The following is a 57,289-nucleotide window of genomic DNA, read 5'->3' on the forward strand; positions in this document are numbered from 1 at the left end:
TTGGCGAGGCCCGGCACCTGCACAGCGCGGTCGAGTTCCTCCAGCAGTTTTTCGGGGGTCATCCCGGCGCGCCATTGATCGCGCGGCTTGAACCGGATGGTGGTTTCAAACATCGTCAGCGGGGCAGGATCGGTGGCGGTATCGGCGCGGCCCGCCTTGCCGAACACGGTGGCGACTTCGGGCACGGATTTGATCATCCGGTCGGTGCGTTGAAGCAAGGCCGAGGCTTGCGCAGGTGACAGGCCGGGCAAGGCGGTCGGCATATAGAGCAGATCGCCTTCGTCCATCGGCGGCAGAAATTCGCCTCCCAGCCGCGCGACGGGGATCAAGGTGGTCGCAAACACCACCGCGGCGATCACCAGCGCCGCTTTGGGCCGCCGCATCACCCAATCGAGGCCGGGGCGATAGGCACGGGTCAGCGTGCGGTTGAGGATGTTGCTGTCCTCGCGCGGGATCTTGCCGCGCACCAGCCAGCCGATCAGCACCGGCACCAGCGTGATCGAAAGGATCGCGGCAGCCGCCATCGCATAGGTTTTGGTAAAGGCCAGCGGCGCGAACAGCCGCCCTTCCTGCGCCTGAAGGGTGAATACCGGAATGAACGACAGGGTAATGATCAGCAGGCTGAAGAACAGCGCCGGGCCAACTTCGCGCGATGCTGCGGCGACGATCCGCCACCGCTCCTCGCCCGAAATGGCGGTATCGGGGCGTTCGTCCATCCGGTGTTCGATATGCTTGTGCACATTTTCGATCATCACGATGGCGGCATCCACCATTGCGCCAATCGCAATCGCGATGCCGCCCAGCGACATGATATTCGCGCTTACCCCTTGAAAGCGCATGATCAGAAACGCGGCCAGCACGCCCAATGGCAAGGTCAGGATCACCACCAGCGCCGACCGCGCGTGCCACAGGAACAGCGCGCAGATAATGCCGACGATGATGAATTCGGCGATCAGTTTGTGCGTCAGATTGCGGACCGAGGCATCGATCAGGTGCGAGCGATCATAGGTGGTGACCACCTCGACGCCGTCCGGCAGGCTGGCACGCAATTGATCGAGCCGCGCCTCGACTGCGGTAATCGCGGTGCGGACATCGGCACCCTGACGCAGCACAATAATGCCGCCGGCCACCTCGCCTTCGCCGTTCAATTCGGCAATCCCGCGCCGCAGCTCCGGCCCCAGTTGGATATGCGCCACATCGCCCAGCGTCACCGGCACGCCGCCCGGCGCGGTGCGCAGCGCGATCTGGCGGAAATCGTCGAGATTGGCGAGATAGCCCGAGGCGCGAACCATATATTCGGCCTCGCCCAGTTCCACCACCGAACCGCCAGTTTCCTGATTGGCGGCCTGCACCGCGCTGACGACTTCGGCATGGGTGACGCCGAGCGAGGCCATGCGATAGGGATCGAGCACGATCTGATATTGCCTGACCATCCCGCCCACGCTGGCGACTTCGGCCACGCCGGGGATGGTTTGCAGTTCATAACGCAGGAACCAGTCCTGAATGCTGCGCAACCCCGCCAGATCGTGCCCGCCGCTGCGGTCGACCAGCGCATATTCGTAAATCCAGCCCACCCCGGTGGCATCGGGGCCAAGCTGCGGCGACACCCCGGCGGGCAGATCGCCCTGCGCCTGGCTGAGATATTCCAGCACCCGGCTGCGCGCCCAGTAAAGGTCAGTCCCGTCTTCAAAGATGACATAGACGAAGCTGTCACCAAACATCGAATAGCCGCGCACGGTTTCCACGCCCGGAACCGAAAGCAGGGTGGTCGACAGCGGGTAGGTGACCTGGTCTTCGACGATCTGCGGGGCTTGCCCGGCGAAATTGGTCCGCACGACCACCTGCACATCGGACAGATCGGGCAACGCATCGACCGGCGTGGTGCGCACCGCCCACAGTCCGGCCAGCGTCAGCGCGATCGCAGCGAGCACGATGAACACCCGGCCCGCAATCGCGCCGTCGATGATCCGCGCGATCACTTGTTTGCCCCTTCAGCGATGGGCCGCACCTTTATGCCCGAAAGGCTGGCTTCGGAATCGAGCAGGAACTGGCCCGACACCACCACCTGTTCGCCTGCCGCCAGCCCGGCGAGCACTTCGACCTGGCCATTGGCCTCGCGCCCGATGCGTATTTCGGCGGGCAGGAACCCGCCTTTGCCCTGCGCCAGCATCACCAGATTGCGCCGCCCGGTGCGGATCACCGCTTCCGCCGGGATCAGCAGCGCTGCGCGTGGTTCGGGTGACAGCGTGACTTGCGCGAACATCCCCGGTCGCAGCCGCAGGCCGGGATTGGGCAATTCGGCGCGCACGGTCAGCGTCCGGCTGTCCGCCTGCGCGCTCGGCAGGATCGCGGTGATCCTGCCAGAGAACAGCTCGCCGGGATAGGCCGTCAGCGCGGCCCGCACGGTCTGGCCGATGCTGATGTCGCCCGCCTGACTTTCAGGCACGGCGGCCTCCAGCCATACGGGGTTGAGCGCGGTGATTTCGGCCAAGGTCTGCCCGCTCACCACGCTCATCCCGCGTCGCACCGCCAGCGTGGTGATCGCACCGGAACTGGGCGCTGTGATGGTGATGACCGATTGCGGCTTTCCGCTGCGGGCAACCGCGGCAATCGTGCTGTCGGGCATTCCCAGCAGGCGCAACCGATCCCGCGCGGCGCGGGTCAGCGCACCATCGCCGGTGGCGGCGACGGCGAGATATTCAGCCTGCGCCCCGCCCCATTCGGGGATCAGCAGATCGACCAGCGGGGTGCCTGCCGCCACCACATCATCGGGCGCATGGCCATAGGTGCGCTGGACAAACCCGCCCGAACGCGGCTGCACAATCGAAACCTCGCGCGCATTATAGGCGATGCTGCCGGTGACGGTGGTTTCGGTATCGAGCGCGCCCATCGCGGCCTCAGCCGTGCGGATGCCGAGGTTTTGCACCAGCGCCGGATCGATGCTGACCCCAGCCTGCGCGGTATCTTCGCCCGCGCATTTGGGCACCAGTTGCATATCCATGAACGGTGATTTGCCGGGCTTGTCGAACTGCTGGCCGGGCACCATCGGGTCATACCAATAGAGCACCTCGCATTCCGCCTGCGTGCCGCCACCTGCGGTATCGGCACCGCCGCCAAGCATCGACAGGCCATATCCCGCCGCGCCGCTGATCAGTGCCAGCATGACGCCGCCAGCAAGCATCCGTTGGCGAGCCGACAGATTGTTCCAACCACTGCTCATAGCATGTGCTCTCCATAGGTCAGGCGCAGAACGGCGGCGGCCTCAACCGCAGCCGCCTCGCGTTCGAGGATGTCGAGTTCGAGCAGCGCCAGCGCGGTGCGGGCGGCGATCACGTCGATCAGATCGGCGCGGCCTGCGGCAAAGCTCGCGGTTTCCAGATCAGCCCGGTCGCGCGCCAGGGGAAGCAATTCATCGCGTGCGCGCTGCCATTGGCGCATCGCGCTGTGCCATGCGGCCAGATCGGATTCGAATTGCGCGGTGATCGCGCGCAGCGTGTCCTGCCGCTCGGCAGCGGCGGCCATCGCCTGCGCTTCGGCTGCGGCGATGCGCGGCCTTTGCCGCTTATCGGTGAACAGCGGCAGAGTAACTGAACCCAATACCGAAACGGCGTTGCCGAAATCGGGATCGCGCCGCCCGAACGTGGCGCTGACGCCGAAATCGGGCCGCAGGTCTGCCCGCGCCAGATCGCTTGCGGCATCGGCCCGCGCAGCCACCGCATCGGTCATCTGAACTTCGGGAATGCTGGCAAGATTAGCGCGCAGCCTTGCGGCATCGGCATCGGCGGGCGGGGCCGCGCCCGACGCCACCGGATCAGAGCCGGGCAGGAACCGCACCAACCGCGCCCGCGTGCTGGCCAAGTCAGCCTCGATCCGGGTGTGCGCGTCATCAAGATCGAGCAGCGCTCGGCGAATTTCGAGGCTTTCGGCGGGCCGCGCCGATCCTGCCGCGACCGCGCTGCGCGCCACCGGCACAAGCGCGCGCAGATCATCTTGCGCTGACTGGGCTAACGCCAACCGCTGCTGCGCGAAATAGAGCCTGATCCATGCCTGACCGGTGGCCGCAGCCACATCGCGGCGCGCCATTATCAGCCGGGCCTGCGACACCTGCGTGTCCGATAGCGCCAGCCCTTCCCGCGCATTGCGCTTGGCCAAGTTGGGGATCGCCTGTTCGATTCCTAACTGAATCTGGGTTGGAAGCTGACGATCCGGGTTGAAGGCGACCGGGCCGGTTACTGGCAGATTGGTAATCCCCCCGCGCAGCACCGGATCGGGCAGCTCATCGGCTGGCCCCACGGCTTCACGCGCGGCCTGCGCTTGCAATGCGCGGGCCTCTAGCAGGGGTTGCTCCAACTGTGCTCGCCGCAGCGCCTCGGCATAGCCGATCGGCTGCGCGTGGACGGCAGACGCCGCCGCCAATGCGGACAGCGGCAACCAGCAAATTTTCCAGTTCATCTCTTCGCCTCGCGTTGGCCCCAACAGGGGGGGGCTGCGATTACGGCGCCTGACAGCCTGCAATGGGTCAATCAGGCGCGCACCTTGCGCAATAGTGTCAGGCAAGGGGCAATCGCCCCGCTGACACAAGCTACATGGTGAAGCTGGTTTGGGGAGGCGTGAGTTCCGGCGGGATCAGCTTACCGTAAAGCCTGCTGGCAAGCTGCGCCGTATAGATCGCGGGGTTGATCAGCGCATGAGTGGGTGCGGTCTGATCCGGCCCGGTCATTGCCAAGGGGGCGACACAGCCCATCATGCCAAGGCAGCCCAAGGCCATATCTGCACAGCAATTTGGTGTATCAGACGGGCTGGCTGCGTGGGCCATCATCTCGGCACAAGCAGAACCTGCGCCCATCGCGCTTTGCGAAGGGGCAGCAGCATAGGCAGTGCTCTGCACAAACAGGCTGACAATGCAGCATATCAACACAAAAGCTTTCAACCGGGCCATACCCGCAAGGATAGGTGAACGCTCGGCCGATTGCAACAAGCGGCCAGTCCGGCGCCAGCGCATCAAAGGATCAGAGCCCCAGAGCCCCAGATTAGAACGCGTTCATCCGGCGACCACTGCTTCGCGCCGAAACTTCGGAAACTCGGCATAGGTCAGACCGCGCCAGAGCCATTCGAGCGGGCCCATCTGAAAATGACGAAGCCACAACGGGCTGATGATCAGCTGCGCCGCCCAGATCGCGAACACGACATAATAGAGCTGGTGCCGCTCAAGCTGTCCGAACAGGCCCAGACCCACGAACAGGATCGCGCAGACCAGCGAATGGGTGAGATAATTGGTGAACGCCATCCGCCCGACGCAGGCCAGCGCGTGCTGAAACAGGGGAAACACACCCGATCGCACGATCAGCAAAAGCAGGCCGAGGTGCCCCGCAGTGGTCGCTATCCGCCCAAGGTCATAGGTGATCTGGGACTGGCTCATGGCGAGGAGACTGAACCCGTTATCGATTACCCAGCGTGTTTCGAACAGGTTGACAGTCAGCCCGACGCCATAACCGCACACGATCAACGCAAGGTAGAAACGGAGCGAACGCGCTAGCGTGAGAACGCCCATTTTATACAGCGCCATACCGATCAGCATCATGCTGAAAACATCGAAGAACCAGCGGTAAAAATACCAGCTCTCTGCATGGGCCGTCTCTTGCGCGACCTGCGCAAAGGCGCTCCAGTAACTGGCGGTTCTTTTTTCGACATAATCCTGTTGGGCTTCGGGTGACGGGCTGTATTCTTCCAGCGCTGACGCCCATTCACCGGCCCATGCTTTCTGATCGGCAGTCAGCTTTGCCCCTTCGGTTTGCGATGCCTCATAGGCGGCATGATTGCGCATCAAGTCCGAAGTGTCCTTGGCGTTCCAGAGCGCGTTCGCCATCAGGCCCGCGACACCGATGATAATCAGCCACTTCGCGCTTAATTTGCGGAACGGAAAGACCAGCAGCGCGGTCAGCCCGTAGAAATACAGGATGTCGCCGCTCCATAGCAGGAAGAAGCCATTGATCATGCCGAACGCGATCAACCACAGGTTGCGGCGCGCATAGATATCGGCGACGTCAGTGCGGCCCTTCGCCTCCAGCCGGGACGTGAACAGGATGATGCCTGCTCCGAACAGCATCGAGAACAACCCTCTTTGGGTTCCTTCGAAACCGATCTGGATGATCACCCAGGACAGCAGGTTGAGCCCCTCGGCACCGCCGGCATTCGTGGGATTGCCATAGGCGTGGGGCAGGCCGAAGCCGGTAATGTTCATCAGCAGAATGCCGAAAAGCGCTGCTCCCCTGACGAAGTCGAGCGCAACGATCCGGTCGGTCGCTGGCCCCGTTCGCGGCGTGTCGGGTGTCGCTTCGGCGGAGCCGATCATGGGCGATCGAATGGCTGCACTCGTCATGGAATTACCCCCTACTTGTCCAAACTTGTCGGTTGATACTGGTTCGATGCGCGGCGCACCCCATCAGAACACCGAATATCCGCCATCGACCGGCAAGGTGATGCCGGTGACGAAATTGGCGGCCGGACTGGCCAGAAACACCGCCGCGCCCGCACATTCTTGCGGTTCGCCCCACCGCCCCGCCGGAGTCCGCGCGATAAGCATTGCGTTGAAATCGCTCCAATCGGGATCGGCGCGCGCGATCTGCGTCATTTCGGTCGCGATCCAGCCCGGCGCGATGGCGTTGACCTGGATACCGTGCGGCGCGAGTTCGATCGCCATGGATTTGGTCAGTTGCACAACCGCGCCTTTGGCGGCGGCGTAGGACGGCACGGCTGCCGCGCCGAAGATCGAATACATGCTGGCAAGGTTGATGATCTTGCCGTGCCCGCGCTGCTGCATCGATGCCGCCACGGCCTTTGACAGCAGGAAAGTTGCCGTCAGATGGGTGGCGATGGCGTTGTCCCAGCCTTGTTCCGATTGGTGCAGGACACCGCCGCTGACATCAGTATTGCCGGCATTGTTGACGAGGATATCGATCGGGCCGAGCGCGCGCTCCACGCTCGCAATCGCGGGAGCGAGCGCGGTGCGGTCGGTCACATCGAGAATATCGGCGTGGGTGCGGCGGCCGATCCGTTCCAGTTCGGCCTCAACCTCGGCATTGCGATCGGCGTTGCGTGCCAGGATCGCGACGGCTGCGCCTGCCTGGGCAAGACCAATGGCTATCGCGCGCCCGATCCCCCGGTTGCCGCCTGTGACGAGCGCGACTTTGCCCGACAGGTCAAAATTGCAACGCGAAGGGCGGCCGTGTGTCACGCAGACAGCGCCTCAAGCCGCCCGCGGATGGGAGAAACCGGCGCGGCAAGGTCGATCGCCAGCAATTCCGCCTCGCTCGCCCCGCTGCGCAAGCGGGCGAGCCAATCGGCCGGATCATATTCGGTTCCGACCGGGTTGGCGCCGATCCTGTCGCCTTGGAAATAATCGCGGCATTCGCCCTTGCTGGCGAAGCAATCGACGCTGAACTCCATCTGGTTGCCATCGGGATCGGCGTAGTAGAGCGAAGCGCTCATCCCGTGATTGACGCACCAATAGGGCTCGATCCCCTTGGCTTTCAGGTCTTCCCAGGTTTCCAGCAATACCGTTAGCGAGGGCACTTCGTAGGCGACATGATCCACCCCGACCGGGGCCTGCGCAGCATCGCCGCCATCAGGGGCAATCACCCCAAGATCGGCAAAGGCCAGCCGGTGATGTTCATCATCAAAAGTAAGGAAGGCGAGCGCGGGGTTGCGATAGACGATCTCCGCCCCGAACACGGCCCGATACCAGCGCAGCATCGCCTCAAGCTGGTGCGTGCGATAGACAACATGGGCAAGTTTGGGTGATGGCATCGCCATGATAGTATTCCCTTGGGGGAACATATCTGGACGAAGTCCGGTGGGCGGAGTGGTCGCATCCCCACCCACCGGAGCTCAAGCCGCGCTTCCCCCCGTCAGCGCGGCCTGTATTCTTGCAGCAGTATCGCACCACCGACTGGGCGATACTCGGCCCGGTTGCGGCTGGCCTCTGCCTGCTCAATTCGCGTCATCTGCTGGCGACCATTCCGGTTAAGAACAACACAGGCAAAACGCATCCTGCGCCGATCCCGATGGTCGGGATGGTGTTCAAAACAGCTGGATTCCAGTGCGATATGACAGATGCCAAAATGCCTGTCGCAGCGGGGTGCGGTCAACCCGGCGGATCGTCAAAAAAGCGTCAATTCGTAGCCGTTCAGGCCCCGTGCGGCCCTTCCGGCATCAGATCAGGCCAGCCGTGGCGGTTCCACGCCTCGACCAGGCCGATGTTTTCGGCAAAGTCCATAAAGCCCGGATGCAGCCGGATCCGACGGATCGGCTCGACATCGGCCCACAGGCTCATCAGGCCGAACATATTGGCCGGATGGATGCGTTCACGATAGATTTTCATCACCAGATCAGCATGGCCCATCCAGATCGCGGGGAAGGCGATCGTCGGGTCATGCGGATCGGGCATGGTCTGGTGCAACCCATCGAGCATGGCGCAATAGGCCATGCGTGCGCTGTCATCGCCGCTGCAACACCCCCTTGCGCCAATCCCCCAATAGGCATCGCGCACCGTATCGTTCATCGGCTCGGTGCCGGCCGGGGGCAGGATCACCGTATTCATCAGCATGCGCGAGGCATAATAGGTCGCGGTTGCTTGCTCATGTGCGCCGCTCGCCGCCTGGATCGCGGCCAGCCACATTCCGGGCATCCCCAGATCGACCATCCGCTGCCCTGCCGCCAGCGCCGCGTCCATCTCGCCCAGGTTGAAATATGCGGTGGCAAGAATTACGTAATTTCGCCCATAGACCGGGTCCTGTTCAACCCCCGCCTCGATGAATGGCAGCGCGGCGCGGGTTCGACCGATATAGAGCAGGAATGACCCCAGCCGCAGCGCGACATCGGCATTGCGCGGCTCGCGGGCATAGGCCTCGAACGCGAGGTCAAGCGCGCCCGCCGGGTTCTGGCGAGTCCATTCATGAATCCCCTGAATCGTCAGCCCATGCCCCTGACCCGGATCGAGCGCGACCGCCCGCCGAGCGCAGTCCGCCGCCTTGCGCGACCGTTCGACCCGGTCGAGACACGGCGTATAGACCGCATTGTGGACATGGGCATCGGCCAGCGCGGTCCAGCATTCGGCAAATTCGGGATCGAGCGTCAGCGCCTCCTCCAGCAATTCGACCGATTTGGCCGCAGCGCCATCGGAGATTGATCGCCGCAACAGCGAAAGGCCTTGCAGATACAGGGCATAGGCCGCGCGGTTGGTGGTCATCCGCCGCATTGGCGCCGGTGATAGCGACAGGCCAAGCACCCGGCAGATTGCCGCAATCACATTATTGCCGATGACTTTGCGCGAATCGAAAAAATCGTCGATCGAACCGGTGATCCGGTCTGCCCAGATTTCGGTGCCAGTTGCGCCTTCGATCAGGGCGATACGGGCTGTGATGCTATCATGCGTGCGCGTGACTTCGCCTTCAACCAGATGCGTCACCCTGAGGCTGGCGGCCATTTCGGTCAGCGTCTGCCCCCGTTCCGCGACCGCAAGGATCGATGTGCGTCCGGCCAGCGCGATGCCTTCCACCTTGCCCAGCCGCGCACTCAATTCATCGGTGATGCCCTCCGCCAGAAAGAAGTCGCCGCCGACATGATCGATCTGACCCAAGGGCAAAACCGCAAGCGCGATTTCGGCGGCGCTGCGTGCGGCCGGATAGCGGGCCTGCGAGGCAGCGCTCAGTCGTGCGCTCAGTTCAGGCTCACCCGCTGCCCGCAATTCTGTGACCAGCCGCGCAATCGCCTGACGCAGCCTCGCATCGACCTCCTGCCGTTTGAGCGCAAGCCAGCCATCGAAAGCACGGTTGAATGTCATGCCCTGCAGGATTGGCAGATTGACGATGCCTTCGAGGATGGTCGCGGCCTGATCGGCATCGCCCTGTTCCAACGCGTCTTCCAGCATGGACAGATCGGACAGCAGAAGATTGCGATCGAGCGCGACCGCCGAGCGCGTGACAATCAGGAGATTGCCCAAGCCATCGTTCTCGAACTGATGGCGGAGATCCAGCAGGCATTGCCTGAGGCTGGCCTTGGCTTGGGTTTGAAACCGGTCAGGCCACAAAATCTGGCACAGCGTCTCTCGATCAAGGCGGCGATCCGGCTGAAGGCACAGCAAAGCAACCAGCAGCATGCCTCGGCGATTGCTGAGCAACAACGGGGCACCGCCCGCCGTCTCGAGCCGGAATTCGCCAAACATTCTCCCCAGAACCGCAATTCCGGATGCGGCTAATTCGGTCGAGTCATGCACCAGTCCAGCCCCCCGCGCCGATTCCTAGAGCGTGACCGTGGTTTTGCAACGAATTATGTCGGCGAAGGAACCGAGGAAGTTGCGATCAGTTTCAAGGGTGAATGCGTCACGCCGCCGCCGCTGCACCCGGTGGGCACGCCATTACCGGGACAAGAGCGCGCTCTGCGCGGTGTCCCCGGCGGTGAAGATGAAGGTGATCACCTTTGTTCCGCTGCCGATATTGACCCGGTTTTCCTGCCGCGCCCAGACATCGGTGAGGATCTGCGAATTCACCCGGATTTGCGCGTCCGGCGGCGGCGCGCGCGCTTCCTGATAGACAAACAGGCTGCCGCCGCTGATCTCGCTCCCGACATAGCTGGGCGCGATCGGCTCACCATCGATCTCCAGCAGAAACCGCCGCGCGACATAGTGGGCAAAGGCTTCGCGGCTATCGGCGCTGCCGATGATATCGGGCACCTTTATCCCCTGCACCCTGAGCGCGTGTTCGGCGTCGTGAACCGGCACCTGATGCACCAGTTCGAGCTGATCCGTGCGCGGGTTGACCGATATCGTGCTGATCGCGATTTTCTGCTGATGCGCCCAAGCCGGGACGGCAAGCAGCAGCGCGATCAGCAGGAACGCGCGGCGCAGCATCACTTGCGGTCTTTCACTTTCTCGGCCCCTGCGGCTTCGCCCATAAGGTCGCGGCTGACGCGGGCCTTGCTGGCTTCATCCTTGAAGGCTTCGATCCGGCTCGGGATGATCCGGCGCGGATAGTGGTTGTTTTCGATATCGGCATCGGCGGTTTCCCAGTCTGGATCGACCACCACCTGCACCAATTCCTTGCCCTTGGGGAACACCAGCAACTTGGCGACTTCGCGCGCGTTGCGCCGCCAGATTTCCGCCGGGATCATCATCTTCTCGGTCTTGCCGTTGTTGAAGGTCAAACCAAGGATGATCGGCATCACCAGACCGCCCTTGTTGCTGAAGTTGAGGACGTAATAATTCGCGTCTTCCTTCACCGCGCGATCAAACGCGGTGCGTTCCCAGCGGTCCAGTCCTTCGAGGAAATCGGTGTAGCTTTTGCGATCCTTGGGGGTGACGGTGAACTGATCATTATCGTCGTAGAAATCGGTCACGCCGGGGTTTTCGAGCACCCAGATCGGCAGGCGCTGCTGTTTATTCAGCCCGACGCCGACCGGATCAGGCTCCTCGTCGCGTTCCTTGCGGCGGCGCGGCAGATCGACATCGGGGTTCTTGGTATCGACTTTCAGCCGGTAGATCGAATCGAGCGCAATATCGACGTGATCGGTGGTGTAGAACCACCCGCGCCAGAACCAGTCGAGATCGGTGCCCGATGCTTCCTCGATCGTGCGGAAGAAATCCGCCGGGGTGGGCCGCTTGAACTTCCAGCGGCGAGCATATTCTTTCAGCGCAAAATCGAACCGTTCGCGCCCGATGATGGTATCGCGCAGCAGGTGATAGGCGGCGGAGGGCTTGCCATAGGCATTGGCACCGAGATTGGTGACCGAATCCGATTGCGTCATGATCGGCTGCTGTTCGCTTGACACCATATAGCTGACCATGTCGCGTGGCAGGCTGCGGGTCCACGGCATATCGGGATCCCATTCATACCCCGCGACCGAATCGAGGAAGGAATTCATCCCTTCATCCATCCACGTCCATTGGCGTTCATCCGAATTGACCGTCATCGGGAAGTAGATGTGCCCGATTTCGTGGATCACCACGCCCACCAGAAACACCTTTTCTGCCTCGGAATAGGTGCGGCTGCCATCCTTGTTCAGGGTGGTGCGCGGGCCGTTGAAGGTAATCATCGGATATTCCATCCCGCCGACCGGCCCGTTGATCGACTGCGCGGTGGGATAGGGGTAATCAAAGCTAAAGCTCGAATAGACTTTCAGCGTGTGCGCCACCGCGGCGGTCGAATATTTACGCCACAGATCGCCGCCTTCCTTGGGCCAGAAGCTCATCGCCATCACGGTTTCGTTTTCGGCGCCGGGCTGTTTCACCCCTTGCGCGTCCCACATGAACTTGCGGCTGGAGGCCCAGGCGAAATCGCGCACGTTGGTGGCGGAAAACTGCCAGGTCTTGGTGCCGCGCGGGCCGCCAGCTTCGGCAGCGGCGGCTTCCTGCGGGGTGACAATGAACATCGGCGCATCGGCGTTCTTCGCCGCTTCCAGCCGTTGCCGCTGCGCGGCGGTAAGCACCGCGTCGGGGTTTTGCAACACGCCGGTCGATGCCACGATGTGATCGTCCGGTACGGTCATGGCGACTTCGTAATCGCCGAATTCCAGCGTGAATTCGCCGCGGCCCAGAAACTCCTTGTTGTGCCAGCCTTCGTAATCCGAATAGGCGACCATGCGCGGGAACCATTGCGCGATCAGGAAGATGTCGTTGCCGCCCTTGCGCGGATCATCGGGGAAATGTTCATAGCCTGACCGCGCAACCACCGCATCTTCCTCGACGATGTTGAACGCCCATTCGATCGCGAATTCGGTACTGGCCCCCGGTGCCAGCGGCTGCGGCAAATCAACCCGCATCAGTGTGCCGACAATGGTGTGCGGCAAATCCGCACCCGCCATGTCCCGTACCGCGCTGATATCATAGCCATAGGAATTGTCGGCCATCGCCTGCTGGCGGCGCAATTCGTCCATCGAAAGCTTGGTCGGCGTGTCGCCGGAACCCAGCGTCACCTTCGGCCCGCGCCGACCGGGGCCACCGAAGGCATCGGTCAGTTCGGCCATCGAATCCTTGCGGAAGATGTTCTGATCCAGTTGCATCCACAGCCACGGCAGGCTGTCGGGCGAATTGTTGGTGTAGCGGATGGTGGCGCGCGCGGTGATCCTGCGGCGCGGCTCGTCCAATTCGGCAGTGATGCGGTAATCGACCTTTTGCTGCCAATATTCATGCCCCGGCGCGCCGCTGGCATTGCGGTAGGTGTTGGGGGTGGGCAGCACTTCATCAAGCTGGCGGAACTTGTCCTCGTAATCACCCTTGGTCTGCTCGATCCCCTGAGCCGAAAGGGGTGCGAGGGCAGGCATGGCAAACAGCAGGGCGGCGACAAACAGCACGAAACGCAAGGGCGTTCTCCGAAGGATGCGATGGTTCAATGACCGAAACACAGAGCGCAAAAGCGTAACGCGCGCAAGCCGGTATCCTGCCCATCACGGCAATTTTGTTTCGCTTATGGCATCAAAAGCATTTTGCCCCTATCGCCGCGCGGCATGACCGAACCCCCGTGGCACGCCCTGCACGAAGCCGCCTGCGCGCGCGGGGAGACGACCTATCGCGATCCTGAAACCGGCTACACCGTGTTTACGCGGGTGGCCCATCTCACGCGCGGCAAGTGCTGCGGTTCGGCGTGTCGTCATTGCCCCTTCGATCACGAAGCCGTTCCTACTAGCAGGTGAGACTTGCCAAGCGGGCGCAGCATGGGAATAGGTGCCCGCAAAGGAGACCAAACCCATGAAAACCCGCGCCGCCGTTGCCTTCGCCGCGAAACAACCGCTCGAAATCGTCGAGCTTGACCTCGAAGGCCCGAAGCCCGGCGAAGTGCTAGTTGAAATCATGGCGACCGGCATTTGCCATACCGACGCCTATACGCTCGACGGACTGGATTCCGAGGGCATCTTCCCCAGCGTGCTCGGCCACGAAGGCGCAGGCATCGTGCGCGAGGTCGGCGCGGGTGTCTCCAGTGTAAAGCCCGGCGATCACGTGATCCCGCTCTACACGCCCGAATGCCGCCAGTGCAAAAGCTGCCTCAGCGGCAAGACCAACCTGTGCACCGCGATCCGCGCCACGCAGGGCAAGGGGCTGATGCCCGATGGTACCACCCGGTTCAGCTATAAAGGTCAACCGATCTATCACTACATGGGCTGTTCCACCTTCAGCAATTTCACCGTGCTGCCCGAAATCGCGGTCGCCAAAATCCGCGAGGACGCGCCGTTCCAATCCGCCTGCTATATCGGATGCGGGGTCACAACCGGGGTCGGCGCAGTCACCAACACTGCCAAAGTGCAGGTCGGCGACAATGTCGCGGTGTTCGGACTGGGCGGGATCGGCCTCAACGTGCTGCAAGGCGCGCGGCTGGCGGGCGCGGGCAAGATCATCGGGGTGGATATCAACCCTGCGCGTGAAGAATGGGGCCGGAAATTCGGCATGACCGACTTCCTCAACACCAAGGGGCTGAGCCGCGAGGAAACCGTCGCCAAGATCGTCGAAATGACCGATGGCGGCGCGGATTACACCTTTGATGCGACCGGCAATACCGAAGTGATGCGCACCGCGCTGGAGGCCTGCCACCGCGGCTGGGGCACCAGCATCATCATCGGGGTGGCCGAAGCGGGCAAGGAAATCGCCACCCGCCCGTTTCAGCTTGTCACCGGGCGCAACTGGCGCGGCACCGCGTTTGGCGGGGCCAAGGGCCGCACCGATGTGCCCAAGATCGTCGATATGTATATGACCGGCAAGATCCAGATCGACCCGATGATCACCCACGTGATGGGGCTGGAGGACATTAACACCGCGTTTGAACTGATGCACGAAGGCAAGTCGATCCGCTCTGTGGTTGTGTTCTAAGGTTAGCGCCTTAAATCCGCCCACGGCGGTTGGTTAACCGCGTGGTTACACCGCTGCGCTAAGGCTTAACGCCGCAGCCGCCTTTTGGCGTAGCAGGTGTATGATGTTCGAAAGCACGATTGCAGCCGACCCGTTGACGGTCGCGGCAATAGCGGGTTTCCCGCTGGAAATCGGCGCGCCCGCGCGGCGCTTGGCGCATGGCTGACATCGCCCCCCTCTCCTCTCGCCCATCGCTCGCCGCGCAAGTGCGCACGGCGGTGATCTGGCGCTCGGGAAGCCAGATATTCACTCAGATCGTGTCGTGGTGTTCGACGTTGATCGTGATCCGCCTGCTCGCTCCGCATGATTACGGGCTGTTCGCGATGGCGCAGGTGATGCTGATGCTGCTCAGCACCATGAACGGCTGGGGCCTTGCCAGCGCGCTGATCCGCGAGGCGGAGGTGAGCGAGGAACGCCTGCGCCAGACGCTGGGGATGCTGATCCTGCTCAATGGCGGGCTGGCGCTGACGCAGTTTCTCGCTGCGCCGCTGGTGGCGCTGTGGTTTGGCCAGCCCGAGGTTGCCGATCTGCTGCGGGTGTTATCGCTGCTGTATCTGGCGGTGCCGTTTTGCGCGCTGCCGCACGCGATCCTCAGCCGCCGGATGGATTTCCGCCGTCCGGCGCAGGTGCGCCTTGCCGCGGCGCTTACCGGAGCGGCCACCGCGCTGACCGGGGCGCTGAGCGGGTGGGGGGTATGGACGCTGGTCGCCGCCCCGCTGGTGATGATTGTGACCGAAGCGATCGGTATGACCTGGGCTGCAAAATCGCCGATCCGCCCGATTTTCCGCTTTTCCGGCGTAGGCCATATCGCGGGCTTTGGCGGGGTGATGACCGTGACCCAGTTGTTCTGGTTCGTGCAAAGTCAGGCCGATGTGATGATCGCGGGCCGGGTGCTCGATCCGCATATGCTGGGGGTTTACACCACCGGGCTGTTTCTGGCGCAATTGCTTGCGTCCAAGTTCGTGCCGCCGATCAACGAAGTCGCCTATGCCGCCTATTCGCGCCAGCAGGCCGATGGTCAGAATGACGCAGGCGCAGCGGCGCTGCTCGCCACGATCCGGCTGGTGATGCTGGTGGCGCTGCCCGCCTATGCCGGAATGGCGGTGGTCGCGCCGGTGCTGGTGCCGGTGCTGCTGGGTGATCAGTGGGTCGAGATCGTCCCGCTGCTGCCAGTCCTTTCGGCGGCGATGGCGATGATGACCCTGCAGATCCTGTTTGCCCCCGCCACCAATGCGCGCGGCGTGCCGGGCATGGCGCTCAAAATCGCGATGCTGGGGAGCGTGGTGATGCCCTGCGCTTTTCTGATCGGGTCGCAATGGGGTGTGAACGGATTTGCCTGGGGCTGGGTTGGCGGCATGGGCGTGCTGACGGCGGCAACGGTGCGGTTTTCGGGCGGGTTGCTTGGCCTGCGGATTGACGGATTGATGCGCGCAATCGCGCCGCCGCTGGCCGCCGCGCTGGCGATGGCGGCGGGTGTGGCGGGGCTGATGACGCTGCTGCCGCCTGATCTGATGCCGCTATTGGCGTTGATGCTGGCGGTGCCGCTGGGCGTGGTGCTCTATGGCGCGGGTCTGCACCTGATCGCGCCGTCGCGGCTGGCTGAGGCGCTGCATTTCGTTCGCCATCGCGGTGATGTTGAGCTTGCCTCTGCCAAAACCGCGTGATTGACACCACCGGCGCGATCCGGTTTGGCAGCGGCATGATACCGCACCGCATTGCCCCGATCACCCAGACCTATGCCGTCAATAATATCACGCTGGCCGTGCACCATTGGGCCGCACCGGACAGCGATCAGCCACCGTTGATCTTTGCCCATGCCACCGGGTTTCACGGGCGGGTGTTTGATGCGATTATCGAACAATTCCCCGCGCATCCCGTCTATTCGGTTGATCTGCGCGGGCATGGGCAATCCGGCGGCGGGCCGATCAGCGATTGGCGATTGGCGGCGAGTGATATTGCCGGGTTTCTTGGCGCGGCGGGGATCACTGGCGCGATTGGCATCGGCCATTCGATGGGGGCGCACGCCCTGCTGCAGGCAGCCGCCGACCATCCCGGCGTGTTCACCCGGCTGGTATTGTTCGATCCGGTGATCTTCGCGCCCGCATTCTACGCTACGCCGGAGCCGTTGTTTTCCGAAGACAATCCCCACCCCACAATCCGCCGCAAGCGCGATTTTGCCTCACCCGAAGCGATGATCGAACGGTTTGCGGCCCGCGATCCCTATCGCCTGTTCGACCGCCGCGTTTTCGCCGATTACTGCCGCCACGGCCTTGTCCCGGCCCCATCGGGCGAGGGGTATGAACTCGCCTGCGCGCCTGAGGTGGAGGCCAGCGTCTATGCCTCCAGCCGCAGCAATGGTGCGATTCTGGATGCGGCGCGCACGGTCGATATTCCGGTGCTGGTGGTGCGCGCCAAGCAGACCGGCATGGGTGATTTCACAAGCTCTCCGACCTGGCCTGATCTTGCCAAAATCTTGCCGCAGGGCACCGATCTCCATCGACCCGACCGCACCCATTTCCACCCGCTCGAAGACCCGGCGGATGCGGCGCGGATCATCGCGGAATGGATCGGATAGACGCGCCGGTTTTGCTGATGTTCCGCCAATGTTTCACGTGAAACATTGTCCGCAATCATCCCGCAGCGGCAAGCACATCTCTGATATCGTGCATTATTCGTTCAATCACACCGCGATCAGGATGTAGGAGATTGGCCCCGATCTCGCTTGCCAACCCGCCATAGAATTGCAGCAGGCTGGCATAGAGCGGATGGTCCGGCGCGAGTGATTGCGCCAGCCACAAGGTGATGCTTTGCGCCCGCGCCAATGCCGGGCGAGGGGCACCCGAGGCCCGGTCTAGCGCGGCCAAGGCCTGGCCTAGCGCGGCAATCGCTTCCTCCAGACAGATGCGGGTGAGATTGCCACTGCCCGATGCCTCGATCCGGGCGTCAAGTTCGACCCGGCGATAGGCGGCAGCGGGGTTGCGGGTGAGCATCTGCATGGCCGTTTTCCCTTAAAACCCATCCGCCGTGCGCGGGGCAAACTGCGCACGCAGGAAGGACAGCGTCGATTGCGAGGCCGCGACGCGGCGTTCGGAGGCGACGAACTGCAGGGTCAGCCGTTCGCGCAGGGCTTCCTGCTGCTTTGCAATCGCTTCCAGCCGCGCATCCGAACTGGCCAGCTGGGTTTCAAACCGCCGCAGCGACCCGCCCAGCGAACCGGGATCGCTGATCAGGCTGTTGTCACGCGCGAACCGGTCCATCGTCGCGAACACGCCCGACGGCCCCACCGTGAACATCGCCGCGACCGCTTCGGCATTGGTTTCAAGCGCCTGATTCAGGCGCGCATTATCGAGCCGGAAGGTGCCATCGCGATTGAGCGCAAGGCCCAGATCACCAAGCGTGCGCGGCGCGCCTGCGGCAGCACCCGGCATCACCACCTGGCTCGCCAGCTGCGCCAGATCGCGGCGCAATTCGCGCGCGCCCGGATCATTGCCCAGCTGGCCGCCAACCGGCGCGGCCAGTTCATTGACCTGCGCGACGATATCATTAAGCGCCGCGACGAAATCATTCATCACGCCCGATATCGCAGCAGTGTTGCTGGCAAAGCTGAGGCTGGTCGGCGCGCCGATATTGGTGGCGGAAAGATTGAGGGTGAACCCGCCGGGCAGCCCGGTGACGCGGTTGGTGGGGCTGGTGATTTCGACCGTATCGAGCAGGAACACCGCATCGCGCGCGGTGGTGCGCAGCTCGCCCGCATCGCTGGCCGGTTGCCACGCCAGAAACGACAGATCGCCCGCCCCGCCCAGCGGCAGGGGGTTGGCGCTTGCCGTTTCGAGCATAAAGCCGCTGGCCGCGCCTTCTGCGCCTTTCAACACCAACTGCGCGCCGCCTGATCCTTGCGCGACATAGGCGCTGATCGCACCCCCGCCGGCCTGATTGATCTTGCTGGCGATGGTGCTCAGGGTATCGTCGGCAGTGACATCAATGGCCAGCGCATCGCGCGCCGCATCAGCGGTAAACCCGGCCCCGGCAACGGTGCCGAACCGGATGGTCAACGTGCCTTCGCCCACCAATGCATCGCGGCTGGCATAGCTTTTCGACACCAGCGTTTGCGCCTGGGCAAGCTGTGTCACTTCGAGCGAGAAATTGCCGCGCGGGCTTAATCCGGTTGGCACGGATACCTGCGCCACTGCCGGATTGCCAAGCGTGCCGCGCGGGGCCAGATCGCCGTTGCGGATGCGATCACCCAGCGCGCTGGCAAGGCTGGTGACCGAACTGCGCAGCTGCGCCGCCGCCGAAATCCGCGCTTCCAAGGTGGTCCTGCGGGCTTCCAACGTTCCGCGTTGCACGGCAAAGCTGGCTTCGGAAATATCATTGGCCAGCGACCCGAAATCGATGCCGCTGCCCGCGCCAAGCGCCGCGATGATTGATGAGCCCGAGGTTTCCATGTGCAGGAGGACGGGTGATTGCGCGGCGGTTTAAGCCTTTCGGGCGACTTTCCCATCGCCATCAAAATGCAGTTCGGCGGGCACGTCGATCACCGGGCGGCGCGGGTGCTGCCCGCGTTTCAATGCCATCACGAAGGCGACCAGCGAGGCGATGGCGACATATAATTCCTCGCGCACCATCTGGTTGGGACGGGTGGTGAAATAGACCGCGCGGGCCAGCTGCGGGTATTCGAGCAGCGGCAGGCCTTCCTCGCCCGCGATTTCGCGCATCGCCAGCGCGGTTTCGCCGCGCCCTTTGGCCAGCACCACCGGGGCGGACGCCAGCGCGGGATCATAGGTCAACGCGACGGCAAAATGCAGCGGGTTGACGATTACGAACTGCGCTTCCTTCATCGCCTTGGCCACCCCGCCGCGCGACAGATCGCGTTGCCGCTGACGCCGCGCTGATTTCATTTCGGGTGAGCCTTCGGCTTGCTTGTTTTCATCCTTTATTTCCTGCAGGCTCATCTTCAACCGCTTGTTTCGTTGAAAGATTTGCAGCGGATAATCGATCCCGGCGATGATCAACAGGCCAATCAGCAGCACCCCCACAAGGCTGCTGATCGCATCCAGCGAAAGGCTGATCTGGGTTTCCAGCGGATTGTGGCCGAGCGCCAGCAGACCCGGCAGGCGGCCCGCCGCCCACCACCACGCGATCCCGCCCAGCAATCCGAGTTTGAGCAAGCCCTTGCCCAGTTCGATCAGCCCCTGAACACCGAAAATCCGTTTCAGCCCCGATAGCGGGTTGATGCGCGATCCCTTGAACGCGGCATTGCCGGGGTTGAAACGCCCTTCGCCCAGCAGCAATTGCGAAGCGATGGTGATGATCGCCACCACCAGCCCGATCGCCATCACCGGGGGCAGCAGCGCCAGCGCCGCTTCGCCCATCACCGCGCCGGGAGCAAAGCCATCCAATGCCGCGCGATCAAAGGTAAAACCCGCCCGCGCCACCTGCCCGATACTGTCATTCAGCCACGGCCCCAGCCCCATCAAGGCCAGCCCGCCTGTCCCCACCGCCGCGACGGTGGCGACTTCGCGCGAACGCAGCGCGTCGCCATTCTTGGCCGCATCCGCGCGGCGTTTATGGGTCGGCTCGAACGTCTTTTCGCCCGGAGTTTCCTCAGCCATTAGCGCGTTTCCCCGTTCATTGCGGGGTCTCCGGCGCGATCAGCCCGGTGCTGTAATCCAGCGCGGCCTCGATCACGCCTTCGAATTGCTGCACCATTACCGGGATCGCAATGATCAGCGCGACAATCCCCGCCAGCGCGCCCGCAGGCAGGCCGAGCGCAAACAGGTTCAACGCCGGGGCCGAACGCGCCAGCAGGCCGGTCAGCACCTGCACCAGCAGCAACACCAGCACCACCGGCAGCGCAATCGCGGCCGCAGTGGCAAAGCCATAACCCATGAAGGCGGCGACGTTCTGCGCCTGCCACGCGCCGAACCCGAACTCGCCCGCAGGCAGCAGGCGATAACTTTCGATCAGCAATTCAAACCACAGCAGATGCGCGCCGATGGCGTAGAACAGCAGGCTTAACACCAGTCCGAAAAATGTCCCCAGCGCGCCCGATTGCGCGCCGCTTGATGGGTCGATCGAAGTGGCGATTGCGAGTCCCATGGTGCCCGAAATCTGCTCTGCCGCGATCAGCGGGATCGAGAACGCGAGTTGCAGCACAAACCCCAGCGCGGTGCCCACCAGCACTTCGTGCAGCACCGCCAGCACCGCGGCGAAGCTCAGCAATTCGGGCGCGGGGGGCAACGGCACCCAGGTGGCGATGAAAAAACCGAGCACGATCGACAGCAGGATGCGCACCGGTGCGGGCACTGCCATGCCGCCCACCATCGGCGCCGCCATCAGCGCCGCGCCGCAGCGGATCGACAGGAACAGGATCTGCCACAACTGCGCTTCAAGACTGCCCAGCCCGAAATCGAGGACGTTCATGGCGTCACATCGACAGCCCGGCGACCTGCGCCATGATCTCGCGCATGAAATCGGCGAGCAGCCCCATCATCGCCGCGCCCAGCACCACGAACACCAGCGCCGTCACCGCCAGTTTGGGAATGAAGCTGAGGGTCTGTTCATTGACCGATGTCGCCGCCTGAATGATCCCGACCACCAGCCCGACCACCAACGCCGCGATCAGCGCCGGCCCGCCGATCAGCGCGGTGACCCACAAGGTCTGATCGGCCAGCGCGAGCAGTTGTGCATCTTCGCCCATCATCCGAAACTCATTGCCAGTGAGCCCATCAGCAGCGCCCAGCCATCGACCAGCACGAACAACAGCAGCTTGAACGGCAAGGAGATGATGGTGGGCGACAGCATCATCATGCCGAGGCTCATCAACACGCTCGCCACCACCAGATCGATGACGAGGAACGGCAGGAAGATCATGAACCCGATCTGGAACGCGGTTTCCAATTCGCTGGTCACGAAGGCGGGCAGCAGGATCGAGAAGGGCACGTCCTTGCCGTTGGCAAAGGTGCCTCCCCCCGCAATATCGGTGAACATTATCAGGTTGGTTTCGCGCGTCTGGTTGAGCATGAAGGCGTGGAACGCCTCGCCGCCTTGGGCAATCGCCACATCGGCGCTGATCGTGCCCGCCGCATAGGGGGCGATGGCATTGGCGTTCACCAGATCGAGCGTCGGTGCCATCACGAACAGCGACAGGAACAGCGCAAGGCCCGCCAGCACCTGCCCCGGCGGCGATCCCTGCAACCCCAGCGCCTGCCGCAAGATCGCCAGCACCACCAGAATGCGCAGGAAGCTGGTCATCATCAGCACCAGCGCGGGCAGGATGGTGAGCAGGCTCATCACCACCAGCAGTTGGAGCGACAGGCTCAACGGGGTATCCTCACCCGCACCAGAATCGCCCAGCGCGCGCTCAATCGCGCTGCCGATGCCCGCCGTCACCAGATCAGGCGCGGGCGCGGGCGCTGCGGCCGATGCCGCAAGGGGCGCGAAAAACATGGTTAACGCGGCCAGGCACACCAGCGCTGCGCGTAGCATTGTCGGGGCGCGCATTACTCTGGCTCCGCGCAGGTCGCGGGCGCTTCGCCCAGCCGCACAACGCCTTGGCGTGACAGGCCAAGCAGAATGTCGCGATCATGGAACCGCACCACGGCGAGTTTCATGCCGGGCGCGATCAGGCTGGTTTCAACCAGTTGCAGATGCCGCCCGCCTGCGCGTCCGCCCCCACGTCCACCTGCGCCGGGGGTGCCCGCCAGCCGGGTTTGCAGGTAGCGGGTCAGCCACAGGCTCCCCCAGATCAGCCCGCCCAGCAGCGGCAGCAGCAGCGCGAGCCGCAGGATATATTCGGCCATCGTCCCGCCCCGATCAGAGCGCGTCTGCAGGGGTATCGGCGGCGGATGGTGCGGGCGCCATATCCTGCCCATCCTCACCCACCAGCGCCACGATCCGCAGGGCGAACCGGCCCTTGTCCGCCACCACTTCGCCGCGCGCGATCACGCGGCCATTGGCGGTGACATCAAGCAATTCGTCGGTCAGCCGGTCAAGCGGCACGGTGCTGCCTTCGCCCAGCATCAACACTTCGCGCAGCGGCAATTCGGTGCGGCCCAGCTCGACCGAGAGGCGCACGGCGACATCGCCAAAACGATGCGCAAACTGGCTTTGGCCAGCGGGTTGAAAAGCACTCATGAAACGGCACCTTCTGCGAAAGCGGGAACGGGAATGCGGGTCAGGCGGATCGCCATGCGGTCATCGGCGGTGCCGATGCTGCCGTAGGCCAGCACCTGTTCGCCCACCATCAACGGCACCTGACGGCCCATGGTGAGCGGAATCGAATCGCCGGGGCTCAGCGTCTGAAGCCGCGCGAGCGAAAGATCGAATTCGGCCAGCACCGCGTGCAGCGACAGCGGCACGTTGGCGAACGGCGCGGCGGTGCCGGTGGCGGGCCTGCGGTCTGCGCGCGGGCGCGGGGTGCGCGCTGCACCGGGCAGCAGCCGGTCCATCCGCTCAGCCGTGACCACAAGGCTTGCGCGCCATGTGCAGCCCTGCTGGTTGGCGATCACCAGCGTGAACATCAGGCAGGCCGCATCGGGGGCAAAGGGTTTCAACCGCGCCGCGTTTTCGCTGCGGATCATCACTTCGCCGCGCGCATCGGTGCCGACGGGGATCGGCGCATCGGCGTAACTCGCGCGCGTCATCGTCTGCGCGATTATCGTCGCGGCTTCCTCCACCATCAGCGCGGCGGAGCGCGGCAGTGTTTCGGGCGCATTGTCCGCCGTCCTGCCCTCACCCCCGAAAGAACGGTCGGTCAGCGCCAGCGCGGTGGCAAAATCGAAACTGAGCAGCGCGGTTTCCCCACCTGCCCCGCCCCCGCCCCCAACTCGCAGCAGGCTGTTGGCGGCAAGCGCGCCGATCCGTTCCAGCGCGGCTGCGCCGGTCAGCGGATCGGGTTCACCAATGGTCACGTCCAGCCGGTCATCCGACAATAGCGGCGACAGATCATCGGCCAGCGCACGCGCCAGATCGCGGCGCCATGCCGTCAGCAATCCGGCGCGTTCTTCCGGGCGCGGGCCGCGCGCCTCGCCGTGCCCGGTGAGTTCCGGGCAATGCTGCGCGGCAGCGCGCGCGGCGGCGAAATCGTGGGCCATCCTCATTGGACCAGGAACCCCCGGAAATGCACAGCATCAATCCCGCCAAAGCCTTCGTTTTCCTCCAGCACATCATTGATCGCCTGGGTCAGCCGCTTGGCAAGACGCTCCTTGCCCGCCACATCATAAACCTCGGCTTCGGGGGTGGCGGCCAGTTGCGTCAGGATCGCTGACCGGATCGCCAGTTCGTGGTTCCGCACCCATTGCAGCACCCGGCCATCGCGGCGGGTGGACACCGCCAGTTCGACCTGCACCAGCCCCGGCGAATCCGCGAGGTTGGAGGTGAAGCTTTCGGCAAAGCTGTAATAGACAGTGCGATATTTGCTGCCGCCATCGCCATAAATCGGCGCGCCGCCGTCTTTCTCCGCGTCCGCGCCGGGCACGGGGTAAGGGTCTGCTTCGCCTTTCAACACCAGTTTGGGCTCGTCGGCTTCTTGGTGCGCAGCGTCAGTGCCGAACAGGCCCATCGCAAAGGCACCGTAAGCACCGCCCGCGCCAATGCCGAGCAGCAGCACCGCGCCGATGATGATCTTCATCATCCCGCCCTTACCGCTCTTGGCGGACTTGCCGGTGTCCTCACCGTCCTTGTCGGGTTTGTCCTTGGTCTTGGACATGCGCACTTAACTCCCTGTTCGTCATTGCCCGGTCAGGCAAATACGCCGCGTTGACGGGGGTCGCCGTGCTGCGCATCAGCATCACCGGCGCGCGTTGCCACCGTTTCGGTGGTGCGCGGCTGGCGCTGTTGCGGGTGCTGTTGGCTGCCCTCGTCGCGGTTCGATGATTGCGCCAAGTATGGTTGAGACGACCCTTGCCCCCCATTAGGGGAAGGCCCGTAACGTTGATCGGATTGGCCATTTTGGCCCGCGCTGTTGTGGGTGCCCGCGCTGTCGGCGGTTGCGGCAATCGCGCGGTCGGCCAGCGCGGCGTGGATCGCGAGGACGAAGCCCGGATCGCGGCTCGCCAGCACGGCGCGCCAGCCTTCCGCGCCAGTGGCATCTACCCGCAGCGAGACAAATCCGAATTCGGCGTGGCGCAGGGTCATTTCCGGACGCGCGGCGCGCAAAGCCTCACGCAGTTCACCCACCTGCGCGATGGTGCTTTCCTGCTGCGGCGCGGGCGCGCGCGGTTCGGCGCTGTCTGCCACCGGGATGGCAGCGGTCGTGGGGGCAAGCGGCGCGGCAGCGGCGGTTGCCGCCTGAGTGGTGGGTGCTGCGGCGGGGGCAGAGGCTGCGGCAGGAGCGGGTGCAGGTTCGGCCAGCAGTGCAGCGGCAGCAGGCGCAGGCGTATCGGGCAAAGCGGCCCGCTCTGGCAGCGGCTGCACCTCGGCCTGCGCGGGCGGGGCAGCCGTGACCTGCGCCCCGGCGCGCGCGGCTGCGCGGGCGGAGACTGGCACTGGTGCGGGCGGATTGGCGGCAGCCACAAGCACTGCGACAAGTGGCGCGGCAACCAGTGTAGCCACCGTTTCGGCGATTGGCGCGGCGGGGGCAGGCTGTCCCGTTTCCGGTTCTGGTGCATCGGCATCCGCATCAGACGGGCCTTCCGGGGCCGCTTCGGGTTGTTCCAGAGCCTCTGGCGCGATCCGGCCCGCGGCGGTGTCTGGGGCGGCTTCGGGAAGGGTGGGCAGGGCAGGGGTGTCGGGCGTCTGCGCGACCGAAACGGCTCCGGCATCAGTGATGTCTGGTGCGGCCAGATCCGGCAAAATTGCGCCACCTTCCGGCAAGCCCGTGCCGTGCGGCAGGCGCGCGGCGGGCTGCGCGGTCAATTCGGGCAGCGGCGCAGTAATCAGGGCCGCGCCAGCATTGCGCTGCGTTCCGGCATCTGCGGCGGGCTGCGCGGCGCTCAGCAATCCGGCAAAATCCAACCCTGCGCCCGGCTGTGCCAGTGGCATCGCTCCTGCCCCTGCCAGCGGGCCGGGGGTGACGGAAAGTTCGGGCAGGAACGGGATCATCGCATTATCCTATGTTTGGGGTCAGGCCGCTCACTTGCTTTGCAACTTGCGTGCCAGCGCCGATGCCTCGTGCTCGGCCGCGCGCCGCGCCTTGGTTGCATCCAGCGCCGCGCGCGCCTCGGCTTCGCGCTCGGCCAGACGTTTGGTGCGGCTTTCGGCCTTGGCGAGGGTTTCGGCCTGCCAGACGCTCTGGCGCGCCGCGTCGTGCGCGGCATTGCCAGCGGTGGCGGCGAGCTGCGTCAGGCTGGCGGTAAACGCCGCCCGCCCGGTCAGCGCCGCTCCGGTGGTTGTCCCCGGCTGGGCTGCGCTGATGGCGACCAGCGCCTTGCTCTTGTCTGCCAGCGCATGGCTGCGGGCTTCGGCCTCCAACGCCTCGGCAAGCCCGCGCAGCGCCTGCTTGCGCGCGACGTCGGCAATCAGCGTCTGGCGTTCGATCAGCGCCAGTCGGCGCGCCTCACGCATCGCCTGGTGCCATTAACCTGAGCAGCGCCTGATGACTGGCGGCGAGCGGTTCGGCCGCGCCGCGTGTCTGGGTGAGGAAGGCGTCGATCACGCCGCTCAAGGCCAAGGCCTCATCCAGCAACGCATCGCTGCCCGCACGGTAAGCGCCCATCAGCACCAGATCGCGGTTGTCTTCGCGCGCCGCGATCAAGGCCCGCAGGCGCTGCGCGGCGGCGGCGACATTTCGCGGCACCAGATCGTCCATCACCCGGCTGAGCGAGGCGGGCACATCAATCGCCGGATAATGCCCGCGCTGCGCCAACGCGCGCGACAAGACGATATGCCCGTCGAGAATGGCGCGCGCGGTATCGACCACCGGATCATTGGCATCATCGCCGTCGGCCAGCACGGTGTAGATCCCGGTAACTGCGCCCCCGGTGCGTGCCGAATTGCCCGCGCGCTCCACGATGCGTGTCACCGCCGCCAGCGCGCTCGGCGGGTATCCGCGCGCCGCGCCGGGTTCTCCCAGCACCAGCGCCAGTTCACGCGCGGCGTGGGCCACGCGGGTCAGGCTGTCGAGGATCAGCAGCACGCGCTTGCCCTGCGCCCTGAAATATTCGCCAATCGCGCTGGCATATTGCGCCGCGCGCAGCCGCAGGTTGGGGGCGTGATCGGCAGGCACCGCGACCACCACGATCCCGCCGCGCCGATGCCCCGCCATGTGGCGGTTCACAAAGTCCGAAACCTCGCGCGCGCGTTCGCCGATCAGCGCGACCACGATGACATCGGCCACCGCATGGCCCGCGATGGTATCGACCAGCACCGATTTGCCGACCCCTGATCCGGCCATGATGCCAAGCCGTTGCCCGACCCCCATCGTCGCCAGCGCATTGATCGCGCGCACCCCGCAATCGAACGGCACGTGCACGCTGGCGCGCTCCAATGCGCCTTCGCGCCTGCCGGCCAGCGGCCATGCCTGTTTCAGATCGAGCCGCGGGCCACCATCGATCGGATCGCCCAGCGCATCGACCGCGCGGCCGAGCAGCGCGGGGCCAACCCGCACCTCGCCCGGATTGCCCAGTGCGCGCACCCGCGCTTGTGGATGCAGCAGCATCGCATCGCCCAGCAACATCATCAGCGAATGCCCGGCGCGAAAGCCGATCACTTCGGCGAGACATTCAGCGCCCGCATCATTTTCAATCGCCCCCAGCGAACCGACCGGCAGCGGCAGGCCCGCGACTTCGATCAAGCCGCCGTCGCAAGTCACCACCCGCCCGGTCAGCACCGGCCCGCTCGCCACCGGGGCGGCGCGCATCCGGGCGAGGTCAAGTTGCAGTTCTCCGATCATCCGCGCACCGCTGCGGCAATCGCACGGCGCCATTCGGCCGGGCCATCGCTGACCGCACCTTCCGGCCCGGCGATCATCACCGCGCCGCGATCCAGCACCGGATCGGGCATGACCTGCCAATCCCCCAGCGCTGCGGTATCGAGAGTGGTGAGGTCATCGGGGTGAAGATGCAGCGTCAGCGCTTCTGCCGCCCCTCCAATCCGTTTGGCCGCCGTGTGGCAGCGCGCCAACAGCGCGTCCTTGTCAATCGCGCACTCCGCCAGCGCGGCTTCGCACAGCGCAATCACCGTTTCAGCCAGATCATCGGCCAGCACATCGCGCGCGGTTTCATCAATCGTGCGAAACGCCAGCCGCAGCGCGCGTTGGCGTGCCGCCGCCGCTTCGGCCTCGGCCTCTGCCGCCGCGCGTCCGGCGGCCTCGCCATCGGCAAAGGCGCGGGCCAGCGCATCCTCGCCGGGGTCAGGCGCGGGTGCCAAACGATCATCCGCAGGCGCGGCAGGCTGCGCCGCGCCAAACACGAATGCCTCACGGAACTCTGCCGGTTCGTCCAGCAACGCCAGCCAACCCGGTTGCGCCGGTCGCGGCTGTTCCAGCGCGCCCATCCACTCAGACGAATTCGCCACTGCCGCTTCCAATCATGATCTCTCCGGAATCGGCCAGTCCGCGCGCAATTTCGACGATGGCACGCTGCGCTGCCGCTACTTCGCTCTTGGCGAGGCGGCCGCGCATCTCGATTTCGTCCCTGACGCCGTCCGCCGCGCGGCTCGACATCGCGGCGAAGAAGGGGGTGCGCTCGTCCTCCTTGAGACCTTTGAGCGCATCGACCAGCTTCTCGCTGTCGACATCGCGCAGCAAGCGGCCCATCGCCATCGGATCGAGTTCGAACAGCATTTCGAAGGTGAACAATTCTTCCTCGATGCGCTCCGCCAGCGGCGCATTGCGACCGGCAATCGATGGCAGCACCGTGTGGCGCAGTTCGCCTGCGGCCAGGTTGATGAGGTTCGCCGCCTCGCGCGGGCCGCCCAACGTCAGCGCGGCGGTGCCAAAGGTCGCGCCGATGCGCTGGGTCAGCAACGTGTCGATCGTGGCAATCGCCTGCGCTGAAATCGCACCGCTGCGCGCGACGCGTTCAACCACCAGCGATTGCAGTTCGGCTGGCAACATCGCCAGCACTTCGGCCGCCGGTTCGGGGTCGATCAGCAGCATCAGCGCGGCGATCACCTGCGGGTGTTCATCCAGAATCAGTTTGACCAGCACCGTCGGTGCCAGCCAGCGCGCCATTTCCAGGCTGCGCGGGGCCGTATCGGGCTCAATCCGCTGCATCATGCTTTGCGCGCGCGTGGGGCCAAGCGCCTTGTCTAGCAGGGTGCGCACCCGATCACCGCGCCCGCGTTGGGGCAGCATTTCGCGCGCCGCCTCGCCGACGAAATCAGCCAATGCTTCGGCCATGCGGCGCTGGTCAATCTCGCCCAGCGCCATCATCGCCGCGCCGAGCTTTTCCAATTCGTCGGGCGAAAGCCGGGCCAGCAGCCCGGTCGCTTCATCATCGCCCAATAACATCAGGAACACCGCGGCGCGGTCAATCCGGTTGAGCAGCGATGGCGACGCTGCGGTGATATTGGCCTGTGCGCTCATGATGCGCTCGCTTCGGGGTTGGCGGGGGCAGGGGCTTCGAGCATCCGCTGCAAGGCTTCGACCGCGCGTTCGGGCTGGCTCACCGCGAGCCGCCGCGCGAGTTCGACCTGTTGCGGCAGATCGCCCATCGCAGCGCCATTGCCCTGCGCGGTGAGCATCGGGGTGCGATTATCCGCGTCGTCAATCGCGGGCCCATCGGCAGACACCGCACGATCACCCTTGCCGCGCAGCTTGCCGATCAACGGGCGCACCGCCAGTAGCAGCACCAGCAGCACCGCGATCAACGCCGTGCCATAGCGCACCAGCATCGCGAACCACGGTTCTTCGTAAAAGGCGGGGGCTTCCAGATTGGCGGGTTCAAACTTGCTCGCCACCACTTCGATCTGGTCGCCGCGCTGGGCACTGGCACCCACGGCGGCGCTGACCAGCGCTTCAAGCTGGGCGGCGGTCATCGGCGCGGCCTTTTTCAGCGCCGCATCGCTGACCGCAACCGCGACCGATAATTTGGTCAATCCGCCGGGCCGTGAACTGGTGACAGCAACCTCGCGCCCCAGTTCATAACTGCGCTGGGTCGCGGTTTCGGTGTCGGTCGGGCCGGGGTTGGCAGGCGGCGCGGCGGCACCGGGCTGCGGCGGGCCATCGACCAGCTGCGCATCGGGCGGCGGAACATTCGCGGCCACGCCGGGCACCCCGCCCACGGGCGCGGCTCCGGTGCGGGTCGCGTTGCGTTCGCTTTCATTGCGAACCACGCCTTCTTTTTCATAGGTCTCGCGCGCGGAAGTGACTTCGGTCTGATCGAGTTCGACCTGCACCTGCGCGGAAAAATTGCCTTCGCCCAGCAAGGGCAGCAACAGGCTGTCGACCTGTTCGCGCAGCTTGGCTTCGAATTCGCGCTGGAGCATCAGGCTTTCGCCTTGCTGCTCACGCGGGTCGGATAGCAGACGGCCATTCTGATCGACCACGCGCACCGCATCCGCGCTCAGGCCCGGCACCGACCCTGCAACCAGATTGACGATTGCTTCGACCTGGCTTTGCGACAGGCTGCGCCCGCTCACCAGCCGTGTCATGACAGATGCGCTGGGCGGATTGTTTTCGCGCACGAACACCGATCGTTCGGGCGTGGCTAGGTGGACGCGCACGCTTTCGATCCCGTCAATCTCGCGGATGGTCAGCATCAATTCCCGTTCGCGCGCCAGCCGCAGGCGTTCGCCCTCCAGCGTGCGCGACGTGCCGAGCGGCATCGCGTCGAGCATTTCAGACGCGCCTTCGGGTGCGGCGATCCCGGCATTGCTGGCAACCACCATCCGCGCGCGGTAGAGATCATTCTCCGATACCGACAAGGCACCGGTGGAATTGTCGATGGTGTAATCGATCCCGCCCGCGTCGAGCGCTTCGACCACTTTGGCGCGTTCGCCATCGGATAGCCCCGAATAGAGCAGCCGGTCGGGCCCCTGAGAAATGCTGATCCACAGCATCCCCGCCGCCGCCAGTGCGCCCAGCCCGGCCAGCGCCGGAAGCGCGCGTGATAGCGCGGGTTGCTGCATGAATGCGGCCAATGGCGGCGGCAGCATCGTGCGCCAGTCAGCCGGGCCGGAAGGCGCAGCAGGCACAGCAAGGTCGGTATCGGCCATTGGTTAGCCCCCCATCCGCATGATATCTTGATAGGCAGACAGCAGTTTGTTGCGCACCTGCAAGGTGGCCTCAAACGCGACGCCCGCTTCCTGACGCGCCAGCATCACCTGCGCGATGTCAGTCACCTGCCCGCGTTCATAGGCAACCTGCATATCGCCCGCGCGCATCTGCACCGCGTTGACCTTGTCCAGCGCCGTGGTCAGCGTGCTGGCAAAGCCCGCGCCGGGGGCCTGCGTTGGCGCGCCAAGCTGCCCGTTCTCGCTCGCCGCGCGCACTTCGCGCAGGGCATTGCTGCGCTCCAGCACCTGCTGGCGCAGCGCCATCACATCCTGCACGCCAAAACCGGAGCCAATCCCGCTCATGCCGCGCCTCCTGCGGCGAGCATCCCCGCGCCGCGCATCGAGGCAAGGCGGTAACGCAAGGTGCGTTCGGAAATGCCGAGGCTGCGTGCGGTTGCGGCGCGGTTGCCGGCGTGATTGGCCAGCGTATCCATGATCGCCCGCGCTTCCGATGCGAACGCCACGTCCGACAGCGAACGCGCCATCATGCCCCGCGCCGGGGCCTCGCCTGCGCTGTTATCGATTACTGGCCGCACGGCGGTGTCAAACACGATATGTTCGGGCGCGATCACGCCTGCGCCATCGGCCAGCAAAATTGCGCGGCGGATGACATTTTCCAACTCGCGGACATTGCCGGGCCATGCGTGCGCTTCGAGCAGGCTGAGCGCCGCGCGGTTAATCCACCCCGGCCGCCCAGGCGCTGCCGCATGGCGCAGCAGCATTCCAAAGGCGAGCGCGGCAATATCGCCGGGCCGGTCGCGCAGCGCGGGCAGGGTCAAGGGGAAGACATTGAGGCGATACAGCAGGTCTTCGCGGAAGCGCCCGGCTTCGACCTCGGCAGAAAGATGCCGGTTGGTGCAGGCGATCACCCGCACATCAACCGTGGTCGGACGGGTTGCGCCCAGCGGCAAGACCTCGCCTTCCTGCAACGCGCGCAGCAGTTTCGCCTGCAAGGCCAGCGGCAATTCGCCGATTTCGTCGAGCAGCAGCGTGCCCTTGTCCGCCGCGCGGAACAATCCTTCGCCCGCATCAGACGCGCCGGTAAACGCGCCCTTCTTGTGGCCAAACAATAGCGCTTCAAGCATAGCTTCGGGCATCGCGGCGCAATTGACCGCGACAAACGGCCCATCGGCGCGCGGCGAAAGACGGTGGATGAATTGCGCCAGCACTTCCTTGCCGGTGCCGGTCGGCCCTTCGAGCAGGACGGGAATATCGCTCGCCGCGACGCGTTCGGCCAGCGTCAGCAGCGCCAGCGATTGCGGATCGACCGCAATCGGCCAGCCGCCCTGCGCCGAAACCGCCATCAACGCCGCGCGCGCATCCGCCAGCGCCGCCGGATCATAGCTCAGCGAGGCGCGCTGCGGCCCGGTCAGCGCCAGCGCTGGCGTATCGGAATGCGCCAGATCGATTGCCATCATCCCGCCGCCCGCCCGCGCTGCCGGAGCGCCCAGCACAATCCGGTCACGCTGCCAGCGCCCGCCCATCAGCGGCACGGTCATCCCGATCAGCGTCGTATGGCCGGTATTGGCGCGCGCTGCGGTGCTGGCTGGTGTTGTCATGATCGCCCCTGTTGTGAGTTAACGGCAAAACAATGCCGCCGGGACGCTGCAGATATGGCAAATTTAAGCCCTCGTAGCATCACCTAGCCGATGGGGTGATGGGCGAAGACAAACACCGCGCCCCGATCCGTACGGCACCCATGGGTGCTGACAGGTCGATGAAACACAATGATATTCCGGCAGGCTTAAACATCCCGGCAGGCAACCGCTCTATTGGCCAGCAGCGACGGGCCTGTTCGTCCTGCATGACCATTCGGGAGTTTGAACAATGTCTGTAATCAACACCAATATCTCGGCCCTGCGCGCAACCAATGCTGGCGTTCAGGCTAACAACATGCTCGGTTCGGCGATGGAACGCCTATCGACCGGCAGCCGTATCAATAGCGCATCCGACGACGCCGCCGGGCTTGCGATTGCCGCTTCGATGACCTCGCAAATCCGCGGCATGGCGCAGGGCGTGCGCAACGCCAATGACGGTATCAGCCTGGCCCAGACCGCTGAAGGCGCGCTCAACGAAGTGACCAACATGCTCCAGCGTGTTCGTGAACTGGCCGTGCAGGCGGGTTCGGACACCTTCCGTGATACCGACCGCGCCAACATCCAGATCGAAGTTGACGAATTGACCGCCCAGATCGGCCAGGTCGTGGCGAATACCGAATTCAACGGCGTTGCCCTGTTCGATGGCACGACCACATCGGTCACGATCCTTGCCGGTGCGAATGATGTCGATACGGTCGATCTTGCGCTTGCCGATCTGACCGCGCTGACTTCGGGCGGCGGTGTGGCCGGTTCGTTCAATGTCTCCGGCGCTGATGGTACTGCGGCGCGCGCCGCGCTGACCAATATCGACGCGGACATCGCGACGATCTCGACTTCGCGTGCCACGTTGGGTGCCGGTCAGAACCGCTTGGAATCGGCGGTGAACAACCTCACCAATGTTTCGACCAACCTGACCGATGCCCGTTCGCGGATCATGGATGCCGATTTCTCGGCGGAAACCACCGCGCTCGCCAAGGCGCAGATCCTCGGCCAGGCATCCACCGCGATGCTGGCGCAGGCCAACCAGTCACAGCAGAACGTGTTGTCGCTGCTGCGGTAAACCCCGCTCCCTCCCGCTCCCCCCAAGCGGGAAAGCAAGCCCGGAGCCGCAAGGTTCCGGGCTTTTTGCTTGCGGGAGGGAGTGTCGCGTCCTGAAAAGTTGATGCCCTGCCAGAAAGTTAGTGATTGCATATCAGCGGCGGCTCGGTGATTACGTGCAGCGGGGCCATGGATTTTTTCTTCATCCTTCTGTTCGGTGGACTGATCGCGGCCTCGTGGGTGCGGATCGGCAAGCTTGAACGCCAAGTCTACGACCTTTCGCGCAAGCTTGATCGGTTGCGCTTCGACCCTGCATCATCCGCGCCTGCCAGTGACTTTCCCGCCCGCGAGGCTGAGCCTGCGCCCGTAATCGGGGAGATTGCCCCTCCTCCGCCGGAGCTGACCCCCGCGCCGCTGGGTACAGAACCAATTGTGCCAGCCGATCCGTTCGCCGCCGAACCAACCAGGGCCTATGCCGCCCCGTCTGATGAGGCGATGGTGGCCGAACCGCCCCGCGGCTTTGCCTTCGATTTCGAGGATATCTTCGGACGCCAGCTACCGATCTGGGGCGGCGGTTTTGCTTTGGCGATCGCCGGAATATTCCTTGTCCGCTTCGCGATTGAGGCGGGCCTGATGACCCCTATGGTAAGGGTCGCATTGAGCTTCATGTTCGGGCTGGCATTACTGGCGGGGGCAGAAGCGGCGTTCCGGCTGGAAGGCCGCCTGCGCGATCCGCGTGTGCGGCAAGCGCTGGCCGGGGCCGGGCTCGCCACGTTGTATGGCGCATTCTATCTGGCGGGCACGGCCTATGGCCTGATCGGCGCCGGCACTGCATTCGTTGGGCTGGCGATTGTAACGGCGGCGGCGATGGCGCTGTCGTTCCGGTTCGGCTTGCCAAGTGCGGTGATCGGGCTGGTCGGCGGGTTTGCCGCGCCGCTGCTGGTCGATAGCGATAGCGCCAATGTGCCGCTGCTATCGTTCTACCTTGCGCTGATCACAGGCGGGCTGGCGTGGAGCGGTCAGGCGCAGCGCCGTCCTTGGCTGGGATATGCCGCGCTGGCCGCCGGGCTGGGCTGGGGCGCGCTGATGATGTTTGCGGGCGTTTCCAGCAGTTCGGATTTCGCCGCGCTGGGGGTCTATCTGATCGTGCTGGGCACGGTTTTGCCCGCGCTCCTCCATTCAAGGAATGCCGGTCCGCGTCTGCCGCACCTTGCTGCGGGCGCGCTGGCGACTTTGCAGATGGCGGTGCTGGTCAGCACTGCCGGGTTCGCGCCGCTGACCTGGGGGCTGTATCTGCTGATCGCCGCAGGCCTGGCCGGACTGGGTTGGCGGTTCGATCCGCTACGACTGGGAACGTTGGTGGCGGCAGGGCTGGGGTTGTGGCTGCTGATCATCTGGCCCGAACCCGATACGCAGTTCTATGCGCTGGTGGCCGCGGCAATGGTGGTAATCTTCGCGGGAGTGCCGCTCGCCCATCAATGGCTCGGACGGTCCAAACTGCTCGATCTGGCACAACTGGCAGCGGTCAGCCTGATCATGGGGATCGTCATCTATACCCGCTATGGCAGCTGGGGCGCGCAGGCGAGTGAGCCGGTGCTGGCGGCGGCGATGGCGGGGCTTGCGTTGCTGCCGGGCGCAGCCTTCGCGCTGTTGTGGCGGCGGGGTGAGCAGGCTGAGACGCGCAAGGCGCTGATCCTGCTGGCACCCGCAGCCTTGCTGGCGTTTGCGGCGCTACTGCTGCTGACCCCGGCTTGGCTCGCCCCGGTGATGGCGGCGGCGGTCTGTGCGCCGCTATTGCGGTGTTACTGGCGGCGCGATGCGCTGGCGCTGCACAGCGCGGCATGGGCGGGCGCGGCAATAACGCTGACCGCTATGGCGGTGACGCCGGGATTCGCAGCCGAAGTCTCCCACCTTGGTGACATGCCGCAGGATACCGACATGCTGCGTGCGGTGATCCGCTGGGCTGCCGCCGCCGCGCCTTTTGCTGGGTTGGCGCTGATCGCCCGCCAACCCGCAGCACGCGGCGTGGGGGAGGCATTTGCCGTCGCGCTATTCTACGGCGTGATCGCCCAGATCGTGCCGAGCGCGCCGCTGGCATGGATCGCCGCAGCGGGGGCAGCGGGGCTATTTCTGATCCAGCCCGCCCGCAGCGCTGCGTGGACGGCTGCACTCGCCATCACAGCAGCGTGGGCGCTGGTGCTGCTCGCGACATGGGCGACCGCCGGATTGCTGGCGCTGGTCGGTAACCCGTTCCTGGCCGATGCCGTCATCGCTCCGGCTGACCTGGCATTGCGCATCGCGCCGCTGGCGACGGTGCTCGTGGTGCTGGTCTGGAAAGGGCAGGATCGACGGATCGATTTCCGCGCGGCGGTGCGAATCGCGCTTGGCCTGATCGGCGGGATCGCGCTGCACAGCCTTTACAAACAGCTGTTCGCCATCACCTCGCTGTTCCAGTTCGAACATTACGGCATGGGCGAACGCAGCATCTGGCAGGCGGCGCTGGTGCTTGCTGCCTATGGCGCGGGGCAACGCCTGCCTGCGGCTGTGGGGCGCCCGGTCAGCCTTTGCCTGATCGCCGCCGCACTACTGCATTTTGGGTGGTTCACGCTGGCGCTGCACAATCCGCTGCTGAGCGTGCAGCATGTTGGGCCGACTCCAATCGCCAACTGGCTGACGCTCGCCTATTTCACTGCCATCGCCGCGCTGTGGCTGGTGCAGGTACAGTGGGCGAATGCCCCGGCGGCGGTGCTGCACGCCATTGATGCGGTGACGATGGCACTGCTCTCGTTGCTGGCCTATTCGCTGCTGCGGCAGGTGTTTGCCGGATCGGTGCTGACGTCGCGCACGGTCGGTCAGGCCGAAAGCCTGCTGATCTCGCTGCTCGGCATCGTGCTGGCGCTCGGTTTCTTGTGGTGGGGATCGTGGCGGGCCTTGCGCAGCTGGCGGATTGGTTCGCTGGTGCTGATGCTGGCCGCAGTGGTCAAGGTGTTCCTGATTGACGCCGCCGGGCTTGAAGGGCTGTTGCGGATCGCCAGCTTCATGGCGCTAGGCTTCAGCCTGATCGGGATTGGCTGGGTGTACTCGCGCCAATTGTCACGCCGGAGCACCGCCGACGCCGGATGACGATCCTGCTTATTGCAGCGTCACGATTTCCTCGCCGCCATCGGTGCGGCCATAGAACTGCATCAGTTGCACCAGCAATTCGCAGCGGTCGGTCAGTGTTTCTGCCTCCAGCAACGCCTGTTTGCTCGCCGGATCGAACGGGGCGATCTGCGACACCCCGTTGATCAGCGAGCGATCATCCAGCCGCTCCACCGAATCCCAGTCGACGCTGTATCCTTGCGCATCGGCAAAGGCGCGCGCCTCACGTTCAAACCCGCCGCGCTGGGCGTGGGTCAGGGTTTCGTCCTCGTCCTCGTCATAAATATCCGCCTCGATCTGGCGGAATGCGGTGGTGACCTCCAGTTCGCGCACCAGCCGGAACCGGGCGACGCCTTCCAAGGCGATGTTGTAGCGCCCGTCATCCATCGCCTGCACCTCACCAATCCGCCCGACGCAGCCGACGCTGAACAGCGGCGCGCCTTCGATGGCACGCTGCGGCTGAATCATCGCGATCTGCCGGTCACGGATCAGTGCATCGCTGACCAGCGCACGATAACGCGGTTCAAAGATATGTAGCGGCAGTTGCATTCCGGGGAACAGCACTGCGCCGGTGAGCGGGAAGATCGAGAGGCGTCTGGACATGACCGCTGCGCTCAACCGAACAACACGCGCGACAGACGGCGGCGGGTTGCGACCACCCATTCATCCTCAAGCCCGGTCGCTTCGAATATCTTGAGCAGTTTTGCGCGCGCCGCGCCTTCGTTCCACTCGCGATTCGTGGCGACCATCGCCAGCAGCGTATCGGCCGCCTCATCGCGCGCACCAGCGGCAAAGGCAGCCTCGGCAAAGGCGAACTGCGCGTCCATATCGTCAGGCTTTGCAACAGCGGCGGCGCGCAGGGCGGCAAGCTCGCCATCATCAACCCTGGTGCCTGCCAGTTCCAACGCGCTTTTTGCGCCTGCGATTGCTGGATCGGTGGCAAGCCGCGGATCGGCGTCAATCACCTGCATCACCTGATGCGCCTGATCGACCTCACCCAATTGCACCAGCGCGCGCACCAGCCCGGCGTGGGCGGGGGCATTATCGGGCGCGAATTCGGTGATCTGGGCAAAGATGCTCGCCGCGCGCTGCGGATCGCCTGAGGACAGTGCCTCGTCACCCAGCTTGATGAACTGCGCGATCTCCTCTGGCGAAGGCCCCTGCGGCGGCGCAGCCCCGGCGGCACCCGCCTGCACTGGCAATTGCGTCAGCAACTGGTCGATAGCCGCCTTGAGCTGCGATTCGGTGCGTGCGCTGGTCAGATCGGCGACCGGCTGGCCCTGAAACATCGCATAGACCGTCGGGATTGATCGCACCTGGAACTGCGCGGCGATGAATTGTTCTTCATCGACATTGATCTTCGCCAGCACCACGCCCTTGTCGGCATATTCACCCGCGACCTTTTCCAGCACCGGGGTCAGCGCCTTGCACGGCCCGCACCATTCGGCCCAGAAATCAACGATGACGAGGCTGGTCTGCGACGGATCGACCACGTCCTTGCGGAAGCGTTCGACCGCTTTTTGTTCGTCGATGCTCAGTCCCATGCTGGCCAATGGAAAGCTCCTGTGTCTTGCTGTGTGGCTGCGTTGTTGCTGCCCCAATGTGGGGCGTTCGGCGCAGATGTGAAGCGGGCAATCCGTGCTGGCCGCTCACAGGCCTGCGATCAAGCCCCAATTGGCCCAATTTTGCGCTTGCAGCCCCGACAAGGCACTGCTAATCGCGCCGCCTCTCCGGCAGATACCGCGCTTGTTCCGGTTTCTGCCAGCGCCAGTGAGCGGGCGTAGCTCAGGGGTAGAGCACAACCTTGCCAAGGTTGGGGTCGAGGGTTCGAATCCCTTCGCCCGCTCCAAATTTTCTCAATAAAAACATGGATTTATGCCAGTTGGCGAAGGACTGTCGGCCTCTCGATTTGCGCTGGTCAACACCTGGTCAACACCGTTTCATATTGTGTTGACCGGTGAACTCAATCTGTCCTTGAAGAGGGGAAAGCCTTCCCCTGAGCCCGAGCCGCTGCGCTATCTCGGCCTACCCCTTCGTGCGGGAGACCCCGCAACGTCCCTCGAGCTGGAGCGGGGCTGTCGTCGCGGCTCTGTCCCGCAAGACCTTCTGCCCTGCTCTTAAGGGCGCGGTGTTTCATACGCAGGGCCCCGCACGCACGCTGCACCTGCGGGCATTTCTTATTACGCGCCAGCCGGGAAAGCCGACAGGCTTCGGCTTTCCGCCTGCACGAGCAGGTTTCCAGTTGCCGCCTCCTTCAGGGTGCTGCCTCCTGTCCATTATGCTTCCCTCTCAGATGTTCGCGCTGCGCAGGCGCAGCGAGTTGGTAACGACCGAGATCGATGATGCGCTCATCGCGAAGGCTGCGAACATCGGGCTAATGAGGATGCCGAACACGGGATAGAGCAGTCCAGCCGCCACCGGCACGCCCGCGGCATTGTAGATCAGCGCGAAGAACAGGTTCTGGCGGATGTTGCGCATCGTCGCCCTAGCCAGTCGGCGCGCGCGCACGATCCCGTCGAGATTGCCCTTGACCAGCGTGATCCCCGCGCTTTCGATGGCGACATCCGCGCCTGTGCCCATGGCGATGCCGACATCGGCCTGTGCGAGCGCGGGAGCGTCGTTGACGCCATCACCGGCCATGGCGACCTTGCGCCCTTCGCGTTGAAGCTCCTCGATGATGCGCGCCTTGTCTTGTGGAAGCACGTCGGCGCGGATCTCGTCGATGCCGAGCCGCGCGGCGACGGCCCGCGCAGTTCGCTCATTGTCGCCGGTTGCCATGATGATGCGAAAGCCAAGCTCATGAAGCGCCTTGAGCGCGGCTGGCGTTGTCTCCTTGACCGGATCGGCCACGCTGACCAATCCGGCAACCGCGCCGTCCAAAACAACGAACATCACCGTTTCGCCCAGGTCGCGGTGCGCATTGGCCTTTTCGGTCAATTCGGCTGCCTCGAGTCCCAGGTCGGTGACGAGCTTGAGATTGCCGAGGGCCACGCTCTTGCCGTCGACCACGCCCTTCACCCCCTTGCCCGTGACCGCCTCGAAGTCACTGGCCTCACCCAACGCCACGCCGCGTTCCTGCGCGCCCGCAACGATCGCTTCGGCTAAGGGGTGCTCCGAGCCCTTTTCAAGCGTTGCGGCAAGGCGGAGCACTTCAGTTTCATCGTGGCCCTGTTCGGGCAGCACGGCAATCAGCCGCGGCTTGCCTTCGGTCAGCGTCCCGGTCTTGTCGACCATCAGCGTGTCGACCTTTTCAAAACGCTCCAGCGCTTCGGCGTTCTTGATCAGCACACCGGCCTGCGCGCCGCGCCCGGTGGCGGTCATGATCGACATCGGGGTGGCGAGCCCAAGCGCGCAGGGGCAGGCGATGATCAGCACGGCGACGGCGGCGATCAGCGCATAGGACAGCGCCGGGGCCGGTCCCCAGAGCGCCCATCCGATAAACGCCAGCGCAGCAAACCCGATCACCACCGGCACGAACCAGCCCGAGACTTTGTCCGCATATTTCTGGATCGGCGCGCGCGAGCGCTGGGCATTCGCCACCATCTCGACGATCTGCGACAACATGGTGTCCGCACCCACCCGCGTTGCCTCCATCGTCAGGCTGCCGGTCCCGTTGATCGTAGCCCCGGTCAGCAAATCGCCCACATTCTTTTCAACCGGGATTGGTTCGCCGCTGATCATGCTTTCATCGACCGATGAGCGGCCGTCCACAACCACGCCGTCAACCGGCACCTTGTCGCCGGGGCGCACGCGCAGACGGTCGCCCGCCTGCACATCTTCAAGCGCGATGTCCTCCTCGCTGCCGTCAGCCCGGATCACGCGCGCCGTCTTGGCGGCAAGGTCGAGCAGCGCGCGGATGGCCTTGCCCGTGCCCTCGCGCGCACGCAACTCCATCACCTGACCCAGCAGCACCAGCGTGACGATGACCGCCGCCGCTTCGAAATAGACCCCGACATGGCCCTCTGCATCGCGGAAGCCATCGGGGAATATGCCCGGCGCAAGCACCGCCACAACGCTGAACGCCCAGGCGGACATCACCCCCATGCCGATCAGCGAGAACATGTTGAGGTTCAGCGAACGGAACGAGTTCCAACCCCGCACCAGAAACGGCCAGCCGCACCACAGGACGACCGGCGTGCCGAGAGCAAATTCGATCCAGAGCGTGTGCCGTTCGCCGAGGATATCCCTGACGCCGCCAAGGCCGAGGTATGGCCCCATGGTGAAGATCAGCAGCGGCAGTGTCAGCACCGCACCGATCCAGAACCGCCGGGTGAAATCCACGAGTTCGGGGTTGGGGGCATCTTCGGCCATCGTGGCGGATTCGAGTTCAAGCCCCATGCCGCAGATCGGGCACGATCCCGGCCCTGTCTGTCGGACCTGCGGGTGCATCGGGCAAGTATAGACCGCACCGCCAAAGCCTTCGGGAACCTTGTCATAGCGACCATCGTCGGATGCCGGACTTCCCTGCGTGCCGTGCCCATGATGGCAGGCCTGGTCAGGCGTCGCGCCGTCGGCGTGATGGTGGGCGGGCTTGTGCTCGTTCATCGGACTTGGCCTTTTCTTGCAATCAGATCGGAAACGGCGCGGGCCAGCGGTGCGGCCATCGAAATTGCGTTGCTTGGATGAGGGATGGAATCCGTCGAGATGACTCGCGCGGCGCCCGCCGACAGGATCTCATCATGCGCAGTTCCAGAAAAGACGGCATGAATGACGATGCAGATCGGCGGGCGCGTGCCGCCTTCGCGCAGCCGCTCGATGGCGCGGCTCATCGTCCGGCCCGACGAAGCGATATCGTCGAGGTTGAGCGCCTTGGTGATCGCTTGTATCAATGCCGTGCTCATGAGCATCTGGTTTTACCCGGAATTGATGAGGAACTTCATGAATTAAAAAAGAAACTGGGTTATAGTCAGGCCGCCTTGGCGACGCCCTTGATGAGTATCATCAGCGCCGCATCAAAAACGTGGCACAGCTTGCCGCACTGATAGCGTGATCCGAGCAAAATCGCGGTCTGATGCCTCGAAAGCGCCAGCGTAGCATTGTGGCGATGCAAGGCTGGCGATTCAGCAAAGTACAAATTGCCTTGTAGCCCCCTCTCATATCAGCCCGCCATCGCTTTTTCTGACACGAAAATGCACCCTAACACATGAAAGCAGCCCGACAAAACCCTAGCCTTTTGCGGCCAACTCCTGACGCCCGCCCAGTCGCTTGAACAGCGATACCGCTAAAAGCAGCAAGGCCATCGGCACTAGCGAAAGGTAGAAGGCAACCTGCCCGCCAAGGGCGGCGAACACTTGCCCAGTGATGTATGATCCCGTGGTTCCGCCCAATGCCGAAAAGACCACGATCAGCCCGGTCATCACCGCATGATCCGGCGGTGGGAGAGCTGATAGAACCCGTGAATTGATGACGGGATAAATCGGCGCAAGAAATAGTCCCACTAGCGGGAGAATGAAGGCCGCAATTGGCGCATTCGGCCACGTCATTTGCGGATCAGGCATCAGGCCGCGCGTCAGCGGCAGGGTGAGCAAAACCAGCAACGCCATCATTGCGATGCAGAATATAATGACCTTGTACCAAGACACCCGGCGCAGCACGAATCCTGCACCGAGTCGCCCCGCCGCTATAGCTGCTGCAAAAAGGCTGGCGGCCATCACACTCATCGCCTGGGGCATGTGCAGCACTTCATTGTTGAATGTTGGCAACCATGTGCCAATCGCCTGCTCCACAACGACATAGAGGAAAGCTGACAGCAGAAATGCCAGCACCAAGGGTTGCAGCGCCAGCGTGAAAATGGCGGTGAAATCTTGGCTGGGCGCATCGTTCATCGGGCGCGCGGCGCTTTCATCCAGCGGGGTTGTGCGGACGACTATTGCTACCACCGCAGCGGCAAGAGCGAGTAACCAATAGACATTCAGCCAGCGCAGACTCGCCGGAGACGTGCTGTCAATGAAGGCTCCAAACAGCCAGTATCCCGACAGGACGCCAACCATGAACAAACCTTCGATTGTGCTGATCAGGCTTGCGTGATCAGCCTTATCGCGTGCCACTAGCCCGACCATGGCATAGGCCGAAACCTTGATCAGCGCGAAACTCGCCCCGGTGACTGCGAACAGCAGCTTGGTAGTGGCGAACGATGGGAGCAGCGGCATAGCAATGCAGGCCACGCAAACCATGGCAGATGCCAAAGCCATACTGTTGCGCAATCCAAAGCGCGGAAGGAACGAGGCCACCAGGAAGCTGACAAGCGCAATCGGCAGATCTTTGAACGCCTCGAGTATCGCGGCGCTCGATTTGGTTTGGCCGAGCGAGGCAATCGACTGCAGAATCACAGTCCCTACGCTGTTAAGCAGCACTGCGAAAAGCATGTAAGCCAGTATGATCGCAACGATCACGCGGGTACGGCTGGCCGGCATCGCTTGTCCTTCCTCAGTTTGAGGTATGCAAATCCACCAGGGGGAACCAAGCCCCCTGGTGGATGCGACCCGAACGCAAGAAGCTTTCGGGAATTATCAGCGTACTGATCAGAAATTGAACTGTGCGCTGAAGGTAAATGACTGGCCGAGGATCGGCCGTGCGAGGATTGGGCCTACGCCCTGCGAACCGATCACGCGCGGATTACCTTCGGTGATTCCATGCGAATCCAGAAGGTTGTCAGCCGTAACCATTAGCGTCAGCCTATCATTGACCACCGCCGAGATGCCGGCATCGACCTTGGTATAGGACGGCAGGACCTGGGTATTGAGATTGTCCGAGAAGCGCGAGTCAACCCATTGCGCCGATCCGAATAACGTCGCTTCGATACTGCCCAGTTGTGCCGTATAGGCAGCACGTCCGCGTGCCTGCCATTCGGGCTGCCGTTCCAGCTGATTGCCCGATGCATCGACCGTACCACCCAGCGCAAAGAAATTGTCATATTCCGCGTTGAGATAGGTAAGGTTGCCACCCAGACTCAGGCCTTCAATGGGCCGCAACTCGCCTTCCACTTCGACCCCGATGGCACTGGCCGACCCGACATTGGGGATCGGTGCGCCGTTGACGATTTGGGTGTTTTGGATACCACTGAAATCATTATAGAACACCGTTGCAAACAGGCTGTAAACCGGTTTGCTGATCTTTAGCCCGCCCTCGATAGTGTCGATTTCCTGCACTAGCCGCAGCCCATCGCGAAGCTGGTCGAACTGCGGGAAGCTGTTGCCCCGACTGTAACGCAGGAATGCGCCGACATCATCGGTAAAGGCATAATTCGCGCCTGCAGTCCAAGAGGCCTTGCTTTTCGAGAACTGGATGTTCGAGAAGGTGCCGTTGAGCACCGCATCGTCATTATTGAACAACGTATCGGGATCGCCATCGGTATCGACGCCGAAATCGTTGTTTTCAAGGCTGCCGGTCACCTCGTGGCGGTGCCAGCGGATGCCCGCATCGAGCCGCAACTGATCGTTGACCTGCCATTCGTCCGACAGGTAGGCCGCCACGTCCTCACCATCGTAATCGGCATTGACGTTGAAGAAGGAGCCGCGCGTAAAGCCGTTGCGTGTCACCGGGCGGCCGTCGTCAAGCGTCATGTTGAGAACGCGCGGATTGCTGACCGCTTCGAGCAGCAGGAAGTTGCCCAGATTCCAGCGATCGCGCGAGGAGAAGGAGGCGTAATAGACCCCAGCAGTCAGCGTATGCGAGCCGAACTCAAAGTTCAGACCGTTCTCGGTCGTAAAGGCTTCTAGGTCTTTGTCGACCCGCCACGCGCCCACTTCGATAACAGCATTACTTTGGTCAAATGCCCCGCCGCCATTGACAAAGGTCACGCTACCAACACCTGCGCCTGAACGCGAGGCGATCTCCGCAACGCTCGTCGGCGCTCCTGCGGGAACCAGCCCGCGCGTGTCGGCCGAACCGTTAAGGTAGCTGGTCTTGGAAAACAATGAGATGGTATCCGACAGCGAATAATCGAGATCGAAACCAAAATTGACCAGATTGGCTCCGCGACCTTCCGACTGATCGATCGTCACCCCGTCATTGGGAATGGTCAAGCGTGTTTCGGGGCTATTGAAAGTGCCCGTCCCGCGTTTGAATCCGGGGAAATCCGCAAGGCTGCCGTCAGCGTTCTGGATGATCGGGATCGGTAAGAGCCATGCGCCTTGATCATTGAGATAGCGGCCCCATACGGTGATGTTGCCATCGCCAAAATCATGCGTAACGTTGGCGCTGATCTGGCCGCCTTCCTCAGCGGTAAAACCCGCATCACGGATCCCGTCGCCCGAATGGTAATAACCGCCGACCATGAAGCCGGTATCAGGGCCGAGCGGCCCGCTGATCACTGCATCGAAGCGCTTGTCACCAAAATCGGTTACGCCCGCCTTGATCAAGCCTTCGAAATCCGGCCCGCCGGTTACGGGAATTATATTGGCGGTAAGGCCAACCTGCCCGTTCGAGAAAACCTGCGCCGGGCCACCGCGCACCGCTTCGATCCGCGAAACGGTTTCATCGATCCGGAACAGCTGCGAGTTTTCCAGGAAGGAAAGCGTTGGCGGCGGGAAGGCTGGCGAGCCTTGATACTGGAAAGTCACGAATTCGGCATCGCCGCCACCTGGGAAGCCGCGCACGAAGATGTTCGCGCCGTTTTGCCCGCCCGAACTTTCGGACCATACGCCCGGCACAACGGAGAGAAGATCGGCGGTACTGCTAGGGGCGATCTGGTCCATCGCGGCGCTGTCGATCGAACTGATCGCAAAAGCTGCGTCCTGCTTGCGTTGGCCGGAACCGCCGGGTCGCGCGGTGACGACAATTTCACCGGAATACTCAGTCTCGGCTGTTTCGTCTCCGGTCGCAGTATCGGCGTTTTGCGCCTGTGCTACAGCAGGAAACAGGAAAGTAATTGCGGCTGCCGAAGCCAGCCATTTTGTTTTATAGCTCATCTTATTTCTCCAGCTTCAATTGGTCACGTTCTTCAGGGGTAAGGGCTGTGGTCAGTACCGCGACATCAAGCGCAGAAATTTCGGAAACGACGCTATCGGCTGCTGCCAGTGCGTGGGGGCTGCCGACTCCAATAGCCCGCATTCCGGCACCCTTGATCGCAGCGATTCCTGCGGCGGCATCTTCCACCCCGACGCAGCGCGACGGATCGCAGCCGAGCTCTTGTGCGGTAGCGAGGAAGATTTCCGGATCGGGTTTGCCGCGCTTGATCGTTCCTGCATCGGTGATCGTGTCGAACAGGTTTTCTATGCCCAGCGCCCGGACCACGTCGCGGGCATTGCGGCTGGCCGATGCAAGGCCGATTTTTAGGCCTGCGGCGAGGCAATCGGTAAGCAATTCGCGCGCGCCCGAGAACAGATCGTCCGGGCCATAATGGGCAATCGCTTCGCGGTAATATTTATTCTTGCGCGTCATCATTTCTTCGCGTGTCGCTGCATCCGCCGCGACGCCGGCCGCTTCGAGGATCAAAGCCAGCGATGCTGGACGATCGACGCCTTTGAGGTTCTCATTGAAGTGCTCGTCGAAGGGCAGGCCTTCTTCGTCACACAGCCGCTTCCATGCTTTGAAGTGCGCTTGCGCCGTATCGGTCAGAACCCCGTCGAGATCGAAAATCACGGCATCAACCATCGAGCGGAGCAGAACTGTTCCAGCGGCGCTCGGCACCACTTTGCGGCCATGATCGAGGATCAGCGGCAGATCACCGGAGATGAGCCGATAAATGGTTTTGTCGGCGCTGACATTGATTTCCAAAAGCGCGCCGCGCCAGCGCAACCGAAAACTGTACGATCCCCAGCTGTCTGGGCAAGTTGGACGGAAGTGTAACCGTCCCTTGACGATCCGCATTCCACCCCAGCCCATCGCAAGAACCAGCCAGCTACCGGCCATTGCTGCCATGTGCAGCCCGTGATGCGTGTTGCCGTGCCGGTTCTCGAGATCGACATATGCAGTCTCGTGGTGATAATCGAGCGCCTGCGCCGCTTGGCCCGTTTCCGCTGAAACGATGGCAAATGCAGTGGCTGACAGCGTGGAATCATGCGTGGTCAGCGGGGTATAATACGCAAGGTCTCGGCGCTTGGCCGCAAGCGGCACGTCTTCGCCCGCCAGATGCATGGCCTGCACCACATCGCCCTGCTTGCACAATTGATGCCGGAACAACTGCAGGGGGTGGTGGTGAAGCAGAAGCGGAAAGCGATCACGCGGAAGATCAGCGAAGGGAAAGACAGGTTTGTCGAGGAAACTGTCGTCTTGCGGATGGATTCCCAGCGTCTCGTCAAGGGGCAGCCACATCGCCGCCGAGGCCGCGCGCCATTGCTCGACTTCGCGCGGTGTTAGCGAAAGTTCTTCTGTCAGGGCGCGAAAATGCTCGGGATCCTCCTGCTCCATTTCGCTGGCCAGCGTTGCTGCAAACGCCAAATGCCGCGCAGCCATGGCATTGGTGTAATAATCATTGTCGACCAGACCGGTGTATTCATCCGGCCCCGTTACGCCATGGATTGTAAAGGCACCCCCTCGGCGCACATTGAAATGCCCGATTTCCAGCCAAATGCGCGCGGTTTCGAACAGCATCGGCGCTGCATCGCGCACCAGATGCGCATCACCAGTAGCCTCGCGATAGAGGTTTAGCGCATAGGCGATATCGGCATTGATGTGGTATTGTGCGGCCCCGGTGGGATAATGTGCTGAACACTCATCCCCTCCAATCGTGCGCCAGGGATAGAGCGCTCCGCTGGCGTGACCCATCTGGCGCGCATTGCGTCTGGCGTTGTCGAGCGTGCCAATGCGGTAGCGCAGAATTGGCGCAGCAAGTTCGGGCGCGAGAAAGGCCAGCGCTGGCAAGACGAACACTTCCGTGTCCCAGAAATAGTGCCCTTCGTAGCCTTCGCCGGTCAGGCCCTTGGCGGCGATCGAGTGCCGGTTGTCGCGGCTGGCAGATTGGTAGAGATGGAACATCGCCAGACGAATCGCCTGCTCCATTCCGCTGTCACCCGAAATTGCGATGTCGGCACCTGCCCAGAACCGCGCCAATTCCGCTTGCGCTACCTCTGCAAGCCCGCCCCAGCCCGTCGTCCGGTTGTGCTGGAGAAGCTCTCGTGCCCTGTCCGGGCCATCGGGCCCGAAGGCATAGTGGACATGCCGCTCCACCATTCCTTCGGCACCATCGTCCAGAGAGAACAGTGCAGTGGCGTGGCCATCATCAAGGATGAGTTTGCCTGCAGCGGGATCGATGTCGATCGCTTGCACCATTGCCAAATCGACGGCCTGCGCGCCATCGCCGGCGCGAAAACAGGCCTCAACCCCACTCTCGTCCAGGCTGATGCGGCGGAGCGGCGTGGCGCGATTGAACCGGGGATCATCAACCGCGGCCGGGTCGGCCCCTTGGCATTCGAGTGGAAAGCTGAGCGAGATATCCGCGCTTCCGCCCGTTACCCGCAGCCGGATCTGACTGGCGCAATGCGCGCCGGCTCCTGGCGCGACGAGACGCAAGACAGTGAGATGGAGGATACGATCCTGATCAATACGCCAGCTGGTTGTGCGGTGAAGAATCCCATCGACGAGGCCGAGCTTCCGCTCGAATGCCAGCGGGGCATCCCCACCCGGAACGAAGGGCTTGCCATCGATTTCCAGCGCGATTTGAACCGGACTAGGTGCCGCAAAGCGCATGTCCGAACTGGTAGCGAATCCGGTGAAGCTTTCATGATAATGGATCGGGTTGGCGATGTGAGCATCGGAAAGGATCGCTGCATGATCCCCCGCTAGCTCGTCGAGGCCGCCGCGCACGCCGAGAACACCATTAGCGAGTGCGAATACGCTTGCCCGAGAGGACTCCTCCAACATATCGAAGCCCGTCTGGCAAAGATGCCAGACGTCAGCATCTGCCGCAGGAATGCGCGCCTTATCCAACAATGCCCTCTCCATAATGCGTTTCCGCAGGGCCGTTTGCATGGCGAAAACCATCCATCGGCACTTCTATGCGGACGACATGAACGCATTATGGTATCGATGTCAAGATATCGATGTCATTTTCATGGTACGGATATCATAACTCCCAAGCAGTCAGCCGGAAAATCTGCTGTTGGCATTTTAGGGCTTGCGGATAGGTGGGTATTTCACTCGGTCGATTCAGCTCGATCTTACGATAAGTTCCACTGGCATTTCTTCTGATTCGGCATGTTCACCTTGAATCGCGGCGAGCGCCTTACGCGCCAACAACCTGCCTCCCTCATTCCAATGCTGGCGCACCGTTGTAAGCGCGGGGACGAAAAACGAGGCGCTTTGTGAATCGTCGAAGCCGATCACTGCCACATCTCGCGGAATGCGCCGGCCTACTTCAGCAAGGGCGCGGATCGCGCCCATGGCGATGGCATCATTGCTGGCGAATACACCATCGATCTGGTTGCCATGCTGGTTCAACAGTTCCTGCATCGCATCATGGCCGGCGACAAAGCTGAATTCGCAAGGAACAGTGCCCAGCAGCGTCGCCCCATTGTCTAGCAACCTTGATGTGAAGCCCTCATGCCGGTCAGCGACTTCGGCATGTTCGGTATCCCCTAGGAACACCAGCCGCTTGCGTCCCAATAGCTCCATCCTGTCTGCGGCGAGAACTCCGCCATCTCGATTGTCACTCCCTACAACCACATGACGGCTGTCGGGTCTGACCGCGCCCCAGACCACCAGCGGAAGACCCAGTCTTTCGATATCGGCCACCGCATCATTATGCATTCCCTGGCCGAGCAAAATGATTCCGTCGACCGCCCCGGGTGCAGCGGCAAAGGTGGCGAGCGTCGACAGGCTGAGCGTAAAATTCGCGCTCGACAATTCCTGGACAATCCCACCGAGCAACGCCAGCGGATATGGTTCGCTCATCGGGCGAGTACTTGATGGGGTCATTTCGACCACGACTGCAATCGTATTGCTGCGCTGGTGGCGCAGGTTCCGCGCTGCTTGGTTGAGGCGGTACCCAGCCTCCTCGGCGATGCGAACAATCTTCTGGCGTGTTTCGTCGCGCACCGCGGCGCTGCCAGCCAATGCGCGCGAAACCGTGATCGGAGAAACGCCCGCCAATCGGGCAATATCGGCCATGGTCAGGTTGGCGGGCATCTTGGCTTTGGGCATGGAATGCGTAACCTGTTGCAATATATCGGGAGTGCGGACGGAATAGAAGAGGTGCATACACCCTGCGACAACGCATATGCAATGCTCGGTACAGCCGAACCAGTGCTGTTCAATGTTGCTCGTCACTGAAGGCGGCTGCCCATCTGTCCTCCTGACGACTGCTTTCCCGCATGGGTTGGTGTCGACCAGTCCGCGGCGGACAGCGAAGCTGCACATGGCGGAGAGGTCGCGAAAGGCCTTGCGTGCCGCACCAGGTCCGCCGCGCACGACGATACGTTTGCGGTGACCGAGTTTCTGGTCCTTACGCGATTTTCCCTGTTCGACATCGCGAACGAAGCCTCGATATCTCAGGCGGTCAGTTCCATGATCCGCTTGGCTTCAGCCCCTTCGCATGATCCTACAGGCGTCAGCCGGTCACTCTCAGCCTTCGGTCCGGTGCGCTTCGATGTTCGCTTTGGCCGCAGGCAGCCTATCCCGCCCAGCCTTCACCCAAGGCATCGCTGACAACGGCGGCACGCAATGCCGCGATCCCCATGCCCTTTTCGGCGCTGGTGAGGTGCAATTCGGGGTAGGCGGCGACGTGTTTTCTGATCTCGTCAGCAGTGCGATTGGCGACTGCTTCCAGTTCGCTTGCCTTGATCTTGTCGGTCTTGGTCAACACCACGCGGTAACTGGCAGCGGCTTCATCCAGCATCGTCATCATTTCGCGATCGGTATGTTTCAGCCCGTGGCGGCTATCGACCAGCACCAATGTGCGCGCCAGCACCGCCCGTCCGCGCAGGTAGCTTTTGACCAGCGTTTTCCACTTGCCCACGACCTTCACCGGTGCCTTGGCAAAGCCATAGCCGGGCATGTCGACCAGCCGGAACAGCGGCAGCGGGTCGCCTTCTTCGGGCCGCCCGACATCGAAAAAGTTCAATTCCTGCGTGCGCCCCGGCGTCACCGAAGCGCGCGCAATCGCCCGCCGTCCGGTCAGCGCATTGAGTAGCGATGATTTCCCAACATTGCTGCGCCCGCAAAACGCGATTTCGGGCACCACCGGATCGGGCAGGAATTGCAGCTGCGGCGCGGACAGCAGAAAATCGACCGGCCCTGAAAAGAGCTTGCTGGCCGCTTCCTCGCGCGCGGTCTGTTCGGATTCGTCCTGCACGGTCACGCGCTATCCCTCGGCCGATTTCTTGCGGTCGGCGACTTCTTTTTCCTTCGCGCTCGCGGCTTTGAGCTGCGGGTGCTTGGAATAAAGATAGCTTTGCTGTGCCACGGTGAGGATGTTCGACGTCACCCAGTAAAGCAGCAAGCCAGCTGCAAACGGTGCCATCACGAACATCAACACCCACGGCATGATCGCAAACATCTGTTTCTGGATCGGGTCCATCGCAGTCGGGTTGAGCCGGAAGGTCAGCCACATGGTGATGCCCAGCAGCACCGCCAACGGGCCAATCGCCAGGAAGCCCGGCACATCATAGGGCAGCAGCCCGAACAGGTTGAGGATATGCGCCGGATCGGGCACCGAAAGATCCTTGATCCATCCGATGAAAGGTTCGTGCCGCATCTCGATTGCCAGCACCAGCACCTTGTAAAGCGCGAAGAACACCGGAATCTGGATCAGCATCGGCAGGCAGCCGGACAAGGGATTGACCTTTTCATCCTTGTACAGCTTCATGATTTCCTGCTGCTGGCGCTGCTTGTCGTCCTTGTAGCGTTCCTGAATCTCTTTCATCTTGGGCTGAACGGCCTTCATCCCCGCCATCGAGGCAAAGCCTTTTTGCGCGATCGGGAACATCAGCCCGCGGATGATCACGGTCAGCAGGATGATCGCCACGCCAAAATTGCCGACGAGGCCGTTCAGCGTGCGCAGCAGCCACAGGATCGGCTTTTCGAATATTTCGAACCAACCCCAGCTGATCGCTTTGCCGAAATAGGTGATGCCGCTGTCTTGGTACTTGTCGAGGATCAGGCTGTCCTTGGCCCCGGCGTAAAGGCGGGTCGATTGCGTCAGCTTGCCGCCTGCGGGGACAGTCTTGGCGGCATAGAGCAGGTCGGAACGGAACAGTTCTCCGCCTAGCGCACGGAAGCCGACGCTGTCGGTTTCGCCTTTTCCGGGCACCAGAGCGCCAAGCCAGTATTGATCGGTAAAGCCGAGCCAGCTTGCCGCGCCCTCGGGCTTTTCACCGCCGAGCTCTGCCAACTCAGCATAGGAATGCGGATCCCACAGCGTCCCGCCAAACACGCCCACCGGGCCGGAATGGGCCACAAACTGATCAGGCGTCGCATTCGTGCTGGTGCGCTTGATCAGCGCGAACGGCTGGATAATCGCCGCCGCAGCGCTGGCGTTGGTCGCCGTCTGATCGGCGGTGATCATGTAATCGGCGTCAATCGCGAAGCGGATGGTGTAGGTTACGCCAGCAGCATCAGTGCGGGTCAGCGTGACCGGTGTTTCAGGCGTAAGCTTTGCCCCGTCCGCCTGCCAGAGCGCGGTGGAAGGTTGGCGCAGCCCGCCGGTGACAAAGCCGAATTCAGCGAAATACTGGCCCGGTGTGCCTTCGGGCGCGAACAGGCGCACGGGGCCGGAATCTTTTTTCAGCGTCTCACGATAATCCTTGAGCACGATGTCATCGATCCGCGCGCCGACAAGGTTGATCGAACCGGCAACGCGCGGGGTATCGATCACCACCCGGTCAGGGCTGGCGAGCGCACCCTTGAGCGTTACTTTCTGCGCGAGCTTGGCATCTGCGCCAATGTCCCCGGTTGCTGCAGCCGAGCCAGCCTGCGCCGGACTGCCGGTATCCGTGACAGAAGCGGTCTGTGCCGCTTCGGGATAGAAATACCGCATCCCGACGTCCCACCCGAGAATGAGCAGGCCCGAAAGCACGACGGCGAGCAGAAGATTGCGCTGGTTGTCCAAGATGATGCCCTGAAAGAATGCGAAACAAGGTGTATTATGGGGTTAAGGCAGTGCGTTTTCCAGTCCTCAAGGAACCGGATCATGCCCGCACCCACCCCATGGTTGGCAGCGCAATAGCCGCTTCGTCGTCATCCATCCACCCTTGAACGCGCCATATTTGCCGATCGCTTCGATCGCATACTGGCTGCACGATGGGGAATAGCGACAGGTCGGCGGCAGAATGCGCGATGGGCCGATTTGCCAGAGCCGCGCAATCAGGATGAGAAGGTGCTTCATCACTTGCGATTCCCTTTTCTGGGGCGACGACCGCCAGCCGGATCGCCCTTGCCTTCGCGCGCGCGATCAAGCGCCTTGGTCAGTTCTTCGGCCATCAGCGCAAAATCGCGCTCCACTCCGCCCGCGCGGCCGATCAGCACGTGATCGTGATCGGGCAGGCCTTGCGTGGGCAGGGCGGCGCGCAGCAATTCGCGGAACCGCCGCTTCATCCGGTTGCGCACCACTGCGTTGCCGATTTTCTTGGTGACGGTAATGCCAAAGCGAATACCCTTCCCACCATTGGGCCGGGTGAGCAACACAAACCCCGCGCGCGCATTGCGCGTGCCAGTGTTGGCGCTGAGGAAATCGGCGCGCTTGGTAAGGACGGAGATCACAACGGGGATCACAGGGGCCACCATATGACAAACGGGCTCCCAATGGGAGCCCGCAAGGGCGACTGCCCGCCGCGGCTTATGCCGCGATAGCCAAGCGGGCCGGATGGCCCGCGCCCGGCGCCTGAGGGCGCCAGAAAATTACGCGCAGAGCTTTTTGCGGCCGCGGTTACGGCGGGCACGCAGCACCTTGCGGCCACCGGGGGTCGCCTTGCGTGCGAAGAAACCGTGGCGACGGGCGCGCACGAGATTGCTGGGTTGGAAAGTCCGCTTCATATCATCCTCGAAAAATTATCGGCACCCTGACGAGAGGCATCTCGCAAACGCACCGTTCACAGCCGCAATCCACGACCAAGATCAGGCGCGGGCGCTTATGGGAAAGCCAGCCATGAGTCAAGCAAGGGCGCGTCAATCACGGCCAAGTTCATCGGGCCAAGATCGGCATAAGCGAGCCCGGGCATAGCCTGAGGTTTAGCCGGCGTCGCCCACCCCATCCGCGCCGCATCAGCCAGCGCCTTGCCAGAACGGGCCAGCGCACGGCGCAGCAAGGGTTCAAGTTGCGGCGGAAGCGCGCGGGTCAAAGGGGCGCGCGGGGCGATCCAGTGCGCCATATCGGCGGCTCCCAGCCACAATGCGGCCGCATGCGGCACCGAATTGGTCATCGCGTAAAATGCCTGCGCGTCATCCGCGCTCATCCCCATTTCGGCATAATAATCGAGATAGAGGCGATTTTCGGGCGCGTCGGGTGCAAAATCGGTGGGTTCGCGCCCGCGTTCATCGCGCCATGAATGCACCGCAAACAGCGCGCCGGGCGCGATCGTGCGCTCGTTTCCGGCGAGGAACAGCTCGACCGCACCCGACCGCGCTGATCCGCTGTCAGGCACATGGGTGGACAGCCCAGCCGCACGGATCGCCCGGCCAAGTTCGAGGTTGGCGAGATCATTATTGGTGCCCGGCGCATCGACAAAATCGATCACTTCCAACCCCGGATACGCCGCCAGCATCGCTGCAAACGCGGCCGGAGAGGCAGCATCGGTGCTCGCCACCAAGGCTGCACGGCGCGCGTCCAGCACGCGGAATGGGCCGAATTGCGCCAAGCCAGCGCCTTGCCCGGCCTGCCGTAACGGCTGCGCGATGAAGCGCGTTGGCGCGGTGGTAATGGTCTCGGTAATGGTGACGCCGCCCGCTTCCATAACTGTGGTGGTGGTCTCGTAAGCTGCGCTAGTAACCTCGGCTGCGTGATCGTCCACGCGCACCCACGCCTGCGTCGCCGGATCCCATTCCTCGACCCAGCTAGTCGTGCTCACCAGCCGCGCAGCGCCCCAATCCGATTGCGCAACCGCCGCGCCGCCGGGCAGCAGCAGCGCAAGCGCGGCCATCAGCATGGCAGAGATCAGGGCGAGGGCGCGTGTCATCCAAGCCACCATCGGCCCGCACGCCTTCCGGAATTGCCAAGAGATATGCTTTCAAAATCCCTGCCAAACCGCGCCGCAGCGCTCGACAAGTCTCTCGCCAAGCTGCACAAACCCATCTGAAACGGGTTAATGGGGTCGCTGAATGGTCGCGCTGGTTCGGACAGTTGCCTATCTCGGGCTGGAAGCGCGCGCCGTGGAGGTGCAGTGTCAGGTTGCGCCCGGTGTGCCGCGTTTCACCGTGGTCGGGCTGCCCGACAAGGCGGTCAGCGAAAGCCGCGAACGGGTGCAATCGGCGCTGTCGGCGATGGGTCTGGCGCTGCCGCCCAAGCGGATCACCATCAACCTTTCCCCCGCCGATCTGCCCAAAGACGGATCGCATTATGACCTGCCGATTGCGTTGGCGCTGCTGGCGGCAATGGGTGTGACCGATGCCGAGCAATTGGGGGATTGGGTTGCGGTGGGAGAATTGGCGCTGGATGGCCGGGTGGTCGCCAGCCCCGGCGTGCTGATCGCGGCGCTGCATGCGAGTGAGGCGGGAGTTGGTCTGATCTGTCCCGCTGAACAAGGCCCGGAGGCGCGCTGGGCGAGCGGGGTGCCGGTGCTGGCCCCGCGCGATCTGGTCAGCCTGCTGGGGCATCTGAAGGGCAGCCTTGTCTTGCAGGAACCGCCGCGCGGCGAAGTCACCGATGTCGTCCACAGCGCGGACATGAAGCAGGTAAAGGGTCAGGAAACCGCCAAGCGCGCGCTCGAAATCGCGGCGGCTGGCGGGCATAATCTGTTGATGGTCGGCCCGCCGGGTTCGGGGAAAAGCCTGCTGGCATCGTGCCTGCCCGGTATCCTGCCTGACCTTACACCGGGTGAAGCGCTTGAAGTATCAATGGTGCAATCGGTCGCGGGCACGCTTGAGGCAGGGCGGATCAGCCGCGCCCGCCCGTTCCGCGCGCCGCACCATTCGGCCAGCATGGCGGCGCTGACCGGCGGCGGGCTGAAAGTTCGCCCCGGAGAGGTCAGCTTGGCGCATCTGGGGGTGCTGTTCCTCGATGAACTGCCCGAATTCCAGCGCCCGGTGCTCGATTCGCTGCGCCAGCCGCTCGAAACCGGCAAGGTCGATGTCGCGCGCGCCAATGCCCATGTGACCTTCCCGGCGCGGGTGCAGCTGGTGGCAGCGATGAACCCGTGCCGCTGCGGCTATGCGGGCGATCCGGCACGGAACTGCAACAAATATCCGCGCTGCGTTGGCGATTATCAGGCACGATTGTCCGGCCCGCTGCTCGACCGCATCGATCTTCACGTCCATGTCGCAGCGGTGAGCGCGGTCGACATGGCGCTGCCTCCGCCGGCTGAGGGCAGCGCCGAGGTTGGCCGCCGGGTTGCAGCAGCGCGCGCGGTGCAAGTCAGCCGGGGCGTGCGATCAAACGCGGAACTGGAGGGCGAAAAGCTCGAACATTTTGCCACGCCCGACGAACCGGGGCGGGCGCTTTTGTTGCAAGCGGCTGAGAAACTGCGGTTGTCGGCGCGTGGATACACCAGAATGCTGCGGGTTTCGCGCACCATCGCTGACCTTGCCGGGGCAGACACCGTGGGCCGGGTCCATATTGCAGAGGCATTGTCCTATCGCCTGATGACGGGTTAAGGAATACCGCAAGGCCGGATCATTCCCCCGCAATCTGGCCGATCAAGGGCGCATTGGCAATTTCAGACGATCCCTCAGCAATGGTGGCCGAGCAACCGCACGGGCTTGTCGTGCGGTTCGGCGCGTTGTGGCATGGTCCAGCGCGGCGCAAGGCGGCGAGCTTGGCCATCGCTATCGCCATCGAAGCGCTCATCGTGCTGTTGCTGTTAACGCTCGGCGCGGGGATCGCAGGTACTGAGGATGGCAAGCAGGCCGTTACCGAATTTGCCGCGACCGATTTCGCCGCCCCGCCTGAGCCAGAGCCTGAGCAGCCGCCACAGTCGCAGCCCGAAACCACTGCAACTCAACAAGTTGTGCAGCCGGTCGCCCAGCCTGAAGCGTTGCGCCTGTCGCCGTTGAACCTGAACCCGCAACCTTCCGCAGAGCCACCGCCCGCGCCGCCGCAACCTGAACCGCAACCGAGCCCATCACCGACCATCGCGGCCAGGATCAATCCGGGGCGCACCTATGGCCCCGCCGATACCGGCAACCCGCGCACCGCAGGCGACAGTCAGCGCGTCGGCACCGCGCCCAATGGTGAGCCGCTATACGCCGCGCGCTGGTACCGCGAACCGACCGATTCCGAGCTGGCGGGCTACCTCTCCACCGCCAACGGGCCGGGAGCTGCGCTGATCGCGTGCAAGACCGTGCCCGATTACTATGTCGAGGATTGCGTGCTGATCGGAGAAACGCCTGCGGGGTCGCAGATCGGCCGGGCGGTGATGGCCGCTGCATGGCAGTTCCG

At 63.5% G+C, this 57,289-nt stretch carries 52 protein-coding genes and 1 tRNA gene (2 of these 53 only partly in view); 10 read left to right on the forward strand and 43 right to left on the reverse strand.

Annotation, left to right across the window (positions count from 1 at the left end; genetic code table 11):
- From ABIE62_RS11570 to ABIE62_RS11605, 8 genes are all read right to left on the reverse strand, one after another.
- Positions 1–1,979, reverse strand: partial view of an efflux RND transporter permease subunit gene (locus ABIE62_RS11570; protein ID WP_354326188.1) — the 5' portion only. Its footprint begins 1,150 nt before the window's first position; 1,979 of the gene's 3,129 nt are visible here — the first part of the coding sequence; the start codon lies at positions 1,977–1,979; its stop codon lies beyond the left edge, outside the window.
- Entirely contained in the window at positions 1,976–3,220 is a 1,245-nt protein-coding gene (locus ABIE62_RS11575) for an efflux RND transporter periplasmic adaptor subunit (protein ID WP_354326190.1), read from the reverse strand. The genes ABIE62_RS11570 and ABIE62_RS11575 overlap by 4 nt, the downstream gene beginning before the upstream one ends.
- Complete coding sequence (locus ABIE62_RS11580; protein WP_354326191.1) at positions 3,217–4,452, reverse strand: TolC family protein; 1,236 nt, start codon at positions 4,450–4,452, stop codon at positions 3,217–3,219. The genes ABIE62_RS11575 and ABIE62_RS11580 overlap by 4 nt, the downstream gene beginning before the upstream one ends.
- A gap of 130 nt (positions 4,453–4,582) precedes the next feature.
- The gene (locus ABIE62_RS11585) at positions 4,583–4,939 is read right to left on the reverse strand and encodes a hypothetical protein (protein WP_354326193.1); all 357 of its coding nucleotides are present in this window, start codon (positions 4,937–4,939) and stop codon (positions 4,583–4,585) included.
- A 102-nt stretch (positions 4,940–5,041) separates the two neighbouring features.
- Positions 5,042–6,379, reverse strand: coding sequence for a DUF418 domain-containing protein (locus tag ABIE62_RS11590; RefSeq protein ID WP_354326195.1), 1,338 nt, complete (start codon positions 6,377–6,379; stop codon positions 5,042–5,044).
- A gap of 63 nt (positions 6,380–6,442) precedes the next feature.
- Positions 6,443–7,234: an SDR family NAD(P)-dependent oxidoreductase gene (locus tag ABIE62_RS11595; protein WP_354326197.1), complete on the reverse strand. Its 792-nt coding sequence runs from the start codon at positions 7,232–7,234 to the stop codon at positions 6,443–6,445.
- On the reverse strand, positions 7,231–7,812 hold the full coding sequence (locus ABIE62_RS11600) for a VOC family protein (protein WP_354326199.1): 582 nt from the start codon (positions 7,810–7,812) through the stop codon (positions 7,231–7,233). Before ABIE62_RS11600 ends, ABIE62_RS11595 begins: the two co-directional genes overlap by 4 nt.
- Positions 7,813–8,185: 373 nt before the next feature.
- Positions 8,186–10,000, reverse strand: coding sequence for a tetratricopeptide repeat protein (locus tag ABIE62_RS11605; protein ID WP_354326201.1), 1,815 nt, complete (start codon positions 9,998–10,000; stop codon positions 8,186–8,188).
- 18 nt (positions 10,001–10,018) lie between these two features.
- On the opposite strand from ABIE62_RS11605, the gene ABIE62_RS11610 reads away from it, so the two are divergent.
- On the forward strand, positions 10,019–10,255 hold the full coding sequence (locus tag ABIE62_RS11610) for a hypothetical protein (protein ID WP_354326202.1): 237 nt from the start codon (positions 10,019–10,021) through the stop codon (positions 10,253–10,255).
- Between the two features lie 159 nt (positions 10,256–10,414).
- On the opposite strand, the gene ABIE62_RS11615 is transcribed toward ABIE62_RS11610, so the two are convergent.
- Both ABIE62_RS11615 and ABIE62_RS11620 read right to left on the reverse strand, forming a co-directional pair.
- On the reverse strand, positions 10,415–10,906 hold the full coding sequence (locus ABIE62_RS11615; RefSeq protein ID WP_354326286.1) for a DUF6702 family protein: 492 nt from the start codon (positions 10,904–10,906) through the stop codon (positions 10,415–10,417).
- Positions 10,906–13,344 (reverse strand): M1 family metallopeptidase, encoded by a 2,439-nt coding sequence (locus ABIE62_RS11620; protein WP_354326288.1) that lies wholly within the window; start codon positions 13,342–13,344, stop codon positions 10,906–10,908. The genes ABIE62_RS11615 and ABIE62_RS11620 overlap by 1 nt, the downstream gene beginning before the upstream one ends.
- A gap of 153 nt (positions 13,345–13,497) precedes the next feature.
- Here ABIE62_RS11620 and ABIE62_RS11625 point away from each other — a divergent pair, with 153 nt between their 5' ends.
- The 4 genes from ABIE62_RS11625 to ABIE62_RS11640 all read left to right on the forward strand — a co-directional run bounded on the left by ABIE62_RS11625 (position 13,498) and on the right by ABIE62_RS11640 (position 17,465).
- A complete protein-coding gene (locus ABIE62_RS11625; RefSeq protein WP_354326203.1) occupies positions 13,498–13,683 on the forward strand; it encodes a C1orf53 family protein in 186 nt (61 codons plus the stop codon).
- 55 nt (positions 13,684–13,738) lie between these two features.
- Positions 13,739–14,851: an S-(hydroxymethyl)glutathione dehydrogenase/class III alcohol dehydrogenase gene (locus tag ABIE62_RS11630; RefSeq protein WP_354326205.1), complete on the forward strand. Its 1,113-nt coding sequence runs from the start codon at positions 13,739–13,741 to the stop codon at positions 14,849–14,851.
- Positions 14,852–15,048: 197 nt separating this feature from the next.
- Positions 15,049–16,554 (forward strand): lipopolysaccharide biosynthesis protein, encoded by a 1,506-nt coding sequence (locus ABIE62_RS11635; RefSeq protein ID WP_354326207.1) that lies wholly within the window; start codon positions 15,049–15,051, stop codon positions 16,552–16,554.
- Positions 16,551–17,465, forward strand: coding sequence for an alpha/beta fold hydrolase (locus ABIE62_RS11640; RefSeq protein ID WP_354326208.1), 915 nt, complete (start codon positions 16,551–16,553; stop codon positions 17,463–17,465). The genes ABIE62_RS11635 and ABIE62_RS11640 overlap by 4 nt, the downstream gene beginning before the upstream one ends.
- 55 nt (positions 17,466–17,520) lie before the next feature.
- Here the strand turns inward: ABIE62_RS11640 and ABIE62_RS11645 are convergent, their stop codons facing one another.
- From ABIE62_RS11645 to ABIE62_RS11730, 18 genes are read right to left on the reverse strand one after another with little or no spacing between them, the layout of a single operon-like run.
- Complete coding sequence (locus ABIE62_RS11645; RefSeq protein WP_354326210.1) at positions 17,521–17,886, reverse strand: hypothetical protein; 366 nt, start codon at positions 17,884–17,886, stop codon at positions 17,521–17,523.
- A gap of 12 nt (positions 17,887–17,898) precedes the next feature.
- On the reverse strand, positions 17,899–19,335 hold the full coding sequence (gene fliD, locus ABIE62_RS11650; RefSeq protein ID WP_354326211.1) for a flagellar filament capping protein FliD: 1,437 nt from the start codon (positions 19,333–19,335) through the stop codon (positions 17,899–17,901).
- A gap of 30 nt (positions 19,336–19,365) precedes the next feature.
- A complete protein-coding gene (locus tag ABIE62_RS11655) occupies positions 19,366–20,502 on the reverse strand; it encodes an EscU/YscU/HrcU family type III secretion system export apparatus switch protein (protein ID WP_354326212.1) in 1,137 nt (378 codons plus the stop codon).
- Between the two features lie 16 nt (positions 20,503–20,518).
- Positions 20,519–21,313 carry a flagellar biosynthetic protein FliR gene (locus ABIE62_RS11660; protein ID WP_354326214.1) on the reverse strand — a complete coding sequence of 265 codons (795 nt, stop codon included), beginning with the start codon at positions 21,311–21,313 and terminating at the stop codon, positions 20,519–20,521.
- Positions 21,314–21,317: 4 nt separating this feature from the next.
- On the reverse strand, positions 21,318–21,590 hold the full coding sequence (locus ABIE62_RS11665) for a flagellar biosynthetic protein FliQ (protein WP_354326289.1): 273 nt from the start codon (positions 21,588–21,590) through the stop codon (positions 21,318–21,320).
- Positions 21,590–22,339, reverse strand: a complete 750-nt coding sequence (gene fliP, locus ABIE62_RS11670) for a flagellar type III secretion system pore protein FliP (RefSeq protein ID WP_354326215.1) — start codon at positions 22,337–22,339, stop codon at positions 21,590–21,592. The genes ABIE62_RS11665 and fliP overlap by 1 nt, the downstream gene beginning before the upstream one ends.
- 53 nt (positions 22,340–22,392) lie before the next feature.
- Positions 22,393–22,692, reverse strand: a complete 300-nt coding sequence (locus ABIE62_RS11675; protein ID WP_354326217.1) for a flagellar biosynthetic protein FliO — start codon at positions 22,690–22,692, stop codon at positions 22,393–22,395.
- Between the two features lie 13 nt (positions 22,693–22,705).
- Positions 22,706–23,026: a FliM/FliN family flagellar motor switch protein gene (locus ABIE62_RS11680; protein WP_354326218.1), complete on the reverse strand. Its 321-nt coding sequence runs from the start codon at positions 23,024–23,026 to the stop codon at positions 22,706–22,708.
- Positions 23,023–23,985, reverse strand: coding sequence for a flagellar motor switch protein FliM (locus ABIE62_RS11685; RefSeq protein WP_354326219.1), 963 nt, complete (start codon positions 23,983–23,985; stop codon positions 23,023–23,025). Before ABIE62_RS11685 ends, ABIE62_RS11680 begins: the two co-directional genes overlap by 4 nt.
- A 2-nt stretch (positions 23,986–23,987) precedes the next feature.
- Complete coding sequence (locus ABIE62_RS11690; protein WP_354326220.1) at positions 23,988–24,599, reverse strand: flagellar basal body-associated FliL family protein; 612 nt, start codon at positions 24,597–24,599, stop codon at positions 23,988–23,990.
- A gap of 32 nt (positions 24,600–24,631) precedes the next feature.
- Positions 24,632–25,933, reverse strand: a complete 1,302-nt coding sequence (locus tag ABIE62_RS11695) for a hypothetical protein (RefSeq protein ID WP_354326221.1) — start codon at positions 25,931–25,933, stop codon at positions 24,632–24,634.
- Positions 25,934–25,963: 30 nt separating this feature from the next.
- Entirely contained in the window at positions 25,964–26,395 is a 432-nt protein-coding gene (locus tag ABIE62_RS11700; RefSeq protein ID WP_354326223.1) for a hypothetical protein, read from the reverse strand.
- Complete coding sequence (locus ABIE62_RS11705) at positions 26,388–27,722, reverse strand: FliI/YscN family ATPase (protein ID WP_454184812.1); 1,335 nt, start codon at positions 27,720–27,722, stop codon at positions 26,388–26,390. Before ABIE62_RS11705 ends, ABIE62_RS11700 begins: the two co-directional genes overlap by 8 nt.
- The gene (locus ABIE62_RS11710) at positions 27,719–28,345 is read right to left on the reverse strand and encodes a FliH/SctL family protein (RefSeq protein WP_354326225.1); all 627 of its coding nucleotides are present in this window, start codon (positions 28,343–28,345) and stop codon (positions 27,719–27,721) included. Before ABIE62_RS11710 ends, ABIE62_RS11705 begins: the two co-directional genes overlap by 4 nt.
- The gene (fliG, locus tag ABIE62_RS11715; RefSeq protein WP_354326227.1) at positions 28,329–29,357 is read right to left on the reverse strand and encodes a flagellar motor switch protein FliG; all 1,029 of its coding nucleotides are present in this window, start codon (positions 29,355–29,357) and stop codon (positions 28,329–28,331) included. Before fliG ends, ABIE62_RS11710 begins: the two co-directional genes overlap by 17 nt.
- Entirely contained in the window at positions 29,354–30,988 is a 1,635-nt protein-coding gene (gene fliF, locus ABIE62_RS11720) for a flagellar basal-body MS-ring/collar protein FliF (RefSeq protein ID WP_354326229.1), read from the reverse strand. The genes fliG and fliF overlap by 4 nt, the downstream gene beginning before the upstream one ends.
- A gap of 3 nt (positions 30,989–30,991) precedes the next feature.
- On the reverse strand, positions 30,992–31,351 hold the full coding sequence (fliE, locus tag ABIE62_RS11725) for a flagellar hook-basal body complex protein FliE (RefSeq protein WP_354326231.1): 360 nt from the start codon (positions 31,349–31,351) through the stop codon (positions 30,992–30,994).
- Positions 31,348–32,607 carry a sigma-54 interaction domain-containing protein gene (locus ABIE62_RS11730; protein WP_354326233.1) on the reverse strand — a complete coding sequence of 420 codons (1,260 nt, stop codon included), beginning with the start codon at positions 32,605–32,607 and terminating at the stop codon, positions 31,348–31,350. Before ABIE62_RS11730 ends, fliE begins: the two co-directional genes overlap by 4 nt.
- Positions 32,608–32,875: 268 nt before the next feature.
- Here ABIE62_RS11730 and ABIE62_RS11735 point away from each other — a divergent pair, with 268 nt between their 5' ends.
- Positions 32,876–33,706, forward strand: a complete 831-nt coding sequence (locus ABIE62_RS11735) for a flagellin N-terminal helical domain-containing protein (protein WP_354326234.1) — start codon at positions 32,876–32,878, stop codon at positions 33,704–33,706.
- 167 nt (positions 33,707–33,873) lie between these two features.
- Positions 33,874–36,807 carry a DUF2339 domain-containing protein gene (locus ABIE62_RS11740; protein ID WP_354326235.1) on the forward strand — a complete coding sequence of 978 codons (2,934 nt, stop codon included), beginning with the start codon at positions 33,874–33,876 and terminating at the stop codon, positions 36,805–36,807.
- Between the two features lie 9 nt (positions 36,808–36,816).
- On the opposite strand, the gene ABIE62_RS11745 is transcribed toward ABIE62_RS11740, so the two are convergent.
- Complete coding sequence (locus ABIE62_RS11745; RefSeq protein WP_354326237.1) at positions 36,817–37,428, reverse strand: LON peptidase substrate-binding domain-containing protein; 612 nt, start codon at positions 37,426–37,428, stop codon at positions 36,817–36,819.
- Positions 37,429–37,439: 11 nt separating this feature from the next.
- Positions 37,440–38,369, reverse strand: a complete 930-nt coding sequence (locus tag ABIE62_RS11750) for a tetratricopeptide repeat protein (RefSeq protein WP_354326293.1) — start codon at positions 38,367–38,369, stop codon at positions 37,440–37,442.
- A gap of 230 nt (positions 38,370–38,599) precedes the next feature.
- Here ABIE62_RS11750 and ABIE62_RS11755 point away from each other — a divergent pair.
- A tRNA-Gly gene (locus ABIE62_RS11755) sits at positions 38,600–38,674 on the forward strand.
- 440 nt (positions 38,675–39,114) lie between these two features.
- Here the strand turns inward: ABIE62_RS11755 and ABIE62_RS11760 are convergent.
- The 13 genes from ABIE62_RS11760 to ABIE62_RS11825 all read right to left on the reverse strand — a co-directional run bounded on the left by ABIE62_RS11760 (position 39,115) and on the right by ABIE62_RS11825 (position 54,872).
- Complete coding sequence (locus tag ABIE62_RS11760; protein WP_354326239.1) at positions 39,115–41,370, reverse strand: copper-transporting P-type ATPase; 2,256 nt, start codon at positions 41,368–41,370, stop codon at positions 39,115–39,117.
- Positions 41,367–41,666 (reverse strand): phosphoribosyltransferase family protein, encoded by a 300-nt coding sequence (locus ABIE62_RS11765; RefSeq protein ID WP_354326240.1) that lies wholly within the window; start codon positions 41,664–41,666, stop codon positions 41,367–41,369. The genes ABIE62_RS11760 and ABIE62_RS11765 overlap by 4 nt, the downstream gene beginning before the upstream one ends.
- Before the next feature lie 65 nt (positions 41,667–41,731).
- The gene (locus ABIE62_RS11770) at positions 41,732–41,875 is read right to left on the reverse strand and encodes a hypothetical protein (protein ID WP_354326241.1); all 144 of its coding nucleotides are present in this window, start codon (positions 41,873–41,875) and stop codon (positions 41,732–41,734) included.
- Between the two features lie 115 nt (positions 41,876–41,990).
- Complete coding sequence (locus ABIE62_RS11775) at positions 41,991–43,238, reverse strand: MFS transporter (RefSeq protein WP_354326243.1); 1,248 nt, start codon at positions 43,236–43,238, stop codon at positions 41,991–41,993.
- A 108-nt stretch (positions 43,239–43,346) separates the two neighbouring features.
- Positions 43,347–45,734 (reverse strand): TonB-dependent receptor, encoded by a 2,388-nt coding sequence (locus ABIE62_RS11780; RefSeq protein ID WP_354326244.1) that lies wholly within the window; start codon positions 45,732–45,734, stop codon positions 43,347–43,349.
- Between the two features lies 1 nt (position 45,735).
- Positions 45,736–48,747: a beta-phosphoglucomutase gene (pgmB, locus tag ABIE62_RS11785; protein WP_502930316.1), complete on the reverse strand. Its 3,012-nt coding sequence runs from the start codon at positions 48,745–48,747 to the stop codon at positions 45,736–45,738.
- Positions 48,748–48,912: 165 nt separating this feature from the next.
- Entirely contained in the window at positions 48,913–49,905 is a 993-nt protein-coding gene (locus ABIE62_RS11795) for a LacI family DNA-binding transcriptional regulator (protein ID WP_354326246.1), read from the reverse strand.
- Between the two features lie 469 nt (positions 49,906–50,374).
- The gene (gene yihA, locus ABIE62_RS11800) at positions 50,375–51,061 is read right to left on the reverse strand and encodes a ribosome biogenesis GTP-binding protein YihA/YsxC (protein ID WP_354326247.1); all 687 of its coding nucleotides are present in this window, start codon (positions 51,059–51,061) and stop codon (positions 50,375–50,377) included.
- 3 nt (positions 51,062–51,064) lie between these two features.
- On the reverse strand, positions 51,065–52,810 hold the full coding sequence (yidC, locus tag ABIE62_RS11805) for a membrane protein insertase YidC (RefSeq protein ID WP_354326248.1): 1,746 nt from the start codon (positions 52,808–52,810) through the stop codon (positions 51,065–51,067).
- Positions 52,811–52,876: 66 nt separating this feature from the next.
- Positions 52,877–53,086, reverse strand: coding sequence for a membrane protein insertion efficiency factor YidD (gene yidD / locus ABIE62_RS11810; RefSeq protein ID WP_454184813.1), 210 nt, complete (start codon positions 53,084–53,086; stop codon positions 52,877–52,879).
- Positions 53,086–53,484 (reverse strand): ribonuclease P protein component, encoded by a 399-nt coding sequence (gene rnpA, locus ABIE62_RS11815; protein WP_354326251.1) that lies wholly within the window; start codon positions 53,482–53,484, stop codon positions 53,086–53,088. Before rnpA ends, yidD begins: the two co-directional genes overlap by 1 nt.
- 114 nt (positions 53,485–53,598) lie before the next feature.
- Positions 53,599–53,733 (reverse strand): 50S ribosomal protein L34, encoded by a 135-nt coding sequence (gene rpmH, locus ABIE62_RS11820; protein WP_036801591.1) that lies wholly within the window; start codon positions 53,731–53,733, stop codon positions 53,599–53,601.
- A 95-nt stretch (positions 53,734–53,828) separates the two neighbouring features.
- Complete coding sequence (locus ABIE62_RS11825) at positions 53,829–54,872, reverse strand: hypothetical protein (protein ID WP_354326253.1); 1,044 nt, start codon at positions 54,870–54,872, stop codon at positions 53,829–53,831.
- A gap of 142 nt (positions 54,873–55,014) precedes the next feature.
- Between ABIE62_RS11825 and ABIE62_RS11830 the strand changes: the two genes are divergently transcribed.
- Entirely contained in the window at positions 55,015–56,505 is a 1,491-nt protein-coding gene (locus ABIE62_RS11830) for a YifB family Mg chelatase-like AAA ATPase (protein WP_354326255.1), read from the forward strand.
- Positions 56,506–56,585: 80 nt separating this feature from the next.
- On the forward strand, positions 56,586–57,289 hold the 5' portion of the coding sequence (locus ABIE62_RS11835) for a hypothetical protein (protein ID WP_354326257.1). The gene runs 91 nt beyond the window's last position; only the first 704 of its 795 coding nucleotides appear in the window; the start codon lies at positions 56,586–56,588; its stop codon lies off the right edge, out of view.

It is taken from the genome of Porphyrobacter sp. MBR-155 (assembly GCF_040547625.1).
GTDB lineage: Bacteria > Pseudomonadota > Alphaproteobacteria > Sphingomonadales > Sphingomonadaceae > Erythrobacter.

Bases quoted from the DNA above. Each gene is read 5' to 3' on its own strand.
- ABIE62_RS11575 (WP_354326190.1), bottom strand. From the start codon at position 3,220: ATGAGCAGTGGTTGGAACAATCTGTCGGCTCGCCAACGGATGCTTGCT.
- ABIE62_RS11580 (WP_354326191.1), bottom strand. From the start codon at position 4,452: ATGAACTGGAAAATTTGCTGGTTGCCGCTGTCCGCATTGGCGGCGGCG.
- ABIE62_RS11585 (WP_354326193.1), bottom strand. From the start codon at position 4,939: ATGGCCCGGTTGAAAGCTTTTGTGTTGATATGCTGCATTGTCAGCCTG.
- ABIE62_RS11590 (WP_354326195.1), bottom strand. From the start codon at position 6,379: ATGACGAGTGCAGCCATTCGATCGCCCATGATCGGCTCCGCCGAAGCG.
- ABIE62_RS11600 (WP_354326199.1), bottom strand. From the start codon at position 7,812: ATGGCGATGCCATCACCCAAACTTGCCCATGTTGTCTATCGCACGCAC.
- ABIE62_RS11610 (WP_354326202.1), top strand. From the start codon at position 10,019: ATGGCGGAGATCCAGCAGGCATTGCCTGAGGCTGGCCTTGGCTTGGGT.
- ABIE62_RS11615 (WP_354326286.1), bottom strand. From the start codon at position 10,906: ATGCTGCGCCGCGCGTTCCTGCTGATCGCGCTGCTGCTTGCCGTCCCG.
- ABIE62_RS11625 (WP_354326203.1), top strand. From the start codon at position 13,498: ATGACCGAACCCCCGTGGCACGCCCTGCACGAAGCCGCCTGCGCGCGC.
- ABIE62_RS11630 (WP_354326205.1), top strand. From the start codon at position 13,739: ATGAAAACCCGCGCCGCCGTTGCCTTCGCCGCGAAACAACCGCTCGAA.
- ABIE62_RS11635 (WP_354326207.1), top strand. From the start codon at position 15,049: ATGGCTGACATCGCCCCCCTCTCCTCTCGCCCATCGCTCGCCGCGCAA.
- ABIE62_RS11645 (WP_354326210.1), bottom strand. From the start codon at position 17,886: ATGCAGATGCTCACCCGCAACCCCGCTGCCGCCTATCGCCGGGTCGAA.
- fliD (WP_354326211.1), bottom strand. From the start codon at position 19,335: ATGGAAACCTCGGGCTCATCAATCATCGCGGCGCTTGGCGCGGGCAGC.
- ABIE62_RS11655 (WP_354326212.1), bottom strand. From the start codon at position 20,502: ATGGCTGAGGAAACTCCGGGCGAAAAGACGTTCGAGCCGACCCATAAA.
- ABIE62_RS11660 (WP_354326214.1), bottom strand. From the start codon at position 21,313: ATGAACGTCCTCGATTTCGGGCTGGGCAGTCTTGAAGCGCAGTTGTGG.
- ABIE62_RS11665 (WP_354326289.1), bottom strand. From the start codon at position 21,590: ATGGGCGAAGATGCACAACTGCTCGCGCTGGCCGATCAGACCTTGTGG.
- fliP (WP_354326215.1), bottom strand. From the start codon at position 22,339: ATGTTTTTCGCGCCCCTTGCGGCATCGGCCGCAGCGCCCGCGCCCGCG.
- ABIE62_RS11675 (WP_354326217.1), bottom strand. From the start codon at position 22,692: ATGGCCGAATATATCCTGCGGCTCGCGCTGCTGCTGCCGCTGCTGGGC.
- ABIE62_RS11680 (WP_354326218.1), bottom strand. From the start codon at position 23,026: ATGAGTGCTTTTCAACCCGCTGGCCAAAGCCAGTTTGCGCATCGTTTT.
- ABIE62_RS11685 (WP_354326219.1), bottom strand. From the start codon at position 23,985: ATGGCCCACGATTTCGCCGCCGCGCGCGCTGCCGCGCAGCATTGCCCG.
- ABIE62_RS11690 (WP_354326220.1), bottom strand. From the start codon at position 24,599: ATGTCCAAGACCAAGGACAAACCCGACAAGGACGGTGAGGACACCGGC.
- ABIE62_RS11695 (WP_354326221.1), bottom strand. From the start codon at position 25,933: ATGATCCCGTTCCTGCCCGAACTTTCCGTCACCCCCGGCCCGCTGGCA.
- ABIE62_RS11700 (WP_354326223.1), bottom strand. From the start codon at position 26,395: ATGCGTGAGGCGCGCCGACTGGCGCTGATCGAACGCCAGACGCTGATT.
- ABIE62_RS11705 (WP_454184812.1), bottom strand. From the start codon at position 27,722: ATGATCGGAGAACTGCAACTTGACCTCGCCCGGATGCGCGCCGCCCCG.
- fliG (WP_354326227.1), bottom strand. From the start codon at position 29,357: ATGAGCGCACAGGCCAATATCACCGCAGCGTCGCCATCGCTGCTCAAC.
- fliF (WP_354326229.1), bottom strand. From the start codon at position 30,988: ATGGCCGATACCGACCTTGCTGTGCCTGCTGCGCCTTCCGGCCCGGCT.
- fliE (WP_354326231.1), bottom strand. From the start codon at position 31,351: ATGAGCGGGATTGGCTCCGGTTTTGGCGTGCAGGATGTGATGGCGCTG.
- ABIE62_RS11730 (WP_354326233.1), bottom strand. From the start codon at position 32,607: ATGACAACACCAGCCAGCACCGCAGCGCGCGCCAATACCGGCCATACG.
- ABIE62_RS11735 (WP_354326234.1), top strand. From the start codon at position 32,876: ATGTCTGTAATCAACACCAATATCTCGGCCCTGCGCGCAACCAATGCT.
- ABIE62_RS11740 (WP_354326235.1), top strand. From the start codon at position 33,874: ATGGATTTTTTCTTCATCCTTCTGTTCGGTGGACTGATCGCGGCCTCG.
- ABIE62_RS11745 (WP_354326237.1), bottom strand. From the start codon at position 37,428: ATGTCCAGACGCCTCTCGATCTTCCCGCTCACCGGCGCAGTGCTGTTC.
- ABIE62_RS11750 (WP_354326293.1), bottom strand. From the start codon at position 38,369: ATGGGACTGAGCATCGACGAACAAAAAGCGGTCGAACGCTTCCGCAAG.
- ABIE62_RS11760 (WP_354326239.1), bottom strand. From the start codon at position 41,370: ATGAACGAGCACAAGCCCGCCCACCATCACGCCGACGGCGCGACGCCT.
- ABIE62_RS11765 (WP_354326240.1), bottom strand. From the start codon at position 41,666: ATGAGCACGGCATTGATACAAGCGATCACCAAGGCGCTCAACCTCGAC.
- ABIE62_RS11775 (WP_354326243.1), bottom strand. From the start codon at position 43,238: ATGCCGGCCAGCCGTACCCGCGTGATCGTTGCGATCATACTGGCTTAC.
- ABIE62_RS11780 (WP_354326244.1), bottom strand. From the start codon at position 45,734: ATGAGCTATAAAACAAAATGGCTGGCTTCGGCAGCCGCAATTACTTTC.
- pgmB (WP_502930316.1), bottom strand. From the start codon at position 48,747: ATGGTTTTCGCCATGCAAACGGCCCTGCGGAAACGCATTATGGAGAGG.
- ABIE62_RS11795 (WP_354326246.1), bottom strand. From the start codon at position 49,905: ATGCCCAAAGCCAAGATGCCCGCCAACCTGACCATGGCCGATATTGCC.
- yidD (WP_454184813.1), bottom strand. From the start codon at position 53,086: ATGAAGCACCTTCTCATCCTGATTGCGCGGCTCTGGCAAATCGGCCCA.
- rnpA (WP_354326251.1), bottom strand. From the start codon at position 53,484: ATGGTGGCCCCTGTGATCCCCGTTGTGATCTCCGTCCTTACCAAGCGC.
- rpmH (WP_036801591.1), bottom strand. From the start codon at position 53,733: ATGAAGCGGACTTTCCAACCCAGCAATCTCGTGCGCGCCCGTCGCCAC.
- ABIE62_RS11825 (WP_354326253.1), bottom strand. From the start codon at position 54,872: ATGACACGCGCCCTCGCCCTGATCTCTGCCATGCTGATGGCCGCGCTT.
- ABIE62_RS11830 (WP_354326255.1), top strand. From the start codon at position 55,015: ATGGTCGCGCTGGTTCGGACAGTTGCCTATCTCGGGCTGGAAGCGCGC.